Origin of the sequence: Oribacterium sp. FC2011 (genome assembly GCF_000701645.1) — a bacterium.
Taxonomy (GTDB): domain Bacteria; phylum Bacillota; class Clostridia; order Lachnospirales; family Lachnospiraceae; genus Oribacterium.
In genome coordinates this window covers 115344-173014 of record NZ_JNJM01000002.1, presented here as the reverse complement: position 1 = coordinate 173014, position 57671 = coordinate 115344, and the positions used below count along the sequence as shown (strand labels likewise).

Genomic DNA, 57671 nt, shown 5'->3' with positions numbered 1-57671 from the left:
TTTCTTCACTTTTCTAACCATGCCACCCATCCCTTCCATTTTCTTACTTTCGTGTTTATATTTACGTTGTGATTTTTTTAGTTATAACCACGTTTTATTGTTAAATGCTATATAGATATTACGTTATCTTGATATGTTTTTATTGTCATGTTATAGTCACGTAAATTAATTTGTATGACCACGAGAGAATATCGCAACAGTCTGCTCCAGTGTATAGCTGTTGTTACGAGGAGAGAATATATATGTCAGGAAAGAAAGCATTAATCGCCATGAGTGGCGGTGTGGATAGTTCGGTTTCGGCGGCGTTGATGAAGGACGCGGGGTACGAATGCATCGGGGCTACCATGAAGCTGTACAGCGATGATTCATTAAATACATGCAGCACACAGGACAGTGTTGAAGATGCGAGGAAGGTTGCCGAAAGTCTGGGCATGCCTTTTTATGTTTTTGATTTTACGGAGGATTTTGACCGAGAGGTTGTAAGGCGCTTTGTCAGGACCTATGAAGAAGGCGGAACACCAAATCCATGTATCGAATGCAACAAATACATGAAACATAAAAAGCTGTTTGACAGTGCTGTTTCACTTGGCTGTGATGTCATAGTGACGGGGCATTATGCAAGAATCGAGCAGGATCCGGATACAGGTCGCTGGCTTTTGAAAAAGGCTTTGAATGTTGCAAAGGATCAGAGCTATGTTCTTTATTTTATGAGTCAGGAACAGCTTGAACATACAAGATTTCCGTTAGGGGATTTTGCTTCAAAGGATGAGGTTCGTGAAGAGGCTGAAAAGCTTGATTTCATAAATGCCCACAAGCATGACTCCCAGGATATCTGCTTTGTACCGGATGGGAAATATGTTGATTTCATCGAGCGCTATACTCATAAGTCTTATGCTCCCGGAAACTTCACTGACACTGAGGGCAACGTTCTCGGGCAGCATAAGGGTATCATCCGTTACACCATCGGTCAGCGGAAGGGTCTTGGGCTGGCTCTTAAGCAGCCTATGTATGTTTGTGAAAAGGATATGGCAAACAATGATGTCATCCTTACAACAGGACCTGAGCTTTACTCAAAGGCGCTCATTGCAGATAACTTTAACTGGATTCCTTTCGATGCGCCGGAGGAGCCTGTCAGAGTTACAGTTAAAACCCGCTACAAAGCGAAGGAAACTCCTGCAACTGCCGAAGCTCTTAGAGATGAGCAGGGAAATCTCACCGGTCAGGCCCGCATAGTCTTCGATGAACCGGAGCGTGCCGTTGCTATAGGTCAGGCGGTAGTTCTCTACGATGGTGACATAGTTGTCGGCGGCGGAACCATCATAAAAGCTATAAAAGAATTATAAATCATCAGCTGACTTCAGAAGCGACATTCAGCAGTTGGATTGCAGCAGTTCAGATGGCCCATGATCCAGCCTTTGCCAATTTAGCTTTTTTCGCCCTAAAAGCCATATTATTTTCCATAATTACTATTTGAGTCATAATGAATCTGTCTCTTGTTTGACCCATAATCTGTTATTTTCAGATATGAGTCATGCTTGATCAGCCTCTTCCTTGACTCATATTCCTTTATTTTCAGATATGAGTCATGCTTGATCAGTCTCTTCCTTGACTCATATTCCTTTATTTTCAAATATGAGTCATGGGTGATCAGTCTCTTCCTTGACTCATATTCCTTTATTTTCAGATATGAGTCATGCTTGATCAGTCTCTTCCTTGACTCATATTCCTTTATTTTCAGATTTGAGTCATGCTTGATCAGTCTCTTCCTTGACTCATATTCCTTTATTTTCAAATATGAGTCATGGGTGATCAGATTTTCAATTGACTCACAATCCTATTTTTCAAATATAGGTCATCGGAAATCGGACCTGTCCTTGACTCATAATCCGGTTTTAGAGATATAGGTCATAGAGACGACTTAAATCCACTTTAAATGTGTGCTTTTCCGCCGCCTTCATCTATTACTCTTCTGCTACCTTCACCGGCTTCAGGTTCTGACGTATCTTTATTCCGTTAACTTCGATGTCATCAGCGATGGGAATCAGCAAATACTCTCTTCCGTCGATGACACGGGTCTCTACAAGATCGGCACTCTCGGACTTTATATCAAGTTTCATGGTAAGTGACTTCACCACTAAATGTTTCTGATCCTGGATGTTCTCAGCAACCAGTGGTGAATTATCGTCCCCCACAGCTTCCTCGTAGATTCTCTCAAACTGGTGAAGCTGTTCCTCGCTTGCGCCGTTGGAGGCAAGAAGTCTCTTAATCTCGCCTTTTCCAAGCTCTACATGATCGTCAGAATCCTTATCGTTCTGATTCTCACGGATCATCTCGTTGACCTCTTCGGAAATGCTCCTTACTGTCTCAAAGGTGCAGTCTCCGGAAAGAGTCGTTTCAATGATTTCCCTGAAAACATGCTGCTGATCCTTCTCTGTTCTGCTGAGCTCGGTTCCCAGAATATCCAGCACTATCTCCTCATGTCTTTCCTCAGGATGTCTCGTATAATAGAGTGAATTGTGAATGTCCATGTTCCGGAAATTGAAAGCCGGGAACAGGAATGCTGACTCCGGATTCTTCACGCCCCAGTCATTGGTGCGGCTCATAAAGGTTTGAGCCGCGGCATCGTAGCAAAGTCCCTCTCTCAGAAGCTCCACCGGACAGATGGAACACAGGATAAAGCTGTACACATACTCACTTGCGTCTTCAAGAATTGTCTGGTCCTTCAGCTTCAGGGGGATGTCGTAAACTCCGTGGCTCAGTATGATAAGGTACTTTCCGGGATAACTGTAGGTCCCAATGATCTTGTCAAAAAATTCCTCCACAAGAGCGTCATCCTTAAGCTCCGACTTCTTGAGGCGATACAGAAATTCCTGGTGTCCCCCGGGCATCTCCTCTGCCGCAGGGAACTCCACGTTGAAAAGATTGCGGCCGAACTTGCCGGACATGGAACGCTTGAAGATCTCGCAATATTTGGATCTTTCAGCTTCCTCCAGCTGCAGAAACATATCATGGAAGGCGGAAATCTTTTCCTTCTCTTCGTTGACATAGCATGCCCGCATACGGTCTATGCGGCAATCATTTTTATTGAAACACTTTGACTTAATCTCACTTACTGACTTCTTGTCCATTTATTCTCCATTCCGTATTTATCCATTTTTGGCACTTGCCGATCCTGTCCACATATTTAATCGTGGAAATCTTACGGTTTTCAGCAGCTCAAAAGAATCAGAAAGGATTCCTTCATAGTTTCCTCCTGAAACCTACAAGCGCCATACTCTTTCATCATCCAAAGATAATGACATTTCGCCCTTCAAGCTTCAAAGCTCACCGGAACAGTCATTTTTCAGTATCTGTATCTCCTCTTCCGTCAGGCTCCTATACTCTCCGGGTGCCAGACTTTCGTCAAGTTCAATGCTTCCCATGGACATTCTCTTGAGGTAAAGCACATCCTTTCCTCCGGGAAGGGCTCTGATCATCTTCTTGATCTGATGGAACTTACCTTCCTGTATCGTCACCTTGATTTCAGAGCATAATGTCTCTGCATTGACATCGGCAGCTTCCTCTGCGCCCTTGAAATCAGCTCCGGACAAACGCACTCTCTCAAATCGTTCCGGATCCACCGAGAGCTGAAGCTTGTCCGCAAGCTCCTTCACAGTCTTTCCGGTGCTGAGGATCTCAAGTCCCGCAGGCATTGCCGTCAGATGCTCGTCGAAGCGGATGCCTTTTTTGAAAATCTCTCTATCCTCCTCACTAACCTCTCCGGAAACCACCGCATAGTATACCTTATCTATGTGATGCTTAGGTGCCAAAAGTCTGTGAGCAAGCTGTCCGTCATTAGTGATGATTAAGAGTCCCTCTGTATCCTTGTCGAGACGTCCTACCGGGAAAAGATCCTTTCTTGCCTGACCACCAAATTCATCATCTCTTATGAGATCCACCACTGTAGTCTGGCGCTTGTCCTCACTTGCCGAGATAACTCCGGCCGGCTTATTCAGCATATAATACTGGAACTTTTCATACCTTATCTCTTCGTCAAAAAAGGTTATGACCACGCCCTCCGGAACCTCAAAACCCGATTCACGAATCACCTCTCCGTCCACTGTTACTTTGCTTTTTCTTATAGCCTTTTTTATATCGCTTCTGCTGCCGACACCCATATCGGCAAGATACTTGTCCAAACGCATATATCAAAACCTCTCATCCAGCTTATTTGCTATATATCGGAGGCACCCGTCTTCGAAGACATTGTCAAGGCCGGCTTTTTTCATTAGTTCATTGTAGAAATCCGAAGCTGAGAGCTTGCAAAGCTTAAGATAGCTTTCCCAGGCCTCACGGTAATCCCTGTCCATACGGACCTTGTACTGGAGGGCATTGGCACCGGCAATGCAGTAGTCAATGTAGTAGAGCGGGCTGTCGTAGATGTGGTGCTGACGCTGCCAGTAGCCTCCGTGCTCGTAGTAGGCATTACCCGTGTAATCAAGGTGCGGCTTATACTGACGCTCCAGCTCTCTCCAGACCTCGTTTCTGGCCTTCGGTGAAAGCCCCGGATCTTTGTAAATGATATCCTGGAATTCGTCTACCATGGTTCCGTAAGGAATGAACATAACAGCATCCATGAAATGCATCTTTATATAGTCATCGGAACGGTTTCCGAAGATAAGCGGCATCCAGGGTTCGGTGAAAAATTCCATGGACATTGAGTGCGTCTCGGCAATTTCCATGGTAATGTCATTGTGCTCAATGATGGGATCATCAGCGGTAATGTATCCCTGGAAGGCATGTCCGCACTCATGGGTTATGACATCCGCATCCCCTGAGGTTCCGTTGAAGTTTGCAAATACAAAAGGCGCCCGGTAGTCAGGAAGCATGGTCATATAGCCCCCGGTCTTTTTATTCTTTCTTCCCAGAACATCGAAAAGCTCTGAATCGCACATGAAGTTAATGAATCGTCCGGTCTCAGGAGAAAGATCATTGTACATCTTTTGACCTGCCGCAAGTATCTGCTCCGGAGTTCCCACCGGTGCAGGGTTGCCATTTGTAAAGTAAACACCTTCATCAATGTAGCTAAGCTTGTTAAGTCCCAGCTGACGTCTTCTCAGATCATGAAGCTTTTCCGCAAAGGGAACAAAATCTCTCTTTACCTGCTTCCGGAACTCCTGAATGTCTGAACGCCCAAAACTGTTTCTGTTCATTCGGGCGTAACCTAACGGAAGATAATCCTCATGCCCCATAAGCTCGCCCTGCTTTGTTCTGTTCTTCACCAGCTTATCATAAAAGTCATCCAGCTCTTCCTGGTGAACCGAAAAGAAGGCACTGAACTTTTCCCAGGCTTCCTTTCTTATGCTCCTGTCCTTATTGTTGAGATACGGGCTCATGAGGCTCAGATTCAGCTCTTCCCCATTCCAGTCAATTCTTGCACTTGCAAGAAGCTTGTTGTATTCGGTCTGAATCTTGTTTTCCTCCTGCATGAGAGGAATGAGCTTGTCATCAACCGCCTTCATGGCGAGTTCAATGTTTTTGAACGCCACCTTTCCGATCTTCTCCTCAAGATATGGCCTGAAGGGCGAGTTAAAAAGCTTCTTTCGATATGAGACCACCAGGTTCTGGAAAATGGGCATATTCTCGTCAAAGTATTCCTGTTCCATGAGAAGCTTTTCGTCGGACATATCGATATCCGAGCGGATCATGGCAATCTGTGATTCCGTCATCACATGATTGTATATGAGATAAAATTCCTGATGGATTCTGAACTGTTCTTCACCACTTTCCGCTTTTACAAATCTATCCTCAAGTTCCTTGAAATCCTTAGTAAGTTTCTTGAAATCTATGCGCTCATAAGGCATCTCTGAAAATTTCATTCCAATGTCTCCTTCTCAATACTGTTTTTGAACCTGAATATCTGTCAGACGAATATCATTCAGGATATTCCTTAGCAGCAAATGTATAAATAGCAAAAAATGCCTCATCCTTTGGAAAATCTTCCATTCAATGAAGAATCGAAGATCTGAATCGGTTTCCCGTCGGGCGGGATATGTTTAAACCGACGCTGCCAAAGAACGAGGCAAATGTATCATATTATATTCACTATGTATAGGTTTTTTAACCCGGTGCATCCATTGCCTGAATTGCACCAGCCTGAGCATCCCCTCCGGGTGAAGCCTGATCTGCCGGACCTGCCATCCACCAGGCGGTTTCTGAAACTGCCTGAGCTGCCTGGGCTTCTGTAGGAACATAGACATCACCATCATCAGCTGCTTCCGCAGGGGCTTCGATCACCTCACTGTTATCCTGGGAAGCCGGGCCTTCGGAAACATTATCCTGAGCATCATCTGCTCCGGGAATAACCTGCGTACTGTGATTGTCATTGTCATTGTCCTCGCTTTTACTCTTACTCTTGCTGCTCTGGGTTGAATCCTCGCTGTTTGAAGAAGACTTTTCAGAGGATGTTCCATCTGATTTTTCTTCCTTGGAAGAGGCTGTCGCCTGAGTTTCTGATGAAGCCGCTGTGTTATCCGATGAAGCTGCCGCGGTTTCTGACACAGTGGTTTCCGCTACTGTTTCCGTAGGAGGGAAGCTGCTGTACTGCTTTCCGTTTCCGCCCACAACTTCAGCATTTCTGAACTGTATAAGCTCTGAAACCGTAACAAGCTGATAACCCTGCTGTGCCAGCCATGGGATAATCTCTTCACAGGCTGCCTGAGTGGATTTATAAAGCTCATGCATGAGAACGATACCGCCATCCGAAATCTCAGATTTTATAGATTCGACAACTTTATCCGCATCCTTGTGTTTCCAGTCCAAAGTGTCTACAGACCAGAAGATAAGAGGCATCGTAATGCTGCTTCTCACCGTATCGGAAATGATTCCGCCCGGAAGACGTGCAAGTACCGGTGTTACGCCGGCAACCTCCTGTACCTTTGCATTGGTCTTTGCAAATTCCTGCACGATATAGTCAGAGGAATTCTTTGAAAGCTTTGTGTCGTGATCCCAGCTGTGGTTCGCAATCTCATGACCGTTCGCGGCCATTCTCTGAATCTCGGAAGCGAACTCGTCAACACGGTTTCCTACAACGAAGAAGGTACCGCGACCATTGTATTTTTCGAGAACATCCATGATAGCTTCACCGGTACTTCCGTTAGGACCGTCATCCCAGGTGAGAGCCACCATAGGCTTTGTGGTATCCACATAACGTCCGTTTGAGAATACCTTGGTGGGGTCGTAGGCCTCAGTGGTCTCAACTGTGGCTTCTGCGCTTGCTTCTGTCACCGTGATTACTGACTCGGCTACATCGATGGCGTCATTACCCTTGTTGATCTCGATGTTCTGCATCGCATCGATCTTTTCCTGACGGCTGTTTTCGATATAGCCGGTAATGCCGGTAACGCCCTTCCAGAGGCCAAATACAAAAAGAGCACAAACGCTCAGGAAAATAACCCTGTAGGTATAAGCCCTCTGACGTGCCTTTTTCTGACGTATCTTTTTAAGCCTTTTTTCCCGCATTGCCTCTTTCTCAGCATTGGTTATAACACGGTTCCTGCCGGAGCCTCCACCTGAAGAGTGCCGCCCGCTTCCCTGAGACCCCGAACGGACTCCCCGGGAATTATATGAAGCGTTTCGGCTACGTACACCGCTTCCGCCCCTTGCATGATTATCTGAATATCTTTGATTATTATAATTACCTGCCATATTTATTACTTCTTTATCATCAAATTTGTTATATCGATTTATCAACATCATTATACTGGAATTATTCTAACATACAATCTAAATTTTGTAGTATAAAAAATCATAATAGGAGAATAATATTTGATGTATAAAAACAACAGCTCAGCCGGTAGACCATGGGGACGGGGTTGGTGGTTCATTTATCTAAAATGAACCACCAACCCCGTCCCCGTAGTCTACCGGCTGAACTGTCACGATTAAACCGATGTTTCCTCAGAAGATTCCCCCGATTCCGAGGTCCGTATCAATAGTGTTCATATTGTAAAGCACCAGCACATCCGTAACCTCCGGATGTTCGTTGATGAAGGACGCCGGACCGAAACGGTAGTAACGGGTATCAAAAACATATATCTTCTTATAGTGATTTACAAGGAACGGCACAATGGAATTTGCGTAGCTGTCCTTAACGAGAACCATGACCTTGTCGGAATCCGCAGTCTCGTTGGTGATCTCTATAAGAGGATGAAGGTTATTAAGGAACATGGAGTACTTATCCTTTTTCTCCAGATAATCCCTGTTGTAAAGTGTATCGGTAACCTCATGCGAATCGGTGTAGTCCACGGTCAAGGCATTGTCCGGATTCTCATAGATGGTTATCTCCTCCCCGGGCACTGTGGTGTCGTTAAGTTTTGAGTAAACCGTACCCCTGAAGCTGTCTGTGACAACGGTTTTTGTGAATGCCTCCTCCGGAAGCGGCTCAATGCCCTCGGCCTTGCAATACTCTCTGTACGCCACATAGGCACCGTAGGTGGTCCAGTGATGATCCGTGTGATAGTAAAGCGGCGTGAATTCCGAAGCTGTCTTTTCAGCCTGAGCGGCCTCAAGAAGCCCCTGATAGCAGTCGATGCGCTTCATCTCAGGACGCGCCTCATAAATCTTATTCATAGTCTCAAGCTGCTTAAGCACTCCCCTGTCGGGTGCAGAAGCAGGAAGCTTGTCATTATAAACAGTCACCGCCGTAGGCACCAGCATCAGCTTAATGTTGTTTTTCGCATCAGTGGTTATGTCCTGATAAAGCTTTCCGTACTGGGTGATGATCTTTTCATTCTGCTTCGGCTCATCATAGGCTTCGATGAGATAACCGTCCTTCGCAAGATAAATGTTATTGATCTCCTGCTTTCCCATCAGCACCTCAGCCTTGGTCTTCAAGGTCATGAACTGGTCGCGGGCAGGGAAATGGTCTGACAGGTACTTCTGAATGCTGCTCATGTAGGAGCCGTCTTTCAGGGACTGAAATGTATAGGTGGGCCACAGAGCCAGCTGACGGTTCTCGCTCTCGCTGAATTCCTGCTTCGGAGAAACCATAAACCAGACTCCAAAAATGAGTATGGCCAGCGTGACGGTCATCACGGTGATGACATTACCCACATTCCGGACACCCCAAAGAAGGTTGTCTTCATTATTGTTCGATTTGTTTTGCATCATAAAACTCCAATTATCAAACGCCGATGCCTTGAATCATCTTATGTGTTGGGGAAATAAATATTTCCTTTGAAAATCATTGCATCAGCCATAGGTTTTGGCGAACCACTATTGATAAGCGGTTCATTGATATTAAACCATTCCTCATCAAAAACGGAAATAAAGGAACGGATTGTAGGTATCGTTTACCAGGTACGCTGTTGTCAGGAAGAACAGGATGATGTAGAAGGAAGACCTTAGGATGGTGATAAATGTCTCCCTTGTGATCATCTCCGAAATCCCGCCATTGCCCTTTGCGGCGCTTCTGAGCTTTCCTCTTAGCCACGGGTATACAGGGAAGGAAATGATGCATCCCAGTATGAGGATGAGAAAATTGTTTCTGAGATACCACAGGATATCAGCATTAACCACAGGGGCTCCGGACATTCCGAACATGATCCTGAGATAATGTCCCAGCTGACCCATATCATCAAATACAAAGATTACAAATCCCGTCACATATATGAACATGGCATACAGATGCTGTAAAACTCCCGGCAGCTTCCCGAGGGCCTTGCCCCATACGTTCTTTTCAAGTGCCAGAAGCACTCCGTAGAAAAGTCCCCAGAGTATGAAATTCCATGCTGCACCGTGCCAGAGACCTGTCAGGAACCATACCACAAACATATTTCTAAGCTGCTTAAGCTCTCCGTGACGGTTGCCTCCCAGCGGAATGTATACATAATCACGGAACCAGGTACTGAGGGAAATGTGCCAGCGTCTCCAGAAATCCGTTACTGAGACTGCACTCAGCGGGTAATTGAAGTTCTCAAGATAATGGAAGCCAAGCATCCTTCCCATACCGATGGCCATATCACTGTAGGCGCTGAAATCAAAGTAAAGCTGGAGGGTAAAGCACATGGCTCCAAGCCAGGAACTCAAAACGCTAAGCTCTCCTGTTGAGGCAAATGCTGCCGCCTTTATAACTTCCCAAAGCGATCCGATGGTATTGGCCAGAAGAACCTTTTTGAAAAGACCCTGCAGGAATCTGAGTCCGCCCTGGATAAAACCTTCAAAATCGATCTTACGCTCATGGAGCTCTTCGTTAACCGTTGAAAATCTGACTATAGGTCCCGCGATCAGCTGAGGGAACATGGAAACATAGGTCAGATAATAGAAATAGTTCTTCTCAACCTCCACTTCCTTCTTATAAAGATCGATGGTGTAACTCATGGTCTGGAAGGTAAAAAAGCTTATTCCTATAGGAAGACCAAGGCCCAGGGGTGTGAAGGATGTCCCGGCGAAAGCATTAACGGACTCTATAAGGAAGTCTGCATACTTGAAGAATCCCAGCACCGAAAGATCGATGATGACGGACAGCGCAAGGCACAGCTTCCTCCGGAAGGAACCATCCTGAGCTTTATCCATAAACCGTCCCAGTGTATAGTCCGAAAGAGTCTCGAACAGCATGAGGAGAATATATATGGGCTCCCCCCAGGCATAAAACACCAGTGAAAAGACAAGAAGGATATAATTCTTCACCTTGAACGGCACCAGATAATATAGGATCAGGCACAGCGGAAGGAAAAAGAACAAAAATGGAATACTACTGAATACCATACTTTAATGCTCCAATTAATAAAACTTTTATAAATACACAACGTCCCTATCTTACAATCAAACTCCGAAGGTGGCAAACACTTTTGATAAATGTAAATAACAGTTCATAAAATAAGAGAGAATCCTTTTGAAATCCACCGGGTATCCGCCGGCGAGAACCGTCCCCGGCGGATACCCGGTGGATAAAATCAAAGCCGGAGGGCTCCACGTTTTTAATGGATGCCCTCCGACTCTTCAAAAATTATCTTCTATTGAGATGTTACGATCAGCCGATGTTTGAAGCGATGGTCTGCTCGATAGCTGCAGCATTTGGAGACATTACAAGGTAAACATAGTTACCGGCAGTCTTAACTGAGCTTGCTGCAACGATCTGATACTGGTCAGGCATGTAATCCTGAAGCTCCTGTGCCTTCTGCTGCTGAACTGCACTGAGCTGACCTGCAAGTGCTGCCACGCTTGAAGCATCCTTTGCCTTAAGGATGGCAACTGTGTCTGCATGTGTTACATCCTCAGCCATAGCGAAAACGTAACCCTCAAGCTGTGATGCATCGATTCCGTAATAGTTTGCGATATAGTTTGCATCAACATTGATCATACCGGGAAGAAGACCTGTAACCTGGCTGTAAATAGCGCTTGGATCTGCACCTGATGACTGAGCCTTGGTCTCCTCGGCTGTTGTCTCTTCTACTGTTGTTTCTTCCGCTGTAGTTGTCTCTTCTTTTGTTGTTTCCTCAGTGGTTTCTTCCTCTTTAGAAGACTCCTCTGTTGACTCTTCCTCTGACTCTGATGACTCTTCTGCTGCAGCTGTTGTTTCTTCAGCAGCTGCTGTAGTCTCCTCTGCCGCAGCTGTTGTTTCCTCTGCTGCTGTTGTGGTCTCCTCAGCTGTTGTTTCCTCAGCGGCTGCGGTTGTCTCTACTGCTGCTGTTGTAACAGCCTCTGCTTCTGCCTTCTTGCCGCATCCGTTAAGCATAAGTGCTGATGCTGCGATTACTGCGAGTGTTGTTGCTACTATAGTCTTTCTCATATTGTTTCTCCCCTTTGAACTCTATACATAATTAATGCAAGGATTATAAAATCCTTGCACCATTATAAAGACTAATTTCAATTTTAACAACGTAAAGATGAAATTTTCGTTTTTTCTAAACAAAGCAAAATTTACTGTGTTTCCGTGGTCTGTTCCTGATCATCTTCCGATTCAGACTGTACATTGTTAAGATGTGCCTCAGCATATTCCTCAAGTGCAGCCTGCCATACCTGATATGCGGCATTGGTCTCATGCACATAACTGTCGCTGCAGTAAACCTTTGAAAGACATCCGTCACTGTCGCAAAGCCTTGACGCAATATCCACATAACCCCAGCCGTTTTCCGCCGCCAATGCTGCCATCTGTGCATTAAGCGCCCGGATGTTTGCATTGTTCAGATTCTTCTTTTCAGAGCCCCTGTACATCGGCGTTGTGCTGATGATGGTGATCTCTATTCCCGGGATCTCTGACTGAACTTTTGCTATAAACTGAAGATACGTTGCAACGGTATTGTCAACGCCGGCATAAAGATCGTTCAGCCCGAAAAATGTATAAATGTGTTTTGCTCCCATAAGCTTCAGAGAATCCCAGGCATATTTCTGCTGCCCCTGATATATGGGATGACAGGACTTACTCGTAATAGCCGAAAATGCATTGTGAACAGAGTAACTTCCTCTGGTAAGGAATTTGAGATTCTGAAAAATAGGAAATGCCCCGTTTTTCACAGCATAATTTGAGAAACCCAGTGCTACGGAATCCCCCACCAGAACAGAATCCTTGAAAAAGTTTCCTATTTCAAAAGCGTGCATAGCCTCAGCCTGAAGCCTTAACTGCTCTTCCAGCCACGCTCTGTTCTGCTGCTCCTGAAGGATTTCCTCCTCTGTCATTCCCTGAGGAAACGTTTCTTCTGTTGTTCCCGTTGTAGAATCACCGGTTTGTGCCCCCACTGTAGGACCTATGACACCGTTTTCCGAAGTTTCCGTCGAAGAAGCCGGTGTATCCGCAAATGTTGTCAAAACCGGTGTTATGGCCAAAACGGCACACATCAATGCCGCTGCAAGCTTTCTGTTTCTCATATCTTCCCCCCTGTAAACACATTATTTCGCCGTTTATATCCGACATACAGATGCAGATATAGCCGGTTCCCTTATAATCAAGGTTTGTTAAAACTCGTATAAACAGATTCTGATTTAATATTTCGTCACTTAAGAATCCCAATATAAGCTGACGATAAAAAGAATCTACTCTATTATAGCTGATGCCGGCAGCAAGTTTTCTTAAATATACTTGACGATAAGGAGTACAAAACTTAGATTATTCCTATGAGTAAGATAACATTTAAAAAACCCGGTAATTTCATATATCCTGTTCCTGCCGTAATGGTAAGCCTTAAAGACAGATCCGGCAGAACAAACATCCTGACCGTTGCCTGGACCGGCACCATATGTTCCGATCCACCCATGGCATATATTTCCGTACGAAAAAACAGAGGCAGCTACCCCATGCTTCGGGAATCCGGTGAATTTGTCATAAATCTCCCGGACGAAAAACTTGTAAAAGCCCTTGATTATTGCGGCGTCAGAAGCATTGCCACCATCGACAAGTGGAAAGAAATGGGGCTCCACGAAGAAGAGTCTGCCATGGTTTCCGCCCCCTCCATCAAAGAAGCCCCGGTTTCCATCGAGTGCAAGGTGACTCAAGTGCTCCCTCTGGGAAGCCATGACATGTTCCTCGCAGAAGTTGTCGCCGTTCGTGTAGACGAACAGTTCATCGATGAAAAAGGCGCCTTCCACATGGATCAGGTAGGCCTCGTAGCCTACTCCCACGGCGACTACATGTCCCTCGGAGAGAAACTGGGCAGTTTTGGGTATTCCGTCAGAAAGAAACCGCTGCCGGTAAAGAAACAACACTCCAGAATAAAGAAAACTGCGGAAAAGGTCAACACCTCTGCGAAACCAACTACCAATAGAAAAACCAGCAAGAAGAAACCTTCCAGCCAAAAACCTTCAGATAAGAAAAACAGATTTTAATAAATAGAAAACGTGAAGAAAATGCAAGGGATGGGTGGCTAGGCTTGCCTGATCAGCGTTTCGTGAGAAATGCTGATGCCCCCAGGCGGCGAGGCTGTTTCGGCGTAAGCCGAAATCAAACGAAAATGCCTGCGCGTAGCGCATTCTGATGGCATTTTCTCCTTGGAGTTGAAAGAACAGCCTCGCGGATATGTCCGATCAGTATGCACACACCTGTGCATACTGGGCGAACATATCCGCGAGGCTGTACTTTCAATCTCGTGGGCCGTCACACGTCCCTTGCATTTTCTGTACCATTTCAATAAACTACCGGAATCATCACGCCTGTACAGGAACAACAGGAATCACTTCACCTTCTGAACCGGCTGCAGTAGTTTCGGTTGTGGCAGTTTCACCTGCAGAGGCAGCTGCATCATTGGCATGAACATAGTTCTGAGCTGCCGCATACTCACGGAGACACTGAACCCAGATAGCATAAGCATCATCATTCTGATGGATTTTCTGGTCTGTGCAGTAAACAGGGTTCAGATTTCCGTTTGCATCTGCAAGGCGGTTAGCGATATCTATGTAGCCATATCCGTTCTGTGCGGCATATTCCTGCATGGAAGCATTAAGCTTACGTACTGTATCATTGTCAAATGCCCAGCTCTTAACGCCTTTAATTGAAGACTGATGACTTGAATAAATGTAAGTTGTACTTATGATAGTGATATCTACATCCGGATTTGCAGCCTTGATCTGTCCGATGTAGGTTTTGTAATTCTCGAAAACCTCACTTGGACGACCCTGAATATCATTAAGACCAAGAGAAATATAAACATGCTTTGCACCCATTATACCAACCATCTCATAGGCATAATGCTGAGCTCCGCCATACCATAAATGTCTAACGCCTTCTGTTCCAATGGGCTTAAGCTCCTCATCCATGCTATAGCTCGGCATGGTTATGAACTTAAGGTTTGCAAGGATCGGATTAGCACTTCTCGCAATAGCATATCTCCTGAAACCGTCTGCCACTGAATCACCGATGATAAGGGAATCCTTGTAAAAATCAACCACGCGCTGATCTTCCTGAGCATTAACAACCGGATCCTGGGAAAGCTCTGTGGCAGCCTGAGTTTCCTGAGCTGCGGCAGTCTCTTCTGCCATTGAAATAATGCCGGATGAAACGATCATAGATGAAGCAAGTGCAATGATTGCTGCCTTCTTTAATAACTTTTTCATACTCTCTACTCCTCTTATAATTTCTTTTATTTACAATAAATGTATCATATTGTCGAAACCTACACTACCGCATGAAGGTACGGTAAAAATCCTTCAGGTATATTTGGTATAGTACTTTATTTTTTATTATGCAAGTCCCAGCTTTTTAAGAGCATATTCCTTGAGCGAATTTGTCCAAATGTCGTATGCCAGATCGTTCTGATGGATGTACTCATCATTGCTGTAAATCGGATTCAGATCTCCGTTTGCATCTGCCAGGAGGTCTGCAACATTGATAAAGCCCCAGCCGTTTTGTGCGCAGATCTGCTCCATGGCTATGTTGAAAGCTTTAACATTGGCACTTGTCATGGTACCGTGGTACTTGCCCGGGTAAATGTAGGTGGCACTGATCACAGTGATGTCAACATCAGGATTAACAGCCTTGATCTGGTTGATAAGCCTCTGATAATCCTCAAGAACAGTGGGGACCTGAACCTCGGTTGTTCCGAAAGAAAGGTATACGTGCTTCGCACCCATAAGCTGGATGGAATCCCAAACGTAGCGCTGCTGTCCCATGTACATTGGGTGGTAGCTTGTAGTACTGATACCATCAAAAGCACGTTGAATAGAGAAACCGTTGGCAGTAAGTGCCTGGAAATTCTTAAGCACAGGATCCTCTTTGTGATCATAAGCGTAAAGACCAAAGCCTTTTCCTATAGAGTTTCCCACGATGACAGAGTTCTGGAAAAACTGATCCAGAGCATCATCAACGGAAAATCCCGGAGTGCTGATACCTGTGCCCGGCATCGTACCTGCTGCGGCAGACGCATCTGAACTGTAATTGCCGAAATCCACTGCAGAAATTCCTGTGGCGGCAGCAAGTGAACCAAAACTGCAAACACCGGATACAAGCATTGTGCCCAGTGCCAAAGCTGCGATTTTTTTAATCTGTCTCATAAAGACCTCTTCTATTAATTATAATTTGCAAGGAGTATTGTAGCACAAAAGAACAAAATCGGTTTATAAAATCATTTGAACTTCATTTACAAATTACTGACGAAAGCAGAGAATATAAAAAAAGTAAAAAATAATATATAGAACTTTATATTAAGTCATGCAACCACCTTGCGATAGTTGACTTGAGGGAAAATAAGAGTAAAATTATGAGAGTATAATGAACGCAGATATAGTACATCGGTAGTACATCGGCTTCCCAAGCCGAGGAGGCGGGTTCGATTCCCGTTATCTGCTGAATTGAAAACATGGCGGAAATCCTAAAAGAATGGCTTATTCTCTAGGATTTTCGCCATTTTTATTACTGAAAATTACTAATCCGGCAGAATTCTCTGGTAACTCAGTAAGTCAACACCGGCACTATCCCCTGTTCATTGCCTTCATTGTAGGTTTTCCGGACGAAATTCAGGAATTTGCGAACCGTATGAGAAGCATTCTTCCGGAAGAATATTCCGTAGGGCAGGGTATAGTCCCACTTGCATGGTATCACCTTCATGCCGGGAAGAATGTCATTCCAGCACATGGGCACAAGTAAGAGCTGTCCCTTAAATCCTCCGCCCCAGAGGATAACCTCGCTGGGATAATCATGAATGTCGAGATTTATTCCATTAGTCCTCATGCAATCAAACATTTCCACTATAGTTGGGGCACCTTCGTCCCTGAAGCACATTACCGTTTCCCCGGAAAGCTCCGACGGAGAGACTATATCCTTTTTTGAAATAGAGTGTCGTTCCGGCGCCGCAAAGCCAAATGGCACGTCACATATTCTTATAAAATCCCATTCCTTCATCCAGGGAACTCCGCTGTTGACGCTTTCAATGAGATCGGTCTGGGCCGGTATATGGTGCTCGGTATCGATGGAGACCATGTTTATCTTCACATTGTCATTTAAAGCCGAGTACAGCATCCAAAGCTCATAAAGCAGGCGGCTTTTCTCCAACAGTGAAGTGCCTATGGAAATGTGATTCTCTCTTTCTGCTATGGCACGAACCTCTTCCATTATGGCATCCCCTGCATGAACCCATGACCTGGCCTCCTTTTTCAGGAATTCTCCGGCAGGAGTCAGCTCAACTCCACCACGGTTTCTTTTCAAGAGTCTCACATCAAGTCTTTTCTCCAAAGTGTTTATCTGCTGAAGCACGGCACTCGGTGTAATGTATAGTTCCGCCGCTGCCTTATTAAAACTACCCCTTTCACATACCGCAAGAAATGTCTGTATATGTGTGCTGTACATAATCTATCCTCATCTCCTTATATTTTGTTTTCAGTTGAAGCCTTAACCGGCTCTGTTATTTCCTTCCTTTTCAATTAGGTTATTTACTTAAATTGTATAAGCAATGTCCCTTCTTCCTTCCAAAAAGGTCAACTGGTATTAAGTAAAACTAAATACACATTAACACAATTGAAATATACAAACAACGGCGTTCATAAGAAAATACTGTTAAATTAATGCCAATGTCTTGGCTTGATCTATTCACTTTATCTTATCAATATCTTGGATGCGTATTCACGATCCGCAAGGAGGAAAAATGGCTAAACTGATTTCCAGAAGAGATTTTTTGAGAGGCACAGCAGCAGGTGCCGTAACATTAACAGCAGGTGCTGTTATAGGAGGACTTACTGGCTGCAGTTCCAACACGCCTGAGGCAACAACTGCCGCAGCAACCGAGGCTGCCACCACTGCAGCTGCTACTGAGGCTGCAAAAGCAGGACTTTACATTCCCGGAACTTATACAGCAGTTGAAAAGGGTCTTGAAAGTGATATCACAGTCACAATGACATTTGACGAAAACAGCATAACCGATGTAAAGATCGATGCTTCAGGAGAAACCGAGGGTATCGGAACAGCAACTCCGGAGCCGCTTTCAAAGGCAATCCTTGAGGCACAGAGCGCTGAAGTGGATGCTGTGTCCGGCGCCACAGTAACATCCAATGCCGTAAAGAAAGCTGCTGCCAACTGTATCGCACAGGCAAAGGGCGAGGCCGTAACCATGGCTGCCGACGCAGGCAATGCTGCCGGTGCTTCCCAGGATGACTGGCTTGGTGCAGAGCCTGAAATAAGTGATGCTGATGTATATAACGAAGTTGAGGCCGATGTTATAGTTGTAGGCCTTGGTGTTGCCGGTGTGGCAGCTGCAAGAGGCGCCGCAGAGGCAGGCGCAACAGTAATCGGTATCGATGGTGCAGCTGCACCCTGCTGCCGTTCCGGAGAGTATGCGGTCATCAACAGCCCTAAGCTCAATGCCCGCTGGCCGGAGAGAGCATTATCAAGAGAAGAAGTTGACGAGATCATCGATTCTCATGTTAATGAATCTTCATACCGCGTAAAGAGAAGCATCACGAAGAAGTGGGCTGACAACATTGGCGAAGCCTTCGACTGGTGGACAGATGCCGATGACCATCTGTTCATAGCCGATGAGACAAGACAGCCTATCGAAGATGAGAATGCTGACGACTTCATGATTCCTATCTTCCGTCCGCTTCCTTCTTATAAGGATGCAAGCGGCAATGAGCACGTATACAACTGGAAGGAAGAGCGCTTCCCATGCTATCCGACTTCTGTTGAGTTCCTGCCGAGCCAGGCAGCTACCTTCACAGCTAACTGGGACAAGGCGCTGGCAACCGGTAAGGTAGAGGCTTATTTCGGACACTTCGGAAAGAAGCTCATCATGGAGGATGGAAGATGTGTCGGTGTCTATGCATTAAACGACGACCCTCAGTCTTCTGATAAGGGCAAGTACCTGAAGCTCACAGCAAAGAAGGGCGTTATCCTTTCAACAGGTGATTACGGTTCCAATGATGCTGCCATGAAGCATTTTGCTCCGGATGTAATGAAGACTCACCAGAACAACAGACTTTTCACTTCCTTCGACGTAAACGGAGTTCCAACAAACCAGGGTGAAGGTCTCAGAATGGGTGCATGGGCAGGCGCAAAGGTTATGGGCTACAATGCCCCTATGATCCACCACATGGGCGGCGGTGCCGATCTTTCAGGTGTTGGTGTTATGGGTAATGCAGGCTTCCTGAACCTGGACATGGACGGAAAGCGTTTCATGTGCGAGGATCTTCCGGGACAGCAGCTTGAGAACCAGATCGAGCAGACCAGACTTATGCAGAGCTGGCAGTTCTTTGATGCAAACTGGCCTGAGCAGGTAACTCACATGCCGGCAGCTCACGGTGGTGCATGCTATTTTGAAGATTACGCTTCCATAGATGAAGCTCCTAAGAACAATAAGACTTACCGTAACTGGAAGAGCCCTTATCAGCTTGAGGCTGCTGTTCAGGACGGCAGATGCTTAAAGGCAGATACATTGGAAGAGCTTGTTGCAAAGGTATATCCTGATGATACCGCTGCACAGGAGCAGGCTCTTCAGTCCATCAAGAGATATAATGAGCTTGCAGCAGCCGGCTATGATGAGGATTTCCACAAGGTTCCGAGCCGTCTCATGCCTGTGGATACAGCTCCTTTCTATGCCGATCAGTTCACAACCGCTATCATGCTTGTTTGCATCGGTGGTCTCGAGTCTGATGAGGACTGCCACACATTCACAGAGGTGACAGATGAGCAGGGACGCCAGGTTTGCGGCGAGATCATCAAGGGTCTCTATGTTGCGGGAAATATGCAAGGCGGTAGATTCGGAATGGAATATCCTATCGGGCTTAAGGGTGTGAGTCACTCTATGGCTATGTACTATGGTAAGGTTGCAGGGGAGAATGCTGCTGCCGAGATCTGATGAGACCGATAGGTTTTGAAATGGGCCAGAAAATGCAAGGGACGGGTGACAGCCCACGAGATTGAAAGTACATCCTCACAAACAAAGTCCGCCCGGTATGCACAGGTATGTGCATACCGGGCGGACTTTGTTCGCGAGTCTGTTCTTTCAACTCCAAGGAGAAAATGCCATCAGAATGCGCTACGCGCAGGCATTTTCGTTTGATTTCGGCTTACGCCGAAACAGCCTCGCCGCCTGGGGGCATCAGCATTTCTCACGAAACGCTGATCAGGCAAGCCTTGCCACACATCCCTTGCATTTTCTTCACATATCGATTACCGGAACTTAAAGCAGATTATGATTACGCCGAAAGAGCCTCGCCGGCTAGCGGCATCAGCTTTTACTATGAACATTTATAAGCAAGACATTGGCACCCTTCCTTTTCTTCACGTTATCACTCAACGTGTTTTAATGGATACCTTATGTCTCCTGCCTTTTAAACTGTAGTCTAACTGTTTCCCTGCGACCTTTTGTGAAGGAAACAAATTATATAGGTGATATTTTGTGTAGAATATGTGGTAAAATCAACGGAGATTGAATAAAAAACGGATGACAGGAGGGTGTTTGCATGAAGATTTTAGGGGCTATGCCTTTTAGTGACGAGGACAGAAAGTATATTGAGAGCAAGGCAAAGGGGCATGAGATTGTTTATAAAGCGAAGGAGATTGTGGAGGAAGCAGATGTGCAGGATGTAGATATCATCCTGGGGAATGTTTCTCCGGCGGTTGTGGCAAAGGCGCCGAAGCTTAAGTGGCTTCAGACCAATTCTGCAGGTGTTGATAATTACTGTAAGGAGGGAATTCTTTTGCCTGAGACTCTCCTCACCAGTGCTTCAGGTGCTTATGACACTACGGTTTCTGAGTGGATGGTTTCAGTTTGCTTTATGCTGGCTCGTAAGGAAGATCTTTATATGAGAAATCAGGTCAACAAAGAATGGAGGCCGGAGGGCAAGGTGGTTTCCATTGAGGATTCTGTGACTCTTGTTTTGGGGCTTGGTTCTATAGGTAAGCATTATGCCAAGAAGATGCATGCCTTGGGAAGCTATGTGATCGGCGTTACAAAGCATCAGCATAGTGACAAGCCTGAATTTGTTGATGAGCTCACCACTGTCGAGCACCTTGATGAACTCCTTCCAAGAGCAGACTACGTTGCCATGGTGCTTCCGGGAACGGCGGAAAATGTTCATATCATCAATGCTGACCGCCTCAAACTTATGAAGCCGACTGCATATCTCATCAATGCCGGCCGTGGCAATGCAGTGGACGGAAAGGCGCTGAATGACGCCCTCAGAAACGGAATAATCGGAGGAGCAGCCCTTGATGTAACAGAGCCTGAACCCCTCCCCGCAACAGATCCCCTCTGGGATGCCCCAAGATGTATCATCACCCCTCACATCGCCGGCCAGTTCTACTTACAGAAGACATTCTATAATATCGTAAAAATTACAGGAGAAAATCTAGAAAAGTACTTTGCCGGAGACATCGCTTCCATGAAAAGTAAAGTAGATCACAAAAAAGGCTATTGATAAAAAGCCTATTGTGTATAAATGTCTTGCCTGCCGGTTATCAATGTGTGAAGAAAATGCAAGGGATGTGTGGCTAGGCTTGCGAGTTGAAAGAACAGACTCGCAGATATGTACGAACGGAATGCACATACCTGTGCATACCGGGCGAACATATCTGTGAGGCTGTACTTTCAATCTCGTGGGCCGTCACGCATCCCTTGCATTTTCTGTACCATTTCATAACCCCCCGGAAACGCCCTCCGGGGAGTAAATATAAATTCTTTATTCTACAATCGCGCCTGTATCAGCGGAGTGTACCAGCTTAGCATACTTCCTGAGATAACCTGTGAGGTTTCTCTGTTCGCGGATCTGCATGGTCTTCTTGCGCTCTTCCATCTCTTCATCGGAAACCAGAAGCTCGATGGAATAGTTCGGGATATCGATCTTTATCTTGTCTCCATCCTTCACATAAGCGATAGGTCCGCCGGCCTGAGCCTCGGGTGAAACGTGTCCGATGGCTGCACCACGGGATGCACCGGAGAAACGACCGTCAGTTACAAGAGCAACCGTAGTATCAAGCTTCATGCCTGCGATGGCTGATGTAGGGCTGAGCATTTCTCTCATTCCCGGTCCGCCTGCAGGTCCCTCATAACGGATAACCACGCAGTCTCCCGCCTTGATCTTTCCGCCATAGATTGCGCCGATGGCCTCTTCCTCGGAGTTGAATACTCTTGCGGTACACTCATTAACCATCATCTCAGGTGCAACTGCTGAACGCTTAACGATGGAGCCGTTAGGTGCCAGATTTCCGTAAAGCACCGCAAGTCCGCCTTCCTTGAGGTACGGATCGTCAAACGGTCTGATGACATCTGTATTTCTGTTCACAGCATCCTTTGTAACCTCACCGATGGTCTTTCCGAGAACAGTCATGCAGTCTCTGTTGATAAGTCCGTGCTCATCCAGGGAATGGATAACCGCATAGATACCGCCTGCCTCCATGAGATCCTGCATATGATGGTGTCCCGCAGGAGCAAGGTGACAGAGGTTAGGGGTTTTGTCGGAAATCTCATTGATCTTGTGAAGATCGAATGGGAAGCCCGCCTCATGAGCAACCGCCATGAGGTGAAGTGATGTATTTGTGGAGCATCCGAGAGCCATGTCAACTGTAAGAGCATTCTCGATGGTCTCTGCCTTAATGATATCTCTTGGGCGAAGGTTCTGCTCCAGAACCTTCATTACCTGCATTCCGGCTGTCTTGGCAAGACGGATTCTCTCGGAATATACCGCAGGAATGGTACCGTTGCCCGGAAGTGCCATACCCAGAACCTCACAAAGAGAGTTCATGGAGTTGGCTGTAAACATTCCTGAGCAGGAGCCGCAGGTAGGACAGCAGGTATTCTCAACATCCATAACTCCTGCCTCATCCATAAGTCCTGCTTTGTAAGCACCTACTGCCTCAAACGCAGTATTCAGGTCTTTCTGATGAAGTGAAAGCATCGGTCCACCGGAAACAAATACGCAGGGAAGATTGAGACGGAGGGCCGCCAGAAGCATTCCCGGAACGATCTTGTCACAATTAGGAATAAAAACAAGTGCATCAAGGGCGTGGCCGGTTGCCATACACTCGATGGTATCTGTAATGAGCTCACGTGAGGACAGTGAGAAATGCATTCCGTCATGTCCCATTGCGATACCGTCACAAACTGCTATTGTATTGAACTCAAGGGGTGTTCCTCCCGCCATGAGAACGCCATCCTTAACAGCCCTTGCAATCTGCTGCAAATGCTCATGACCCGGAACAACTTCGGTAAATGAATTTACAACACCGATAAGCGGGCGTTTCATCTGCTCGTCTGTAAGTCCGTCAGCCTTTAAAAGTGAACGATGCGGGGTGTGCTCGATACCCTGCTTTACTAAATCACTGCGCATAATCATTTCCTCCGGAAAAAAATCTTCTTTAATTCTTGTTGGGTCAAAAGTATCAAACTCTCACCTTTGACCCTTGCCATTAATTATACATTCTAATCTTTCTATTGTCGCATTATTTTCCGATATAAGTGACATAATCCAAAGACTTGCGTAACAAATCGTTCCTGCTATGTTACTCGTGCCCCGGCTGAACTGTTACAGACTTGCATTTTCTGTACCATTTCACAGCAATTCAGAGTCAGCTGAATCATTAAAGCCCTGTGTCTTCAGGAAGTCCCAGCATTATGTTCATGTTCTGGACTGCGGCACCGCTGGCTCCCTTTCCGAGGTTATCGAAAAGAGCGGTAACTGAAGTCTGATCCTCATATCCGCAAACTACGATTTCAAGTCTGTTGGTTCCCGCAAGCTTGTTTGCATAAAGCTTACTGTCATTCTCACCGAATGGAACCACTGATACAAAATGCTCATCCTTATAGTACTCTGCGAGCTTCTCACAGATGTCCTTTGCGGCAGGATTTCCCGGAAGGAGTCTGTTCTGAAGCATGATAGTAGTTGCCATTCCCTTATAGTAGTCATCTACCACCGGCATAAATACAGGCGCATAGGTAAGCCCCGTAACCTTCTGCATCTCAGGAATATGCTTATGCTTTAATGTAAGTCCGTATATTCCGGGTGAACTGAGAACCTCAGGTCTGTCATCTGCTTCATAGTCCTTTATCATACTCTTTCCACCGCCTGAATATCCTGTAAGAGAATAGCAGGTTACCGGATAGTCCTTTGGCAGAATCCCCATACGAACAAGAGGCGCTGTAACTGAAATGAGACCTGTAGCATGACAGCCCGGATTTGCTATACGCTTTCCGTTACGGATCTTTTCTCTCTGCTCCTTCGAAAGCTCGGGATAACCATACACCCATTCGTCGTTGGTTCTGTGAGCAGTGGATGCATCAATGACTCTTACATTATCATTTTCAATGAGAGAAACCGCCTCCCTTGCACCATCATCCGGAAGACAGAGAAAAACGATATCTGCGCTGTTTATATACTTTTTACGTTCCTCGAGGTCATGACGCTTGTCCTCAGGGATCCTGAGAAGTTCCAGATCCTCTCTCGACCCGATTCGATCATATATCTGCAGTCCTGTTGTTCCGCTTTGTCCGTCAATATATACCTTTGTCTTCATCATTTCTCTCCTTCAAATCGTTTTCTTGTATACCCACACTAATATCCATTCCGCCGATTTTGGCCGGTAACAAAATAGTGATAGATAATTTTTTATATCAGGCCTTCAGATAAGTATCCGCCGCAGTCCAAAGGTTCACAGCTTGATTTTGGGTTGATATTTATACAGAAACACCCGTATTCCAGCATTTTTATGCAAGAATACGGGTATTATAACACAGGTTCTGAATAATTACTTCAAAAGTTCGCAAATAATATCTACACATTTATCCATATCAATCTTGCTCACATCTATGCATAATGAATAATTATCTGCATTTCCCATGGTCTGACCGGTGTAGGTCTTGTAATATCTGCGGCGCTCGGCATCCTGCTTACGGATAAACTCCTTGGTCACAGGCTTCTTTATTTTTTCCGCATCCATGGCATGCTCCATACGCCATTCCTCAGATGCTGCAAGGAAAATATCAAAGGAGCTGATGCCGGCTTCCTTCAGAACATAATTGGCACATCTTCCGACAATTATGCATGGATTCTGTGACAGTTCCAGAACCACTCTGCTCTGTGCCTTAAATATCTCATCATGAGTGGAAGTAAGTGATGCTGGTGAAACCATTTCTATAAATCTGGTAGTGGGAGTATACTTCTCGCCTTCTTCATCTATGACATCTTTCTCAATTCCGCTTTCTTTAACGGTCTGGCGCACAAAATCCTTATCATAGTACGGGATTCCCAGTTTCTTGCTGAGTTTATCAGCCAATACATGGCCATGTGTTCCATATTCACGACTGATGGTGATTACTTTGTAATTCATATCTTTTTCCTCGCTCATTTAGGATGAATATTCTTTCACTATACCTATATAATATATCAGATGTCATAATTTAGCTAGGGCTCTGTCCTACCTTGTTCCATTCAATTTATTCAGAAGAAACGTGTGAAGCTGACCCGATATATAAAAGATTCCCAAAATCGTATTTATCTGAGGCATCATAAGGAATGCCAGAATAGATAAAATCACAATCAATGCTTTTGCCCTTGTGATGTAAACCCGGATAAGCAGGCTTATAGCAATGACTCCAAAGCACATGAGATAAAGGGTTCCAACTATACCTGCCACCTGAGCAATGCTCTGCACAAATTCATTTTCAAAAGGTTTTACAAATGAATAATTATAAAGACCAAATGCAAATATCCCCAGATATGCTGTCCAGAAAGGCGGAGTATACTCCACTACAGGCTTGGGCTTAGGCACAGCAATATGAAGTCTTCTCAATATCAGGAGACTTATCTCATATACTACAAAACCCTGCATGGCTCCGGTAAGTGCCGTTGTTATAAGAAACATCCTTGCCACAAAATCATCGCTCATCATTGACTTCATAACTGCAATCTGCTGTTCCGTCTGAGGATTGCTTCCCGTAACCTTTGTCATCATTTCCATGGTCTCATTCATGGCAATCTGCATCTCGGTCACATACATGCTGAGTGACTGCCCCGAGATGGCAGCCACGATCACGATATCCAAAAGCTCGGCAATGGTGCAGAGCAGCATCACCAGAAAAAGGGTTTTGGTCATGTCCTTTTTATGGTAAATGCAGGTTCCAAGCACCATACCTACAAAGGACTGACAGGCAGCATTTATAGCCGTTGTGGGCGTACTCACAAGGATGCTGATAAACATGGAAGCTGCCCAGGCGGCAAGCCCTGCCTTCCCACCGTACCTTGCTCCGTAAGCCACCATGGGAATGGGCAAAAGGAACATAAGTATCCCATGAAACATTCCTCCGGTTTGCCGGTTAATGAGCAGCAATACTCCGAAAAGCGCCACGATCATGGCACCATAAGTAATCTTCAATGTTTTCTGATTCATTTTTTCTTCTCTCTTATAAATCCAAATCTATAACCATGTAATTTTAAGTCATTTTCGCTCCACGGGCAATGTGGTTTTTCTATCCGCCGCAACATCCGTCGATTCAGACCCCCGGAATGCTTCCCGCCGGCGAGAACCGTCCCTGATGTCTGACTCGACAGATGTCACGAATTTAAATAATTTTTTTAAAATTACAAATGTTTATGAAATTTTTGTCGACACTATGTATAGAGGCTTTGCGTAACAGCAAAGCTCTGACCTTTTTACTTTAGATAAAAGAAATTGTAACCATAAACCAGGATACCGAAGCTATGCTGATGAATAAGTTTAAGAAATCTTTATCACTTCAAATATCGGTAATATCCATATTATCGTACATAATTCTTGCCATCGTAACCATAGTAGTGGTACACATGCGATTCCAGGACAGAATGATAAAGGATTATACCCGTATGGGAGAAGGCGTTACCACTCTCATGGCTAAAGTTTATGATACCGATAAAACCGAAGAGTACATAGAAAAAAACTTTACCATGCCGGAATATAATGAAATAATCAAGTATTTCTATGACCTGAAGGATAATTATCCGGATATATATTATTTATATGTATATCGTTTTGATTCAGTTGATCCGCCAAACGCAACGGTAATCTTTGATCTAGACGAGGAATACACAGAAAATCCACCCCAGGAAAGTATAGACTGGATCGGAGAAATCTACACAGTGGATGAACCCTTTGCCTCAGAAATAGGCACCATCATGAATGGAGAATCGGTAGTTCATACAGTGTTCACCCATGATAAAGAGTATCTCCTTTCCTATGTACGTCCGATATTAGACAAGGACGGTAATTACGTCGCCAGCGCCTGCGTGGACTTTTCCATGGAGTATATGTTTAAGCAGGACAAAAGATTCATTTTTCAGCTTGCCGGCATACTTGGGTTACTTATGGTCATCATACTCACCATCAATATCCTGATACTCAGGCACAAGGTAACCCATCCTCTGGACCGCATGACTTCCTGCATCGACAGCTTTGTTTATGAAACCGAGGCAAGCCGCTTCCAGAACGTACAGCGTCTCGAATCCCTTGATTTCCGTCAGGAGGATGAGATAGGAGTCCTTTATAACAGCTTTGTCAGCAACATGAAGGAAAGTCTCTACTACATGTCTAATTTCAACAAGGCAAAGGATGAAATAGTAGAAAAGGAAAACGAAATTGAAAAGATAAGCCAGAAGACTTATACCGATGGGCTCACTCCTGCTAAAAACAAGGCAGCCTACATTGATGATGAAATCGTATATGACATTAAGATAAAGAACGGTCTTAAGGATATTGCCACCGTAATGGTTGATATAAACAATCTTAAATATGTCAATGACACCTTCGGACACGATGTCGGAGACAAATATATACTGGGATGCTACGACATCATTCAGGATACCTACAAAAACTCACCTATTTACCGTATGGGCGGAGATGAATTCCTTTTAGTGCTGACAGAAACGGATTTCGAGGATCGTGATCAGCTGTTTGAAGCCATTAACACAAAGTTTCAACAGTGTTATGATAATGAAGAGAAAGAACCTTACGAGCGTTACTCTGCGTCGGTTGGAATGGCCGTTTACAATGACGGCGATGAGTTCCGGGACATTATCAAACGCGCCGACAAGCATATGTATGAGCGTAAGATGATATTTAAAAACGAACATGGAAGCTATAGGTAAACTATGACAACAAGTGGAAAAACAAGACTATATTTATACATCGGATCCGTCCTCACTATCCTTGTAGTGTCTGCGTTTCTGGTCATACTCAATATCAACGAACCCGTGGAGTACACACGGGTTCCTTTTAATGTCCTTGCAATACTTACAGTCATATCCTGTATTGCCATGACACTGTTTTTTGCCAAAGGACCGGTTTTTGATATTTACGGACAGCTGGAAAGCACCAATATAAATGCCATGCTTCTGACTGTCATAATCATTATCCAAATCTCCTTTTTCTTCGAGATCATCTCTGTAAAAAACCAGCTCCTGAACTATCAGGTCTATACAGACATACGAAACGATATCAATGTTGCCTCAACCTACCCAGAAAGAAAGCTTGATGATCTTTTGGAGTCACTTTGCAAAGACAGCATTACCGAAATCTCCGTGACCGATATGTCCGGAACGATTTTACACTCCTCAGATAAAAACCTTATCGGCAGTACCGCAGAAAGAACCAGGTACACCTACGCCTTCAATAAGACAAGCAGTATCCGGTTCAGTGTGGATCCATTTTTTGTACGAAACAAAATAAAATCCATCGCTCTGAATCTCCTCACAGTCCTGGTAACTTCGGTTTTCTTCTCTGTTGAGATAGTCCTTCTCATGATAATGAATGTTTCGAAGGGAATGACTAAGCGGATTCTAAAGGATTATCAGCAGGATAAAGACAAACGGTCACAGATTCCTGAAGACGAATACGAAAAGATCAAAGCCTCCCTGGAAAATGCCGATATTCCGTCTGCCCTTTACTATATACGGCAGATTGCCTTTCTGTTCTATTTCGCTTCCAGGCTGTCTTCTTCATTTATTCCAATTGTTGCCAAATCCCTCAACAATCCCATAAAGGGAATGGCAGCTACAACCGCAGCAGGTATCCCTCAGTCGGCAGAGACTCTTCTTACCTGCTCCGCTATATTTATAACTACAGTTCTGCTGGAGAAAAAAGGCTGGAAGTTTCCGTTTATCTCCGGACTTCTTCTGGTATCGGCAGGAACCCTGTCCTCTGCCCTGTCCACCAATCTTTTCCTATTCGTGCTGTCAAGAGCATTGGTGGGACTTGGCTACGGTTTTTGCTGGATGACTCTCCGAAATCTTTCACTTTTCGGAAAGAATGCAAAACAGCAGCTTTTGGGATTTGCACTTTTGAATGCGGGAATCTACTCGGGAATGAACTGCGGTTCTTCTCTGGGCGCTATCCTTGCGGATGTTTTTGGCTATAAGACAGTATTTTTCATTTCTGCCGTTTTCACTCTTATGACCTCAGTCTTTATCATAAGACTTGAAAATGCTCTGCTTCCTAAAACAAAAAGCAATGATACCGAAATCAGACAAACCGCTAAGATATCCTTCAACGAGAACATTTCAGTATTCCTGTTTGTGATCCTAATGATCGCACCGGCAAGTATTGCAGCCTCTTTCCTGAGCTACTATCTGCCTCTTTACTTTGACTCCATGGGCGGAAGCATAACCGATGTCGGAAGATCCCAGATGTTATACGGAATACTCCTTGTATATGCAGGTCCCACTCTTTCAGTTTTTATATCGAAGCTCAAGGGCAAGTCCCTCAAGAGAATAAACTATGTTTATAATCTCATTATAGCTTTGAGCCTTCTGTTCCCGGTTATGGGAGCGAGTCTGTTCCTGCCTTATGTAAGCGCCTGTCTGCTTGGAACTGCCGACAGTTTTGGCTTCGGTGTACAGAACAACTACTTCCTCGGACTTCCGGCTGTTCAGAAGCTTGGACCGTCAAAATCTCTTTCGGTTCTTTCCTTTATAAAGAAGATGCTGGAAATGATCGGTCCCTTCGTATTTGCCGCAGCATTGACACTGGGTTACAGGGCAGGTATAGGTGCTTTGGCCGTAGCATTTGCTATAATGGCAATAGCATATTTTATTCATTCCGAAATTATGCAGGTTTCAAAAACAAAATAGGTATAGGAGCATAATATGATCGTCAGTGTAGTTTACGGAGGAACTCCCGAAGAAAGAGGGCCTTCAGAAAAAAATGCAAAAGATATTGCAAAAGCCCTGGAAACCAGGGGACATGAAGTTCATCTCCTTCAAATAGGAAAAGACATAATAAGTTCCATTCTTTCCGTCAAAACAGAGGTGGTTTACTTATGTGTCCAGGGAAAGGGTTACGGAGACGGAACCTTCCAGGCCATGCTCGAAATGCAGGGGATTCCTTTCACAGGAAGTCATATGCGGGCTGCGTGTCTCATTAATGATAAGATCCTCAGTAAATTGGTTTTTGACCGTTACGGAATACGTACCCCGAAATGGGATATTCTGACTAAGAAGCAATTTGAAAAAGGCGACTATCCCTATGAAGATTTTGGATACCCCTTCGTCGCCAAAGCTCCTACACAGGGAGGCAGCTTCGGCATCGAACTGATCAGATCACGGGAGGATATTCCGCGTATCGGGAGCGTATTTAAATATGACGACCCCATCCTGCTTGAGAAATTCATCCCGGGAGGGTTCTATACCGTAGGCATTTACAAAAGCAAAAAGAGTCTGGTTTCTCTTCCCGTGGTGGAAGGCCTTGATCTGGATAAGAAAGCTAATGCTGACGACGAGCTCATTACCTTCACGGGCAACTACGGAATACGCGAAAGCAAACTTAACCAGAATGTCACTGAGGAAATCAAACACCTTGCGATGGAGGTTTATCATGCCACCGGCGCAAAGGATCTCTGCCGTGTTGATTTTATGGTTTCCGAAGAAGACGGCAAGCCCTATGTACTTGAAATAAATGCCGTTCCGGGGCTTAAAAGACACAGTCTTATGCCGAAGGCCGCGGAGCTTGCAGGTATAGTTTATGAAGATATGATTGAAGACATACTTTACGCAGCATTAGACAACAACGCAGAATAAGGAGTAAATCTATGTTCAGAAATATGAAAATCAGCTTAAAGATCCTTCTGGTCATACTGATAATGTCTTTAGGTTCACTTATAGTGGTCTTTAGTGCTTCCTACTATTTTATGAATTCCATGGTCGATGAATTCCAGCAGACCAACATTACCCTGGGAATCAATTCTTCGGAAGTCACCAAGGCTTCACTTATGTCCCAGACGGAATACTACCTCCTGCAGCTCATTCAAAAGCAGGCCAATAATGCAAACAATGAGCTTCACGAAGTAAACAGGGCTGTTACGGAGGCTTCCAAATATACTCAGCATCTTTTTGAAACCCGGGAAAATCTAATCGGTCATGATATGCCGAGGCCTGACGAAACCGAAATGGGCGTGGCATCATCAAAGTACTTCCTGGCGAAGGGCGTAGAAGCTACTCCTGAAGTAATGCAGGAGGTTTACACCTTATCCTATTGTGAGTACATGTTTGCCCCGACTTTGGAACAGAATCCTATTCTGGATAATATCTACATCGGTACCGTAAGCGGTATTTCCTACAGATATTCAAGATCCAATGCTTTCAATCCCGATTATGATCCGAGGCAGAGAGACTGGTATAAGGCAGCTATCTCACATCCCGATCAGCTTGTATGGCTTCCTACATATACTGATTCTTACGGAAACGTATGTATCACTGCAGCCATGACCTACAGAAATGCAGACGGACATATTGCAGGCGTAGTTGCATCGGACGTACTTTTAACGAGCATCATAAATGAAGTTATGAATATGAAGATCGGCGAGACAGGTTCAACTCTGATACTTGATTCCGATTTGAATTTCATAGCTCACCCGAGTATGAACAATCCGTTTTTCAATTCTGACCTCAGAGGTCATTTTTCCGGCACTGACTTCATAAAGAATATTCATTCCTCAGATAGTTCTATCATGCAGACCGTCTACGAAGGACAAGACAGCTATGTCGCCTTTTCAAAGATGGCTGAAACCGGTTGGATATTCTGTGCGACCATCGAAACCGGCGAAGTAACAGCCCCTGCCCTGGAAGCCAAGGCTCAGAATGATCTCCTCACCGAAGCTTCTCAGAGGAACATGCAGGATCAGATATTCAATATCCTCCGCCTGTTTATGATCTTCTTCTCCATCATGGGAATCACGGTAGTTATGACCTCCTTTGCGGTAACCGGAACCATCACGAGACCTATCCAGAGGCTCGCCAGCAGCGTTCTGAAGATCGGTAAAGGTGAATTTAATGAGAAGATCCCTGTGTTATCCGGTGATGAGGTCGGTCAGCTGGCAGACAGATTCAACACCATGCAGGATGACCTCAAAAACTACATGCAGAATATAAAGAAGGTCACTGCAGAAAAGGAAAGAATCGGAACAGAGCTTTCGGTTGCTACCAATATCCAGGCTCATATGCTTCCCACAGTCTTTCCGCCTTATCCCGACAGACCGGAAATAGACATTTACGCATCCATGAACCCTGCAAAGGAAGTCGGCGGTGATTTCTATGATTTCTTCTTTGCCGATGAGACCCACTTTGCCATGGTTATAGCCGACGTTTCCGGAAAGGGAGTTCCCGCCGCACTTTTCATGGTCATCACAAAGACTCTCATCAAGGATCATGTTCAGCAGATGAAGGGCAAAACCTTAAGCGAAGTCCTTACCGAAGTAAATAATCAGCTCTGCGAAAACAATGAAGAAGAGATGTTTGCAACCTGCTGGATCGGAATCATTGATATCACCACAGGAAAGGGTGTTGCTTCCAATGCCGGTCATGAACATCCTGTTTTGCGGAGAGCCGGCGGTGAGTTCGAGCTTGTTGTATACAAACACACCCTCGCTCTTGCAACCATTCCGGGCGTCAAGTTCCGTGAGCACGAATTCGAGATGCATCCGGGAGATACTCTTTTCGTATATACCGACGGTGTTCCTGAAGCCACCAACATAAACAATAAGCTTTACGGTACCGACAGAATGCTGGAGTCTCTTAACAGAGACAAGGATCTTCCTCTTGAAAATATCCTAAAGAACTTAAAGGCTGATGTTGATGCCTTCGTGGGTGAAGCAGATCAGTTCGATGACCTCACAATGCTCGCTATGAAATATAATGGTCCCGCTAAATAAAACAGTAATCCACCTGGGACACTTCTCGCCGTCGAGAACCTTCCCCGGTGGATAAAAAACAAAACAGGACCCCTTAGAATCACACCTGGTTCTAAGGGGTCTTGTTTTGTTTTTTAGTTTACCTTCATAAGTGAGCTACTTTTAAACGTATTCCTTCTGGCTCCGACGTCTGTCATGAGCAATGTAGAACTTTGCCTTATCTTCGTACATCAGCCTGTCGGCTGTCTTTATGGCTTCGGATACCTTCCTTCTGTCCGGAATCCAGACAAAACCGGAAGCCATACTTACCTTGTCATTGTCTTCTAGCTCCTGACGGAACTGATACTGCTTTCTTTCAAAAACATACTTTTCCATATCCGGCGCCAGGACAACAAATTCATCGCCACCCACACGGTACAGATGCTCCATTCCGAAATGCTTGGCAATAAGCTTCGAAGCCCGGATGATGAGAAGATCTCCTTCATCATGCCCCAGGTTATCATTTATTTCCTTGAGCCCGTTAATGTCTATAAAGCCAACTCCAACACAGCCCTCTCCTGCTGCCAGCTCCGCTTCTTTCTTTATCATGGCATAACGGTTATGAGCCGAGGTCAGTGCATCATTGTCCGCCATATAAACAAGACGGTGTACAAGTGTACTGTTGGCTATCTTATAGGACAGGAATACAGCCACAGAGGAAAGCAGGAACTCCGTATCATCGCTTTCATCAAGTCTGTAATTCGCCGCAGCGATAAAACCGATGACTTCATCCTTTGAAAATACCGGAACAACTATTATCCGCTTCACCCCCATCAGTTTAAGCTGACAGTAAACATCCCTGTAGGAAACCCTTATTCTGGAAATACTATCAAGATTTACAGCCCTGCCGTCAACGCTCAGATCTGCCCAGAGCTTAAAATATTTGTTATACTCCAGGTTCTGAGTATACTCCTTTTGTGATATTATTCCCTTTCTGCACAACTCAAAAGGATTGTTTATTTTATCTCCTACCCTTTCAAAGATACATATCCTGTCCGGACTGATGACGCTGCCCAGTTCTTCCAGCACCCGGTTCATGGTTTCATTATAATCTTCAAAAGTATTGAGCAGCTTTGCAATACGGATAATGGCACTATCCAGAACATTATTTCTTTCAAGAGCCTCCTTTTCACTTTGCAGATCTATGTCTTCCACCGGGGGAACAACATTCTCAAAGGATGGCGGATTCAAGGAGGTGTCTTCTTTCAATGTATCGGAGAATCTGTCACTTCCTTCTCCCTCAACACGTTTTTCCGATACCATGACTATGAGTATGGCATAGTTTCCCGTAACCTTATCCCGTGAGAAAAGTCTGATATTGGTGTTAAACTTCACTTTGTCCGTGCTGACTATATCATAAGCGGTTTCCCAGTTTCCGGATTTAAGACATCTTCTGACAGATTCATCAAAAATCCGTTTTCTGTCTTTATCGGTATAGGTAATAACATCCGAAACCTTTATGTTCCGCCCATAAATAGTCTCAAGATACTCCTTATATACAGCATTTGCCCTCATAAGACGGTAGGTTTCAACACCGTCAAATTCAAGTATTCCGATGCCTATTCCTGCGAAGGTCTCCGCCACCAACATTCCGGCGTCACCATTAAGCTCCAGATCCGTAAGACTTGCCTGTCCCACCTGATCATAGAACTCTGACTCTTCGATATTCTCACGATACAAGCCGATACCCATATCACTTCTTTTCAGGATCTCGTTTAGCGGATTAGGCTTACTGTACAGGAACCCCTGCACTTTATCGCAGCCTATTTCTCTCAGGAATTCAAGCTGCTCCTCCGTTTCAACACCTTCTGCCAGTGTATCCACTCCCAGCTGCTCTGCCATCTCCACAATCTTTCTGATGATTCCCGCGGTTTTGACCTTCTTACTGAAATCCTTCATGAACTTCATGTCCAGCTTGATGAGATCAAAGTCGAAATCCTGTAGGACATTGAGGCTGCCGTAACCTCTTCCGAAGTCATCCATCCATATTTTAAAGCCCCTACTCTGGAGCTTATTCAACTGCTCCTTGATAAAATCGTGTTCCAGTTCCAGGACGCTTTCTGCAATCTCTATCACGAGATACTTTGGCGAAACCCCTGCTGCCTCCACTCGCTTAAGGATCTCGGAAACCATGTCGCAATACTCAAAATCATACTTGGACACATTAACAGAAATGGGAACGACCTGAACGATCTTACCATCCTGATATTTTCTAATATCCGAAAGCACCAGATCTATCATGTAAAGATCCAGCTTATGAAGAAGCTTTGCATCTTCAATTACGGGGATGAACTCCTCGGGAAGTATCATGCCGTTTACAGGATCCACCCATCTTGCCAATGCTTCTTCATTGCAAATAAGCCCGGTCATGGCACGCATTATGGGCTGATAATAAACCTCTATCCACCTCTCGTCCAAAGCCTGGCTGAAGTGTCCGAGAATATAGTCTCTTTTATCATCCTCCCGGTAAATCGGATTTCCCGGATCGGTATTCACTGTCCCTTTAAACTTTTTGTCACTTAGCTTGTATTCTTCTCTCATGATTTGTTAATAGCGATATAAATTCCTGAACATGCAATGTTTCAGAGAATTTAATCCTTTTCAACAGAACAAATAATCGTAATCTCACGCACAAATGGACGGAAAAGACACCTATCCCACCTTTCTATATCTAAGTACTTCGGATACTTTGTCAATTTTATAACCCTCTTTACAGGGTTAATAGAGTTTTAAGATTTAAAAAACACATGAAGGCCACGAGATATCCACCGGGGACGGTTCTCGCCGTCGAGAACCGTCCCCGGTGGATATCTCAGAAGCTTCTTAGAAAAAGTTTCAGCCGGGACATATGCCCCGGCTGAACTGTAAAACATGGTTTTATTTCTCATTCGGCATCTTCCATGCGTGATGATTGGTGTGAAGAAGGTGATGAGACTTTTCGGAAAGCGGCTTTCCGAAATAATCCTCATAAATCTTTGTGATGGATGGATTCTCATGTGAAAATCTGAGCTCCATACCGGCATCCTGTGAGTAAAGAACCGGTGCTCTTTCGGGAGCCATCTCTACTCCGTCATGGATAGGCTGTCCACCGCCGCCTACGCAGCCTCCGGGACATGCCATAACCTCAACGAAGTCATAGTGTACACGACCCTGCTTAAGGTAGGTAAGAAGCTTGTTTGCATTACCGAGACCATTGGTAACGGCAACACGAAGAGTCTTTCCTGCAAGATCGAACTCAGCTTCCTTCCAGCCGTCCATACCACGTACTGCCTTAAAGGCATCCGGATCCGGATTCTTTCCTGTTACAAGGAAGTAGGCACTTCTTAATGCTGCCTCCATAACACCGCCGGTTGCGCCGAAGATATTGCCGGCACCGGAGCCGATGCCAAGCGGCATATCAAGCTCTTCCTCGGGAAGCTCCTTAACGATGATCTGATCGGATCTTATGAGACGGTTAACCTCACGGGTTGTAAGTGAACAGTCAACCTCAGGATTTCCATGATCATCCACCATATTTGGATAAGCGCACTCTGCCTTCTTTGCAACACAAGGCATGATGGAAACGCAGAAGATATCCTTGGGATCCACCTTGAGAAGCTCTGCATAGTAGCTCTTTGTAACAGCACCAAACATCTGCTGAGGTGACTTTGCGGTTGAAAGATTGTCAACAAACTCAGGATAATGAGCCTTGACATATCTTACCCAGCCCGGACAGCAGGAGGTGAACATCGGGAACTTGTGGTTCTCGGGATTCTTCAGCTTCTCAAGGAACTCTGAGCCCTCCTCCATAATGGTAAGGTCTGCTGTAAAGTTTGTATCAAATACATAATCTGCACCTGCTCTTCTTAAAGCTGCCGCAAGACGCTTTACAGTAGCAAATTCAGGATCAAGTCCGAAAGGCTCGCCCCAGGCAGTTCTTATGGAAGGTGCGATCTGGAATACAGTGATCTTGGAAGGATCCTCCAGAGCGTCCAGAACACGATCCACATCATCACGCTCACGGAGAGCGCCAACCGGACAGTGAGTTATACATTGTCCGCAAAGTGCACACTGGGAATCTTCAAGAGCGTAAACTCCGGTAACATCCACCGTTACACGGGAACCGGTATTAACCACATCCCAGATATTGCTGTTCTGAATCTTGTCACACACCTGGATACAGCGCATGCACTGGATACACTTATCGTAATCTCTGATAAGAGGGAATCTGACATTACCCTTGTTTTCAGGAATCTGTTTCTTATAAGGAAGGCTGTGGATATTGAGATCATTAGCCACCTTCTGAAGAGTACAGTTGCCGCTTCGTACACAGACCGCACAGTTGGTGTTGTGCTGTGAAAGGATCAGCTTAACATTGGTCTTTCTTGCAGCTCTGGCCTTCTTTGAGTTGGTATAGATAACCATTCCCTCGGCCACAGTATTGTTGCAGGCTGTAAAGAGCCTTTCATATCCCTCAACCTCAACCACACAGACACGGCAGGCACCGATTTCGTTGAGTTCCTTCATATAGCAAAGGGTTGGGATGTGTACTCCCGCCTTGGAAGCAGCATCCAATATAGTTGTCTTCTCGGGAACCTGCAGGGAGATTCCGTCTATCGTAACGTTTACCATTTTGCTTCTCTGCCTCCTTTAAAGATTCCATAACCAAAGTGATCGCAATGCAGACATCTTCCGGACTCCTGGCATGCCTCTTCGTCGGACATACCGCACTCCATGATCTTGAAATCGTGCTTTCTTTCTTCCGGAGAACGCTCCATCATATTTACTCTTCCGCATGGCTTATGATCATCAAAGCGGACAGGAGGAAGCTCTATATCTGACTTTATCTCATGGAAATATCCGAGATATTCGTCAATGTTTGCAGCCGCAACCTTTCCTGCTGCGATGGCACGGATTACGGTTGCAGGACCTGTAACGCAGTCACCACCCGCAAAGATTCCGTCCTTGTCACGGATATCGCTGGTGTCAAATGCCTGAATCTGTCCACGCTCAACAGGGATACCGTACTCACCGAACTTACGTGAATCGATACCCTGTCCGATGGCAACGAGGACTCTGTCACACGGAATTCTGAGCTCTTCGGTATCAGCTGCCACCGGCTTCGGTCTTCCGCCGCTGATAGGGCCTACGATCTGAGGCTGTACCCAGATAGCAGCAACGCTTCCGTCGTCTTTCTTCTCGATACGTAACGGAGCATGAAGCTCTACAACCTCGCATCCGTCAGCAATGGCACCCTCAACCTCTTCGGGAAGGGCAGTCATATCAATCTTTCTTCTTCTGTAAAGGATCTTTACAGACTTTGCATTACATCTGATGGCAGAGCGCGCAACGTCCATGGCAACATTACCGCCACCTACCACAACTATATCCATTCCTGTGAAATCAGGATAATCGTCATCACCGATGGCTCTCAGCATTTCAACTGCAGAGATAACGCCCTCTGCATCTTCGCCTTCGATTCCGATCTTCTTGTCTGTATGAGCACCGATGGCAACAAACATTGCATCGTACTTCTCACGGAGATCTGCGATGGAGATGTCCTTGCCAATGCTTACATCGGTCTTCAGCTTGAATCCGCTCTTCATGATGCACTCGATCTCGGCATCCAGGGCTTCTCTCGGAAGACGGTATGCAGGGATGCCGTATCTAAGCATTCCTCCTGCCTTCTTTCTCTGCTCATAAACCTCTACCTCATGTCCCATAAGAGAGAGATAGTAAGCTGCACTGAGACCTGCGGGACCGCCACCGATAACTGCAACCTTCTTACCTGTTGCCGGCTGCTTCTCGCCGATCCTGAACTCATCCTCATGCTCAACCGCATATTTCTTAAGTCCGCGGATATTGATAGGATCGTCAACCATGGTTCTTCTGCAGCGTACCTCACAAGGATGCTCGCAGATCATGCCGCAGACTGCGGGAAGCGGATTGTCCTTTCTGATAAGGGCAACCGCGTCATTGTAACGGCCTTCATGTATAAGTGAAATGTATCCCGGAATATCCACATGTGCAGGGCACTGGGCAACGCAGGGTACAGGCTGATCCTGATGTCCCGAACATCTTCCGTGCAGTACATGCTCTTCGTAATCTCCGCGGAAACCTCTGATACCCTTCAGTACCATACGTGCAGCCTCTGAACCTATGGCACAGTCCGCAGAATAGTATATGCTCTGGGCGGTTTCCTCGATAACTGACAATGTCTCCATGGTGGCAGTTCCGTCAAGCACTGAATCTATCAGCACTTCCAGCTGTCCCAGTCCCACTCTGCAGGGTACGCATTTACCGCAGGACTGAGCGTGACAAAGGTGCAAAAATGAAGCGGCAAGATCAACCGGACAAAGTCCGGGCTGGCTTGCCGTGATTCTTCTTTCCAGATCCTTGTACAGACCCTCCACCGTCTTCTGCGCATTGTTTTGAGTTACAATGCTCAATCTACTCATGGTGTTTACCTCCTTACTTGGGAATGTCAGCCTGAAAAAATCTGCTTTCCGAAAGGCCGACTCTGCATGTCAGGTTTCCTCACGGGATTTCGACCCGGTATGCTCTTTCCCTACTCATTTAAGTTAGTCATAACTTACTGTTATTTTTAGCGTTCTAGATATAATTAAAGCAAATTAAATCATTTTTGTAAACTTTGACAAGTAAAAAAAACATATATGGATTCTTAATGTGCAAAATAGATAAATTTTATGAAAGAACCATCTGGTTATCCACCGGAAATATCAGGAATACGTCTGATAAATCTCGATGTTTGACTCACCAAGAGATATTTGGAATCAGAGTCAGCCATAATATGACCATGGATTGACCCAATTAATGCAATATTGAATTTGAAGTCATACGACCATGTTATGGTTATTGATATAGACCGATACTATTACCAACGATAAAATCTTAGTATTTTCCCAAAACCAAGCGATGTAGTAGGATTATGGCATCAGGAAAATCCAAGGTGAAAGCGAGGTAACGGTAATGAAGAGAAGGAATAATTCAGTTCAAAACCAAAAGCTGTGTATGCGAATGTGTTGATTTTAATAAATGTAAGACCGAAGACAAAAAACAAACATTTAGAAAAAAAGAGCCAATTAGATCTGCATCTGTATGTCAGAGATAAATGGCGAAAAACATGCATTTATAGAGGAGATCAATACCATGAGCGAATACAGATTTGAAACATTACAGTTACACGTTGGACAGGAGCAGCCGGATCCGGCAACAGATTCAAGGGCGGTTCCCATTTACCAGACCACTTCCTATGTGTTCCGAAACAGCAAGCACGCAGCCGACAGATTTGGACTTGCGGATGCCGGCAATATCTACGGAAGACTCACCAACTCCACACAGGATGTTCTCGAAAAGAGACTTGCTGCACTTGAGGGAGGAAGTGCTGCACTGGCGGTGGCCTCAGGCGCTGCAGCCATAACCTACACTATCGAAGCATTGGCAGCAAACGGTGGACATATAGTGGCACAGAAGACCATCTACGGTGGAAGCTACAACCTTCTGGCTCACACACTTCCACAGTACGGCGTTGAGGCAACCTTCGTGGACGCACACAATCTTTCAGAGGTGGAGGGCGCCATAAAGGATAACACAAGAGCCATCTACCTTGAGACGCTCGGCAATCCAAACAGCGACATCCCGGACATCGATGCCATCGCAGAAATCGCACACAAGCACGGACTTCCGGTCGTTGTGGATAATACTTTCGGCACGCCATATCTCATCCGTCCTTTCGAGCACGGCGCCGATATCGTAGTGCACTCCGCAACAAAGTTTATCGGAGGCCACGGAACAACACTTGGCGGTGTTATCATTGAGTCAGGAAAGTTCGACTACAAGGCAAGCGGAAAGTTCCCGAACATCACAGCTCCCAACCCGAGCTATCATGGAGTATCCTTCTATGATGTGGTAGGACCTGCAGCCTTCGTGACTTACATCCGTGCCATCCTTCTGAGAGACACGGGAGCAACCATTTCGCCTTTCAATGCTTTTCTCCTGCTTCAGGGAGTGGAGACATTATCACTCCGTCTCGACAGACATGCAGAGAATACAAAGAAGGTGGTTGAGTTCCTCTCTAAGCATCCGAAGGTTGAGAAGGTGAACCATCCGTCTCTTCCTGATCATCCGGACCATGAGCTCTACAAGAAATATTTCCCAAACGGCGGCGGATCCATCTTCACCTTCAATATCAAGGGCGGTCAGGAAGAAGCCTGGAAGTTCATCGATAACCTTCAGATCTTCTCACTTCTTGCCAATGTTGCCGACGTAAAGAGTCTGGTTATCCATCCGGCTTCCACAACCCATTCACAGCTTTCTGAGGAAGAGCTGCTGGATCAGGGCATCAAGCCTAACACCATCAGACTTTCCATCGGAACAGAGCATATCGATGACATCATCGCAGATCTGGAAAAGGGATTTGCAGCGATATAATACAAAACCACCGGGGACGGCACACATTGTACTGACCCCCGGTGGTTTTATAATAATCCTGAGACACATTGCATGATTCAAATTCAATATTATTTCTTAATGAGTCAACAATCCTAGATCTACGCTATTGACTCATATCTGACAATTCCGGATATGCGGTCATAAATAATAAGCTTAGGATTTGACTCATATTGGGCATTTTCCAAAGTGAATCAATGATCGTATAGTTTTTCTATGACCACAATTCAAATATTCTGAAATTTAGTCAACACTTTAGATGCAATTCATTGACTCCAAAACCATAATTATTAGATATGAGGTAATTCCTGAGTTGATTATTGTTGACTTTAATTTCAGATATCTTCTGATGAGTCAAACATCAAGCTTTTTAGAATAATTTTGAGACTGTCCTCGGTGATGAATCGATGGATTTCACAGCTCTTTATACTTCATCAGCTCCTCGATATAAACCTTGCCATACACCGACATAACGCTTCCTTTTCTCACGATGTAGCCGATGACCAGCGGATCCTCTTCCTTGAGCTTTATGGAAACCATACCTCGCAAAACTGCATCATCCTCCGAGAGCATTCCGCATCCCACAGAGTAGCCCTGGAGTCTCTCTATGATTTCCATGGTGGTGGCCCTGTCGTCGGACTTTATCATTTTCTTAAAGTCATAATCCGCCATGGCTTCTTCCGTCAGATAAAAGTTACTGTCGTCACTCTGATCAAAGGAAACACAAGGGTAGTCAGAAAGCTCCTCCAGGGAGATTTCCTTTCTTCCCGCAAACTTGTGGTTTTCCCAGACATAAGCATATGTTTCTCTCTGCATGAGCGGCGTAAATTCAAGGTTGTATTCCTTGAACAGCTTCTTTATGATACTTTCATTGGAACCGGAAAAAGATATGATACCAATCTCGCTTTTCATTGTCCTTACATCTTCAAGTACATCCCTGGTTTTCGTCTCATGAATGGCAAAAACATATTTGTCCGGATTGAAGGCCTTTATCACATCCGTAAATGCTTTTATGGCGAAATTGTAGTGCTGGCTTGATACGGAAAACCGCTCCTTGTCGCTGTCCCTGGACAAAAATCTGTCCTCCAGTATTTCGTACTGTGCCAATGCCTTCTTCGCATAGGCAACAAACTCCCGTCCCTCATCCGTAAGAGATATACCCTTGTTGGTCCTCTCAAATATCAGTATCCCAAGCTCCTCTTCAAGCTCACCTATACTTGTGGAAAGCGCCGGCTGAGATACAAAAAGTTTCGTGGCAGCCTCCCTCATGGAGGAAGAAGCTGCCGTTTCAAGCACATATCTGATCTGAGTGATGTTCAATTGTATACCCTCCATATACAGACCATCGGGGACAGCTCTCGCGGTTGAGAACCGTCCCCGATGTTACATTATTTCACATTAATCTCCATTCATCCGCTAAGATGCAGCACAAATAGAAATGAAAATATTATCACATTAAGTCCTTTAACGTTTTCGATCCGAGATAATCCCTTATAACTCGATTCAGTCCTTCCCAGAATCCGATGGTCTTGCAGGTTGATCTTCTGTCGCATTCGGCTGCACCCTTTGCAAGACAACTCACAGGCTCAAGTTCCTTTTCGGTAAGCTCAAGTATCTCGATGATCCTGTATTCCTCAGGCTTTCTGGTCAGCCGGTAGCCGCCGCCTTTTCCCTGCAGTCCTGTAATGAGTCCGTTCTTTGTCAGAGGCGGCAAAATCTGCTCCAGATATTTAAGAGACAGCCCCTGCCTCTCAGCCACATCCTTCATTGGCACATAACCATCCCCCTGGGTCAATGCTATGTCCAGCATAACCCTTAACGCATAACGTCCTCTTGTCGAGATCATAAAAGTCCTCCGTTCCTCTTGCGATCATCAGCCCTTTGAAGTTTTACTCCACGAGGAACTGGTGCCACAAATACTAACACTTCATTTCCTGCTAATGCCTCCGCCGCCAACGTAAGCATTACCCTGCACAGGTCAATAAAGCGTCAGTCCGTATCGGCACTTTATTCTCCCTGCATCTCATAAAACTCTTCCGTCTCGTCGATGTCATTGACAGGCGGTTTAAGTCCCTCTATCTTTATACCATTTTTTTCGGCATAATCCCATAATGCAGCGTGAATTGCCTGCTCGGCAAGGAGTGAACAGTGTACCTTAACGGGTGGAAGTCCGTCCAGCGCCTCCATAACTGCCTTGTTGGTGACTTCCAGAGCTTCCTGCACAGTCTTACCCTTAACAAGCTCTGTTGCCATGGAACTGGTAGCAATTGCAGCACCGCAGCCGAAGGTCTTGAACTTGGCATCCCTGACCACCTGGTTCTCATCGATGTCGAGATACATTCTCATGATATCTCCGCACTTGGCATTACCCACTGTGCCCACACCTGCGGCTTCCTCTATCTCCCCCACATTTCTCGGATTTGAGAAATGATCCATTACCTTTTTGCTGTATTCTGTTACCTGGCTCATGCGCTGGCCTCCTTATTCTTCTTTACAAAATCTTCGTACAGTGGTGACATCATTCTGAGTCTGCCCACTATCTGCTTTAAGCTTTCAACAACGTAGTCGATATCTTCCTCGGTGGTGTCCTTTGATAATGTTAATCTCAGGGAACCGTGTGCTATCTCGTGAGGAAGACCGATGGCCAGAAGCACGTGAGACGGATCCAGGCTTCCGGAAGTACATGCGGAACCCGAGGAGGCACAGATGCCCTTCTGGTCAAGCATGATAAGAAGTGACTCTCCCTCGATGAATCTGAAACAGAAATTTACGTTGTTGGACAGTCTGTTTGTGAGATCTCCGTTTACACGGGTGTATGGAATCTCGGCTGTCACCCCTGCGATCAGCTTGTCCCTAAGCCTGCTCTCGTAAGCACGGGTCTCTTCCATATCTCTTACAGCAATCTCTGTCGCCTTTGCAAAGCCGATAATGCCGGCGGCATTGGTTGTACCCGCACGCTTTCCTGATTCCTGTGCTCCGCCGTGGATCAGGTTTGTGATCTTCACACCTTTTCTTATATAAAGAAGACCGATGCCCTTAGGGCCGTTTATCTTGTGTCCGCTTGCGGACATAAGGTCAATGTTCATTTCATTAACATCTATGGGAAGATGTCCGAAGGCCTGAACCGCATCTGTATGGAAATAGATGCCGTGTTCATGTGCAATTCTTCCGATTTCCTTTATGGGTTCAACAGTACCGATCTCATTATTTGCGAACATCACGGAAATGAGGATGGTTGTGGGTCTGATGGCCTTCCTGAGGTCTTCGACATTAACAAGACCCTTATCATCAACAGGGAGATAGGTGATCTCGAAGCCCCTCTTCTCCAGGAATTCGCAGGTATGAAGAACCGCATGATGCTCGATCTGTGTGGTGATAATGTGGTTGCCCTTTTCACGGAGAGCATCCGCAACACCCTTTATGGCCCAGTTATCCGACTCGCTGCCGCCTCCGGTAAAATATATCTCCTTCTCGCTTGCACCTATGGCTTTTCCGATAGAGGCTCTCGCTTCAGCCACCTTCTCGGCAATCTTTCCGGAAAACTCATAGGCACTTGAAGGATTTCCAAACTGCTCACAAAAATACGGTTCCATGGCGTCAAACACTTCCTGAGTGACCCGTGTAGTCGCAGCATTATCCATATAAATATATTTAGACATGATCTGTGTTCCTTTCTCCTAGCTGTATGGTAGGTATTATAGTTATAATTTCCTACTTAGTCAATAGGTTTTACATCCGTCGGGGACGGTTATTGCCGCTTCTGATTATACCGAAGCAAATGACGCCGATAATGAATATATGAATATAGAGGGACACAGGCCGTTTGCTGAAGCGGTATATGAAAAACTAAAGGAAATGAAAGTGGGCTGATGCCGGAATTCCCTCTGTGGATATTTCTCGCCGGCGAGAACCGTCCCGGATAACCCGGTTTTGAGAGGTGTAAAGATGACTAATGATCAAATTGTTAAAGATATACAGTCAGAGCTGTTTTCAAGACAGGATCTGTCCTACCGAGAACTGCAGGTAAAGATCATTCCAAACATAGAGGCTGACTCTATAATAGGTGTGAGGACACCGGAACTCAAAAAGCTTGCAAAGGAGCTTGTAAAACGAGCGGATATTCAGGAGTTTCTGAACGATCTCCCTCACAGATATTTTGATGAAAACCAGCTGCATGCCTTTATCATTTCTGAGATAAAAGATTATGAACAGTGCATTTCGGAAGTAGAGCGTTTCCTTCCCTTTGTAAATAACTGGGCTACCTGTGACCAGCTATCACCTAAAGTGTTTAAGAAACACCGTCCGGAGCTACTAAAAAAGATAAAACAGTGGATTGGAGCAGATACAACCTATACCATAAGATTTGGCACAGGCATGCTGATGCAGCATTTTCTTGATGAAGACTTCGACCCGTCTTATCCTGAACTGGTGGCAGTTGTGCGATCCGAAGAGTATTACGTCAACATGATGATAGCCTGGTATTTTGCCACAGCTCTCGCAAAGCAATACGAAACTGTACTGCCATTTATCGAAAATCATAGGCTTGATACCTGGACACACAATAAAGCTATACAAAAATCAGTAGAAAGCTATCGCATTACCCCCGACCAAAAGGAGTATCTGAAAAGTTTGAAAATAAAAAACAATAGAAATAAATAAATCCATCGAAAAGACCCGGGAAGGAGAAGTACTATGAAAATAAAAGGATTGCTTTTTATATGTGTGGCTGCGATGACACTGGCCATCTCAGGCTGCGGTCAAAAAGAACCGAAAAACGTTGATTACTATAATCCTGAGACGCTTGGATTCACCGTGCCTAAAGAAGCATCCCTCGATGATTTTACCTGGTGCTTCACTCCGAAGTCCTATGACAAAAGTAATGATGTGGTTTTTACAGACCCTTATGCTGTAGACGGAGTATGGGAGTTTGCCACCTGGCATAAAGATAACAAGAAATCCGGCTATGTAAAGGATGTTTACTGGATGAACATCAAAATAGAGAAAAAAGGAAAATCCGGCATTCAGTCCAACGAGAATGTTGACCCGGGCGTGGCTGCAGACGTGTATGGATACCAGGCTTTCAAGAACAGCGATGAAGCAAAGTCTGCCGGTCTTTCGGGAAGTGATACTGCATCAAAGCTTCTTGAGGCCATGGATAATCTTTATGGAGATGTGCCCTGCCACGTAACTATCATTCATGCCGGAAGAGAGGATGAAAACGGCAGCTGGAGTGAGATAAAGACCGAGAAGCCCATAGAGTTTGAAGGGAAATATTATCCCGAACACCAGATTCTGAAGGTTGAGGACTCCAAGGGACACGTTATCATGTGTAACGATTTCGTGGATAACGGATCTGAGCAGCATGCTACCGCCACCTATGAAGTTTCAAAAAAGGATTTCATTTTGAATGGTATAGGCGGACTGTACAGAGCAGATTAGCCAAAATGAGCTCCTGCTGCACATCATCCATAGGAATCAAGTCTGGTTATAACAGACATGCCTTTCTATTCCTGTTTTTTGTTGCGAATGAGATAATTCTTCAAAAAAAGTGTATAATTATAGAAACAGAAAACATTGGAGGAAACCGCACATGAGCTACGATGAGAAAATTCCTTATAAAATCTATCTGAGCGAGGATGAGATTCCAAAGCAGTGGTACAACGTAAGAGCTGACATGAAAAACAAGCCTGCTCCGCTTCTTAACCCGGCTACACTTAAGCCTATGGGTTACGAGGATCTGCGTCCGGTATTCTGCGATGAACTCATAAAGCAGGAGCTTGATGATACAACCGCATACATTGACATTCCGGGTGAAATACTGGATTTCTACAAGATGTACAGGCCGTCTCCTCTTGTAAGAGCTTATTGTCTTGAGAAGGCTCTGGACACTCCCGCAAAGATCTACTATAAGTTTGAGGGAAATAACACAAGCGGAAGCCACAAGCTGAATTCAGCCATCGTCCAGGCATACTATGCAAAGAAGCAGGGGCTTAAGGGCGTAACCACAGAGACCGGTGCAGGACAGTGGGGAACAGCATTATCCATGGCTTCAGCATACTTCGGAATAGACTGTAAGGTTTACATGGTAAAGGTTTCCTATGAGCAGAAGCCCTTCAGACGTGAAGTAATGCGTACCTACGGTGCAAGTGTTACACCATCACCTTCCATGGAAACAGAAATTGGAAGAAAGATCAATGCTGAGCACCCGGGCACAACCGGAAGCCTTGGCTGCGCTATATCGGAAGCTGTTGAGGTTGCGACAAAGACAGATGGTTACAGATATGTTCTCGGAAGTGTTCTGAACCAGGTTCTGCTTCACCAGACGGTAATAGGACTTGAGGCAAAGGCTGCCCTTGAGAAATACGGCGTGAAGCCTGACGTGATCATTGGCTGCGCAGGCGGCGGATCAAACCTCGGCGGTCTCATTTCTCCGTTTATGGGCGAGAAGATAAGAGGAGAGCAGGATTACAGAATAGTGGCAGTTGAGCCTGCAAGCTGTCCAAGTTTTACAAGAGGAAAGTTTGCTTACGACTTCTGCGATACCGGAATGGTATGCCCTCTTGCCAAGATGTATACATTAGGAAGCAACTTCATACCGTCCGCAAGCCATGCAGGAGGACTCCGTTATCATGGAATGAGCCCGATCCTGTCACAGCTTTATCATGATGGTCTCATGGAAGCCATTTCTGTCGAGCAGACCTCTGTATTTGCGGCAGCACAGCAGTTCGCAAGAGTTGAGGGAATCCTTCCTGCACCTGAGAGCAGCCATGCCATCAGAGCCGCTATAGATGAGGCGCTTAAGTGCAAGGAGACCGGCGAGGAAAAGACAATTCTTTTTGGTCTCACCGGAACCGGATACTTCGATATGGTAGCTTACCAGAAGTTCAATGACGGCGAAATGAGTGACTATATCCCTACTGATGATGAGCTTCAGAAGAGTTTTGAGAGATTACCAAAGGTTGATCTTTAATAAAGGAATATATCCGGGATTTGAACTTAAACTCAATCCATAATTAAAAAAAGCGTCAGATCCATGATCCTTCGATCATAAGCTGACGCTCTTTTTTTATCTCACAGTTAATTTTCGTATACTACCGCTTCCAAAGGAGCAAGTGTACCTTTCTTACTTTCACCATTGGTACCCAAAAGCTGCTTTGCACCTTCCACACATGAAGGATCATAGGAAGCTTCCTCGAGAGAAAGATTTATGAGAATGGTTACCTTTCCGTCTTCGCTTTCCCTGGTAAAGGCAAAGATCTGCTCATGTTCATGGAATAACTCTGTGTAATCCCCTGTCTGAAGTTCCGGATGTTCCCTCCGAAGCCCGGAAAGGGCAATGTACCAATTAAGAACAGAATCTTTATCCTCAATCTCGGAGGCTACATTATACTTTGCGTAATCATCATATACCGGCAGCCATGGTGTTCCTGTGGTGAAACCGGCATTTGATGAACTGTCCCACTGCATAGGGGTTCGGGAACTGTCCCTTGCAAAATCATGGACACCCTTCATTGCTTCTGCCTCGGAATATCCCTCATCAATTGCGAACTTGTAGTGATTTCTGGTTGAAATATCATTGTAGTCTTCTATGGACGGCCAGTTTACATTAACAAATCCAAGCTCCTCTCCCTCCATGATAAAAGGCGTACCCCTCATGGTGAGAACAAGAGTGGCAAGAGCTTTGGCTCCTGAAATCCTGTCAGCGCCTTCCGGCAGGAAATGATTTATAGAACGGGGCTGATCATGATTTTCCAGAAACATGGGATACCAACCCCCGGTTCTTATGGTATTTTCCTGACTGGCAGTAAAAAGAGCCTTAAATTCCGGAAGTGACCACTCCCTGGTAACGCACCAGTTCATCTCATCCGAAAGACTTATATTCATATGTCCAAACTCGAACACCATGTCAAAAACCCCGTCAGGACCGACCCAGTTAGGGAGATCCGAGGCAGAAACTCCGTTGGCTTCCCCCACAGTAAAAATATCTGTACCGGTCTGAACCGCAGATTTAAATTCATGAAGATAGTCCAGAATGCCCTTTGTATTTGCTGTCATGGCATGAATGCCGACGGTACCGTCATTGGCATCAGGGGTTCCATCCAGAAACTTCTCGGGTTTTTTGATGTAGGTAATGGCATCCAGCCTGAATCCTCCCACACCCTTTTTCACCCAAAAATCAGCAACATCTATAAGAGCCTTACGTACCTCCGGGTTAGCCCAGTTAAGATCAGGCTGTTCAGGCAGAAAAGTGTGAAGGTAGTACTGGCCTCTTTTCTCATCATAGGTCCAGGCTGAACCTCCAAAGATGCTTCTCCAGTTAGTGGGGGCGCTTCCATCCTCTTTCGGATCCGCCCATATGTACCAGTCACTCTTGTCGTTGTCTTTTCCCGAACGGGATTCGGTAAACCAGGCATTCTTACTGGATGTATGATTAAATACCAGATCCATAACGATCCGGATGTCACGTTTCCCTGCCTCATCGATCAGTCTGTCCATATCCTCCATGGTGCCGTAGGCCGGATCGATATTATAGTAGTCCGCTATATCATAGCCGTTGTCCGCCTGGGGCGATACATAACATGGCGTAAGCCAGATGGCTCCGACGCCCAGATTTTTCAGGTGGTCAAGTTCAGAAGTGATTCCATTCAGGTCACCGATCCCGTCACCGTCTGAATCCTTGAAGCTCTTTACATAGATCTCATATGCAATGGTCTTCTGCCACCACTTATAATCATCGTGACCCAACGTTGCACCATCCTCATTCGTCTCGACTGCTTCCGACACGGAGACAGCATTATCCTCACTTTTCTTCTCTGATAACTCTGTCGTTGGAACAGCAGCACTTTCTCCAATATTTAAAACCAGGCTGCTGCACCCGGCTAAAACCAATGCTCCGCTCACCAGCAATGCTGTGCATGATAATAACTTCTTCATGTGCTTTTTCAATTCCATTTAAGCTCCTGCTTCCTTTGATACATCAGCTTGTCGGCACGGCGGAAAACATCATCATATGCTCTGTCTACCCTAGCCTGATATGAAGCGCATCCCACTGACACTACCGCTTTTCCCTCACGCTTATTGCGATGTACCTCATCATTAAAGTCCTTCAATATCATTTCGCGATTATCATAATCTGCACCCTTTAAAAGAACCACAAACTCATCTCCGCCGATACGGTATACAGGACTGTGCTGAAACCATTTGCATATCTGAGCACAAGCCTCTTTGATATACTTATCCCCCATTTCATGCCCCATGGTATCATTTACGTACTTTAGATAATTAAGGTCAAATACCGCAACCCCATACTCATTCAGCTTCCCTTCATGTACACGACGCTCCAGATCTGTCACTGCCTCAGTATAAGCCATCTTGTTTTTAACTCCGGTCAGTGCATCTATGTAAGCGATCCGTCGCATGGTTCCTATCTCCTTGGCACGCTCCTCAATCTTATCTCTGTAGATAAAAGTATGGATTATACAGGTTGCCAGCAGGCAGCCCATAGCATAAAACGGCACAAACGGATAAAAATTCTGGAACAGAACGAAAACGGTCATTATCAATCCGGAAAAAGCGACAGTCCTGTGTCTGTCTCTCTCAGGTCCGGTTAAATGCATTGTTACCGACAAGGTATATACCGAAGTGAGTGCAAAAATGATGATCTGAGTCACCAATGTCAGATATCTGGCAGGCAGCGGGTGATATAAGTGATTCTCGTCAAAATAGAATGAGACGGGATTAAACATATTAATGATAAGCATCAAAATCTGAGTCAACAGAATCGCCCAACCACTGTAAGTCAGCAAACGGTTAAACAGATTTTTCTGATTCAAATAGGTCACAACAAAATGAATCCAATAGAATACAGAGAACGCCATTGACAGAAAATAAAGAGTTGTGTCTATAAATGCGAGAGTTGTAAGTCCCGCTTCATACAGAACACCCCAGAAAATATCAGAAAAATAATAGAACATAACAGCAAAAAGAAACTGACGATAGCGGACCTCCGCCTGAGTCAGGGTTCCCTTTGCATGTAGCTTCATATAGTCATAGTTTATAATCAGATGCACAAAAATAGCCAGCATCCCAATAGTTGAATAGTTCATATCTTTCCCCCACTTAAGATATGATTATACACATATATCGTGTGATTTTCAAAAAAACCTCTAATTTCCTCATTAAGACGGCATCCTTCGTTCTTATTCAAGGTCACAATTTGTGACCTTGAAATATATCGACTTTTTTAAGCGTTGACTTAAGAATCATCAAGGTGCGCCTCAGCATACTCCTCAAATGCAGCCTGCCAGATCACGTAGGCGGAGTTTGTCTGATGAACATACTTGTCGCTGCAATACTGCTTTGCCAGACATCCGTCACTGTCACAGAGCCTTGAGGCTACATCTATATATCCCCAACCGTTTTGGGCTGCCAGTTCTGCCATCTGTGCATTCAGCGCCCGGATGTTGGCATTGTTGAGGGCCTTCTTTTCTGAGCCCTTATACATAGGTGTTGTACTCACTATGGTGATCTTTATATCGGGAATCTCCTGCTGTACTCTGCCAATATACTTAAGATACTGAGCCACTGTGTTATCTACACCTGAACCAAGATCATTCAGCCCGAAAAAGGTATAAACATGTTTTGCCCCCATAAGCTTCATGGCTTCCCATGCGTACATCTGCCCTCCCTGGTATCTTGGATTATAGGATTTCGACATGAAGGCATTATGAACCGAATAACTTACCTTGGTCAGAAACTTAAGATTCTGGAATATGGGAAATGCAGCATTTCTCATGGCATATAAGGAAAACCCCTCTGCCACCGAATCTCCCACAAGAACTGAGTCCTTGAAATATTCTCCTATCTGAAGGGCGTGAAGAGCTTCGTTCTGAAGTCTTAACTGTTCTTCAATCCACGCTTTGTTCTCCAGTTCCCAAAGAAGTTCCTCTTCTGTCTTTTCATAATCTGCCGGTAACGTCGGACCGATAGTCGTTTGCGACATATCAGTCGAGTCTATAGCAGCGGTTTCCGTTTCCTCAATTGCCTCTGTTACTGCCTCTGATGTTTCATCAGCAGCATCTATTATTTCTGCAACAGAGGCATTATTTTCTGTAAGGATTCCCGTTATGTCCAAATCAGAGACATTGGCTTCCGTAAAGATTCCTGTTGTTTCCGATGCCGAATCGGAGTTATCTGAGAATGCTTTCTGCAAAATATCGTTAGCAGCCGGAACTGCAGGATATGTTTCCAGGTTCAGTTCAATGATTCCCTGAGTATCTGCATATGAAGAAAATACCGGTACTACGGATAATACGGTAATTAACATTGCCGCTGTAGCTTTTCTTTTTTTAATTGCTCTCGTAATAACTCGTGGATCAGGCACCATTCAACAACCTCTATATCCTATTAAGCTTATCGATCATCAATTCAAATCACTTCTTCCGGCCATGGCTGAACCTTTTTTAAGATAAGCATCCTAAGATAATGTAAGACTTAAGTTCAACCTATATATTATGCTAAATAAAAATTACTGACCTAAATGACAGCATACCTTATGTCTTATTTCGACTCGGCGGTGATTCTTTATAAGGTATCAAGGCTGAAGAACTGCTGCTGCGGATTGAAGCTTTGCCATGATCCCGTTTGTAAAGGATTTCCCTGGGCAGGGTTTGAGTTGTACTGACCTGAATATAAAAAACTTCCGGAGGAACTACCGGGCACTGATCCGATAGAATCTTGAGGCTGAGACATATTGTCTGATGTTATTAAATCATCTTCATCCTCATCTGTAGGTGCTCCGCATACATGGCAGATCTTCTCGCTATCATCAAGTTTTGCACCGCATTTTTCGCAAAACATATTGCTTACCTCCATTTAATTTTTGCATTGGGACAATGGGAAGCTATGTAGTTAAAAACAAATTCGTACTGATGGGGGTAAGCATATATGTGATTATGCTGGAGCACATTGTTTACCTTTATAAGATCCTGTCTTCTTGAGGCAATGACCTTTTTCACATCTTTGTACTCGGACTCCATTTCATCTCTTGCACCCATGGAAAGGCCTACGGCTGAGGGACTATCACTAAGCATTCCCATAACGAAAAGGAGGGTTTTCATTTTCTGACTCTGATCCCTTTCGGCAGGAGTCTGAAGATGCTGTACGGAGGTTTCATCCATTGTATGTACCACCGTATATTTCCCGCCTTTTATAGCAACAATAATATAATAGGCGATGATACCAAGTACTATCATAAATCCGCCTATTCCGAAGGTGACTATCAGAAAGTTCCTAAATGCATCTTCAAAATCACCATCCACAATGAGCATCATGAGAGACAGCATTAATCCCACACCTAAACAAACTCCAAAGAAGATCTTGATGATCATAAAAAGAATCACTGGGTTGGTGATCATATTAAGCTCGTACTGCCAGTGGAAGGCACCATTGCTGTCGCGGAAGATACCTTCGGGGAGTGATGGATCCTGGACGAGCACAGGCTCACCGGTGGGGGCAGCGGGATTACCGGAGTATTGATTCCCCATCGAAGGATTTCCTGAGGGCATACCTGTGTATTGTCCCTGTGAACCTCCCATGTATTGGTTTCCCATGTAAGGATTTCCGGAAGACATTCCGGTATACTGCCCTTGGGAGCTTCCGGATGCCGAGCCATATGTGCCGGTATTTCCCATCGGCTGCCGGTTTGCATTGTACGGCCCCTGAGCTGCCCCAAATGTCATTCCGGCATTCTGAACGTTTGGATCCGGCTGAACTCCCGGTGCACCCGGTCTGATCTTTGCGGGAGTACCGCAGTTGGGACAGAAGCTTAAATTATCAGATATATTATTACCACAGTTTGTACAGAACATAGCGTCACCTCGTTGATTTTCATCACTTGCTTATCGCATCTTCATCGTCATCAAAACCACTCTTTTTATGGAATACCCAAAATTTATCTTTATGTTGTCAAAAACATGAAAATATTTGACCTAAACGACAACATACCTTGTATCTTATTTCGACACGGAGATAATTCTGTATAAGACATTAATGATTTACACGTTTTTTTATGACAAAAATTCCTTAAATCACCAGCAGCCGGTTTTATAAACGGATTTTCTGTCGATATATTAAATATAGTGGTCTTGGGAAAGGATTCCCGATTAATCAAGTGCGGAGGGATATATCGTGAAAAAGAAACAAAATAAGTCAAGTTCAAAGAGGATAAAGAATATAGTCAGTGCAGCTCTGTTGGCATCAATATGCCTCTCTCTTACAGCTTTTACTCCTGCAGAATCAAAGAATACAGTTCTGGCATCAAAAAAGACTTCCAAATCAAAGGAAGGTTCAACTGCATGGGACAATCTGGTTGGAAAGTCCGGTAAGGATTCTAAAAAGATATATGCCGAAGAAAATAAGTTTGAATTTGTGGACCCAAAGGAGACATTGACACAGGTGGGCTTTTTGACTCTGGCTGATGAATCCGGAAATTTCATACAAAACAAAAATGTAAAGCCAAAGTACACGGAGGTTAAAGTAGAACTTGATGATATTACCGCAACAAAACCGGACAAAGAAGGTTACATCGAAGTGACCGTACCCTACACTGTCAAAAGATTCAGGGAAGTTGTTTCTAAGGACAAATCCATAAGATGGCTTGCCAATGCATACTATAGTATGCCTGATTTCGTGGATTTATATACCGGAAATCTTTTGGGCTGTTACCACTGGTGGGATTACCGTCCCGAGGAAGACTATGACCCGGGAGTCACTACTGTTAAATGGGATGGGGAAAGCTACACAATATATGATTATAAAGGCGAAACCAAAGATGCTGTATATGACAATGAATATAAGGAGGCCGGTCAGAAGTCTGATGGAATGCATTATACCTGGGAATGCACAGAATACTATAAGCACATTTTCCGGATTCCTAAGGACTATGACGGACTCACCATGGTATTTATGAAAGAAAATCCCGAAGAGCTTGCCAAGGCTGAGCATGATAGCACTGCGGAGTACATATATGACAGAGCAGGCTATGATGTCTTTGACAAGGATCTTTACTATGGTACGGAAGTGAATGCGGATGATTTTTATTTCGTGAAGATATGTGACTACTTGACACTCCCACAAGCTAAAGCTTGATGGGATTCTTGCTTCAACCACCATGGTTATTGTCACACTCTCCGTAGAGAGCAGTTTTCCCAACGATGTCCACAAGCGTTTGGTTCGGCACAGCCCGTGCCTACCTTGTTATTCGTTAAGCTGTCATACGTAGTGACAGACCCATTTTTAGTATGTTTTTTGCAGCATTACCATCACGATCGTGGTATGTGCCACAAACAGGACAAGTCCATTCTCTGATGCTGAGATTTTTAATGTTCGGATTTTTATATCCACAGCAACCGCAAGTCTGGCTGCTTGGATAGAATCTTGGAACTTTGATTATCTCAGTACCATAGAAAAATGCTTTGTATTCAAGCATATCAAAGAACTTCGACCATGATACATCGCTTATAGATTTAGCGAGTTTATGATTACGAACCATTCCTTTTACATTAAGGTCTTCAATGCAGATGATTTGGTTTTCTTTCACCAGCCTTGTTGACTCTTTATGTAAAAAGTCATTTCTCTGATTTGTAATCTTTTCATGTATCCTTGCAACTTTGATGCGCTGCTTATTCCAATTTGCTGAACCTTTAACCATTCTGGAAAGCCTGCGTTGTTCCTTAACAAGTTTCTTTTCAGATTTAGCCAAAGTTTTAGGGTTGGAAATTGAATTATCATTACTATCTGTATAGAAGGTTTTGATACCAACATCCAATCCAATCATACAGCCATCATTGGAATAGAATACATCAGGCACTTCAACATTAAGTACACAAAAGTATTTACCGCTAGGTGTCTGTTTGACAGTAGCATTATTGATTTTTCCATCAACGGGCATTGAAATCTTAGCTTTTACATATCCAAGTTTAGGAAGTTTTATATACTTTCCTGTAACTGAAATATTACCACCAACATTTTGTGTGCGATAACTTTTGTTGTGATTATGTTTTGATTTGAATTTAGGAAACGAAGCTCTCTTTGCAAAGAAGTTCTTGTATGCCTTATCTAAATCTCTAAGAGATTGCTGCAAGGCAATAGAATCAACTTCTTTAAGCCATGAATACTCTTCAGTTTTCTTCATGGAAGTGAGCATGGAATTAGTTTCTTTATATCCAACAGAATTACCATTCTTGTATTCTTCAATACGAAGAGCAAGACCTGAGTTATATACAACTCTTGAGCAGCCAAATGTTTTTTGGATAATGGTTTCTTGTATTCTGTTTGGATAGATTCTAAATTCCATCCCTTTTAGCATTTACTATTTCCTCCAATTCAATCACTTTAGTTATTAGCCATATTACATAATCCGGCGTTTTACGAGTACCTTGTTCCCATGTTTGTACTGTACGCACATTAAGATGGAAACGTTTAGCAAATTGACTTTGTGAAAGTCCTGTTTTTTGACGTAACTCTAAAATTGTCATAAGTATTACCTCTTGAGATCATTGTACAACATTGTTGTATATTGTCAAGTGTTCTTTCCTTGATTCTCTATGTAATGTTTAAGAGTATCACTACTCACTTCACCAATACTACTTATTAAATATCCATCTGACCAAAATGTTTTCTCTTTCCAAAAGCATTTGCTGAGATAGGGAGAATATTTCTTCCAAATGTGAAATGTAGTGTACGATTTTAAAGTTCTTACATAATCTGACAAATTAATATTAGGTGTTGTTTCTATCATCATATGTAAGTGATCTTTGTCAACTTCCATATAATGTATCAGAACATTATGTTTGTTAGAGATAGTTTTAGTAAGTGTCTTCATATCTGAAGAGATATTATTAGCACTTAGCAAATGTCTGCGATATTTTACATACTAAAATTAAGTGGTAACGAAGTAGATATTTATTTCGATTTCCATGTTTATATTCTTTATTCATGGGATAGAATTATATCTTGTTTATCTCGCTTAGGCGAGATGTTAATTTAGCAAAGCGGCTTTCATCCTCGGAGCTAAAGCTCCAAGGTTTTCAGCCGTGGGAGATTTTATAAAGAAATGAGATAGAGAATTTATGATTGTTCAGT

Annotated in this window: 43 protein-coding genes, 1 tRNA gene and 1 pseudogene; 14 read left to right on the top strand and 31 right to left on the bottom strand. The window is 44.7% G+C overall.

What is annotated here, in order from left to right:
• The first annotated feature begins 242 nt into the window (after positions 1 to 242).
• On the top strand, positions 243 to 1343 hold the full coding sequence (mnmA, locus tag T357_RS0102175) for a tRNA 2-thiouridine(34) synthase MnmA (protein ID WP_031548171.1): 1101 nt from the start codon (positions 243 to 245) through the stop codon (positions 1341 to 1343).
• A 107-nt stretch (positions 1344 to 1450) separates the two neighbouring features.
• Here mnmA and T357_RS0102170 read toward each other — a convergent pair whose 3' ends face one another.
• The 9 genes from T357_RS0102170 to T357_RS0102125 form a co-directional block, all read right to left on the bottom strand.
• The gene (locus T357_RS0102170) at positions 1451 to 1792 is read right to left on the bottom strand and encodes a hypothetical protein (protein ID WP_031548170.1); all 342 of its coding nucleotides are present in this window, start codon (positions 1790 to 1792) and stop codon (positions 1451 to 1453) included.
• Positions 1793 to 1961: 169 nt separating this feature from the next.
• On the bottom strand, positions 1962 to 3128 hold the full coding sequence (locus T357_RS0102165; protein ID WP_031548169.1) for a DUF4317 domain-containing protein: 1167 nt from the start codon (positions 3126 to 3128) through the stop codon (positions 1962 to 1964).
• A gap of 189 nt (positions 3129 to 3317) precedes the next feature.
• The gene (locus T357_RS0102160; protein WP_031548168.1) at positions 3318 to 4184 is read right to left on the bottom strand and encodes a pseudouridine synthase; all 867 of its coding nucleotides are present in this window, start codon (positions 4182 to 4184) and stop codon (positions 3318 to 3320) included.
• Between the two features lie 3 nt (positions 4185 to 4187).
• Positions 4188 to 5858, bottom strand: coding sequence for a M3 family oligoendopeptidase (locus T357_RS0102155; RefSeq protein WP_031548167.1), 1671 nt, complete (start codon positions 5856 to 5858; stop codon positions 4188 to 4190).
• Between the two features lie 241 nt (positions 5859 to 6099).
• Positions 6100 to 7686, bottom strand: coding sequence for a polysaccharide deacetylase family protein (locus T357_RS19880; protein ID WP_049962220.1), 1587 nt, complete (start codon positions 7684 to 7686; stop codon positions 6100 to 6102).
• 252 nt (positions 7687 to 7938) lie between these two features.
• A complete protein-coding gene (locus T357_RS0102145; RefSeq protein ID WP_081828014.1) occupies positions 7939 to 9147 on the bottom strand; it encodes a DHHW family protein in 1209 nt (402 codons plus the stop codon).
• 147 nt (positions 9148 to 9294) lie between these two features.
• Positions 9295 to 10746, bottom strand: a complete 1452-nt coding sequence (locus T357_RS0102140; protein ID WP_031548162.1) for an MBOAT family O-acyltransferase — start codon at positions 10744 to 10746, stop codon at positions 9295 to 9297.
• 265 nt (positions 10747 to 11011) lie between these two features.
• On the bottom strand, positions 11012 to 11770 hold the full coding sequence (locus tag T357_RS19875; RefSeq protein WP_049962219.1) for a DUF4358 domain-containing protein: 759 nt from the start codon (positions 11768 to 11770) through the stop codon (positions 11012 to 11014).
• Positions 11771 to 11901: 131 nt separating this feature from the next.
• Entirely contained in the window at positions 11902 to 12846 is a 945-nt protein-coding gene (locus T357_RS0102125) for a GDSL-type esterase/lipase family protein (RefSeq protein WP_049962218.1), read from the bottom strand.
• 246 nt (positions 12847 to 13092) lie between these two features.
• Between T357_RS0102125 and T357_RS0102120 the strand changes: the two genes are divergently transcribed.
• Positions 13093 to 13800 carry a flavin reductase family protein gene (locus T357_RS0102120; protein WP_031548158.1) on the top strand — a complete coding sequence of 236 codons (708 nt, stop codon included), beginning with the start codon at positions 13093 to 13095 and terminating at the stop codon, positions 13798 to 13800.
• Positions 13801 to 14118: 318 nt separating this feature from the next.
• Here the strand turns inward: T357_RS0102120 and T357_RS0102115 are convergent, their stop codons facing one another.
• Positions 14119 to 15024 (bottom strand): GDSL-type esterase/lipase family protein, encoded by a 906-nt coding sequence (locus T357_RS0102115; protein WP_031548156.1) that lies wholly within the window; start codon positions 15022 to 15024, stop codon positions 14119 to 14121.
• A gap of 126 nt (positions 15025 to 15150) precedes the next feature.
• Positions 15151 to 15960 (bottom strand): GDSL-type esterase/lipase family protein, encoded by an 810-nt coding sequence (locus tag T357_RS0102110; RefSeq protein ID WP_049962217.1) that lies wholly within the window; start codon positions 15958 to 15960, stop codon positions 15151 to 15153.
• 223 nt (positions 15961 to 16183) lie between these two features.
• Between T357_RS0102110 and T357_RS0102105 the strand changes: the two genes are divergently transcribed.
• Positions 16184 to 16254 (top strand) — tRNA-Gly (locus tag T357_RS0102105).
• Positions 16255 to 16357: 103 nt separating this feature from the next.
• Here the strand turns inward: T357_RS0102105 and T357_RS0102100 are convergent.
• Positions 16358 to 17251 carry a LysR family transcriptional regulator gene (locus T357_RS0102100; protein ID WP_031548153.1) on the bottom strand — a complete coding sequence of 298 codons (894 nt, stop codon included), beginning with the start codon at positions 17249 to 17251 and terminating at the stop codon, positions 16358 to 16360.
• A gap of 295 nt (positions 17252 to 17546) precedes the next feature.
• Here T357_RS0102100 and T357_RS0102095 point away from each other — a divergent pair, with 295 nt between their 5' ends.
• A complete protein-coding gene (locus tag T357_RS0102095) occupies positions 17547 to 19751 on the top strand; it encodes an FAD-binding protein (protein ID WP_049962216.1) in 2205 nt (734 codons plus the stop codon).
• A gap of 607 nt (positions 19752 to 20358) precedes the next feature.
• Positions 20359 to 21315, top strand: coding sequence for a D-2-hydroxyacid dehydrogenase (locus T357_RS0102090; RefSeq protein WP_031548149.1), 957 nt, complete (start codon positions 20359 to 20361; stop codon positions 21313 to 21315).
• Positions 21316 to 21576: 261 nt separating this feature from the next.
• Here the strand turns inward: T357_RS0102090 and ilvD are convergent, their stop codons facing one another.
• The 4 genes from ilvD to T357_RS0102070 form a co-directional block, all read right to left on the bottom strand.
• Entirely contained in the window at positions 21577 to 23223 is a 1647-nt protein-coding gene (gene ilvD, locus T357_RS0102085; RefSeq protein ID WP_029201848.1) for a dihydroxy-acid dehydratase, read from the bottom strand.
• Positions 23224 to 23473: 250 nt separating this feature from the next.
• Positions 23474 to 24409 (bottom strand): N-acetyl-gamma-glutamyl-phosphate reductase, encoded by a 936-nt coding sequence (argC, locus tag T357_RS0102080; RefSeq protein WP_044915882.1) that lies wholly within the window; start codon positions 24407 to 24409, stop codon positions 23474 to 23476.
• 228 nt (positions 24410 to 24637) lie between these two features.
• Entirely contained in the window at positions 24638 to 25219 is a 582-nt protein-coding gene (locus T357_RS0102075) for a cytidylate kinase-like family protein (RefSeq protein WP_049962215.1), read from the bottom strand.
• A gap of 87 nt (positions 25220 to 25306) precedes the next feature.
• On the bottom strand, positions 25307 to 26278 hold the full coding sequence (locus tag T357_RS0102070; protein WP_031548142.1) for a DUF2232 domain-containing protein: 972 nt from the start codon (positions 26276 to 26278) through the stop codon (positions 25307 to 25309).
• Between the two features lie 311 nt (positions 26279 to 26589).
• Here T357_RS0102070 and T357_RS0102065 point away from each other — a divergent pair, with 311 nt between their 5' ends.
• The 4 genes from T357_RS0102065 to T357_RS19870 are packed head-to-tail and all read left to right on the top strand — an operon-like array spanning position 26590 to position 33062.
• Entirely contained in the window at positions 26590 to 28008 is a 1419-nt protein-coding gene (locus T357_RS0102065) for a GGDEF domain-containing protein (protein ID WP_031548140.1), read from the top strand.
• 3 nt (positions 28009 to 28011) lie between these two features.
• Positions 28012 to 29988, top strand: coding sequence for an MFS transporter (locus T357_RS0102060; protein ID WP_031548138.1), 1977 nt, complete (start codon positions 28012 to 28014; stop codon positions 29986 to 29988).
• Between the two features lie 15 nt (positions 29989 to 30003).
• Positions 30004 to 30933 (top strand): D-alanine--D-alanine ligase family protein, encoded by a 930-nt coding sequence (locus T357_RS0102055; RefSeq protein ID WP_031548136.1) that lies wholly within the window; start codon positions 30004 to 30006, stop codon positions 30931 to 30933.
• Positions 30934 to 30944: 11 nt separating this feature from the next.
• Positions 30945 to 33062 (top strand): SpoIIE family protein phosphatase, encoded by a 2118-nt coding sequence (locus T357_RS19870; RefSeq protein WP_049962214.1) that lies wholly within the window; start codon positions 30945 to 30947, stop codon positions 33060 to 33062.
• Positions 33063 to 33203: 141 nt separating this feature from the next.
• Here T357_RS19870 and T357_RS19865 read toward each other — a convergent pair whose 3' ends face one another.
• The 3 genes from T357_RS19865 to T357_RS0102030 all read right to left on the bottom strand — a co-directional run bounded on the left by T357_RS19865 (position 33204) and on the right by T357_RS0102030 (position 39517).
• On the bottom strand, positions 33204 to 35576 hold the full coding sequence (locus T357_RS19865) for a bifunctional diguanylate cyclase/phosphodiesterase (RefSeq protein ID WP_197027293.1): 2373 nt from the start codon (positions 35574 to 35576) through the stop codon (positions 33204 to 33206).
• Positions 35577 to 35957: 381 nt separating this feature from the next.
• Positions 35958 to 37691, bottom strand: coding sequence for an NADH-dependent [FeFe] hydrogenase, group A6 (locus T357_RS0102035; RefSeq protein WP_031548129.1), 1734 nt, complete (start codon positions 37689 to 37691; stop codon positions 35958 to 35960).
• Positions 37685 to 39517, bottom strand: coding sequence for an NAD(P)-binding protein (locus tag T357_RS0102030; RefSeq protein ID WP_031548127.1), 1833 nt, complete (start codon positions 39515 to 39517; stop codon positions 37685 to 37687). Before T357_RS0102030 ends, T357_RS0102035 begins: the two co-directional genes overlap by 7 nt.
• 712 nt (positions 39518 to 40229) lie before the next feature.
• Between T357_RS0102030 and T357_RS0102025 the strand changes: the two genes are divergently transcribed.
• The gene (locus T357_RS0102025) at positions 40230 to 41510 is read left to right on the top strand and encodes an O-acetylhomoserine aminocarboxypropyltransferase/cysteine synthase family protein (RefSeq protein ID WP_031548124.1); all 1281 of its coding nucleotides are present in this window, start codon (positions 40230 to 40232) and stop codon (positions 41508 to 41510) included.
• A 432-nt stretch (positions 41511 to 41942) separates the two neighbouring features.
• Here T357_RS0102025 and T357_RS0102020 read toward each other — a convergent pair whose 3' ends face one another.
• From T357_RS0102020 to nifS, 4 genes are all read right to left on the bottom strand, one after another.
• Positions 41943 to 42848 carry a LysR family transcriptional regulator gene (locus tag T357_RS0102020; RefSeq protein ID WP_031548123.1) on the bottom strand — a complete coding sequence of 302 codons (906 nt, stop codon included), beginning with the start codon at positions 42846 to 42848 and terminating at the stop codon, positions 41943 to 41945.
• Between the two features lie 130 nt (positions 42849 to 42978).
• Entirely contained in the window at positions 42979 to 43374 is a 396-nt protein-coding gene (locus T357_RS0102015; RefSeq protein WP_031548121.1) for an RrF2 family transcriptional regulator, read from the bottom strand.
• 161 nt (positions 43375 to 43535) lie between these two features.
• Positions 43536 to 43997 (bottom strand): Fe-S cluster assembly scaffold protein NifU, encoded by a 462-nt coding sequence (nifU, locus tag T357_RS0102005; RefSeq protein ID WP_031548120.1) that lies wholly within the window; start codon positions 43995 to 43997, stop codon positions 43536 to 43538.
• Positions 43994 to 45187 carry a cysteine desulfurase NifS gene (nifS, locus tag T357_RS0102000; RefSeq protein WP_031548118.1) on the bottom strand — a complete coding sequence of 398 codons (1194 nt, stop codon included), beginning with the start codon at positions 45185 to 45187 and terminating at the stop codon, positions 43994 to 43996. Before nifS ends, nifU begins: the two co-directional genes overlap by 4 nt.
• 286 nt (positions 45188 to 45473) lie before the next feature.
• Here nifS and T357_RS0101995 point away from each other — a divergent pair, with 286 nt between their 5' ends.
• The 3 genes from T357_RS0101995 to T357_RS0101980 all read left to right on the top strand — a co-directional run bounded on the left by T357_RS0101995 (position 45474) and on the right by T357_RS0101980 (position 48498).
• Positions 45474 to 46187, top strand: coding sequence for a DNA alkylation repair protein (locus tag T357_RS0101995; protein ID WP_031548116.1), 714 nt, complete (start codon positions 45474 to 45476; stop codon positions 46185 to 46187).
• A gap of 33 nt (positions 46188 to 46220) precedes the next feature.
• Positions 46221 to 46967, top strand: coding sequence for a hypothetical protein (locus tag T357_RS0101990; protein WP_031548114.1), 747 nt, complete (start codon positions 46221 to 46223; stop codon positions 46965 to 46967).
• 151 nt (positions 46968 to 47118) lie between these two features.
• The gene (locus T357_RS0101980; RefSeq protein ID WP_031548112.1) at positions 47119 to 48498 is read left to right on the top strand and encodes a TrpB-like pyridoxal phosphate-dependent enzyme; all 1380 of its coding nucleotides are present in this window, start codon (positions 47119 to 47121) and stop codon (positions 48496 to 48498) included.
• 107 nt (positions 48499 to 48605) lie between these two features.
• Here T357_RS0101980 and T357_RS0101975 read toward each other — a convergent pair whose 3' ends face one another.
• The 5 genes from T357_RS0101975 to T357_RS0101955 form a co-directional block, all read right to left on the bottom strand.
• Entirely contained in the window at positions 48606 to 50480 is a 1875-nt protein-coding gene (locus T357_RS0101975; protein WP_197027292.1) for a glycoside hydrolase family 13 protein, read from the bottom strand.
• Entirely contained in the window at positions 50471 to 51634 is a 1164-nt protein-coding gene (locus tag T357_RS0101970) for a GGDEF domain-containing protein (RefSeq protein WP_031548108.1), read from the bottom strand. The genes T357_RS0101975 and T357_RS0101970 overlap by 10 nt, the downstream gene beginning before the upstream one ends.
• A gap of 149 nt (positions 51635 to 51783) precedes the next feature.
• Positions 51784 to 52914 carry a GDSL-type esterase/lipase family protein gene (locus tag T357_RS19860; protein ID WP_049962212.1) on the bottom strand — a complete coding sequence of 377 codons (1131 nt, stop codon included), beginning with the start codon at positions 52912 to 52914 and terminating at the stop codon, positions 51784 to 51786.
• Positions 52915 to 53111: 197 nt separating this feature from the next.
• On the bottom strand, positions 53112 to 53387 hold the full coding sequence (locus T357_RS0101960; RefSeq protein WP_031548104.1) for a zinc ribbon domain-containing protein: 276 nt from the start codon (positions 53385 to 53387) through the stop codon (positions 53112 to 53114).
• Between the two features lie 5 nt (positions 53388 to 53392).
• The gene (locus T357_RS0101955) at positions 53393 to 54397 is read right to left on the bottom strand and encodes a zinc ribbon domain-containing protein (protein WP_031548102.1); all 1005 of its coding nucleotides are present in this window, start codon (positions 54395 to 54397) and stop codon (positions 53393 to 53395) included.
• A gap of 319 nt (positions 54398 to 54716) precedes the next feature.
• Between T357_RS0101955 and T357_RS0101950 the strand changes: the two genes are divergently transcribed.
• Complete coding sequence (locus T357_RS0101950; RefSeq protein WP_031548100.1) at positions 54717 to 55676, top strand: hypothetical protein; 960 nt, start codon at positions 54717 to 54719, stop codon at positions 55674 to 55676.
• A gap of 115 nt (positions 55677 to 55791) precedes the next feature.
• On the opposite strand, the gene tnpB is transcribed toward T357_RS0101950, so the two are convergent.
• The 3 genes and pseudogenes from tnpB to tnpA form a co-directional block, all read right to left on the bottom strand.
• Positions 55792 to 56895, bottom strand: coding sequence for an IS200/IS605 family element RNA-guided endonuclease TnpB (tnpB, locus tag T357_RS0101945; protein WP_031548098.1), 1104 nt, complete (start codon positions 56893 to 56895; stop codon positions 55792 to 55794).
• Positions 56873 to 57064 (bottom strand): helix-turn-helix domain-containing protein, encoded by a 192-nt coding sequence (locus tag T357_RS18915; RefSeq protein WP_044915878.1) that lies wholly within the window; start codon positions 57062 to 57064, stop codon positions 56873 to 56875. Before T357_RS18915 ends, tnpB begins: the two co-directional genes overlap by 23 nt.
• A gap of 44 nt (positions 57065 to 57108) precedes the next feature.
• Positions 57109 to 57526: pseudogene (tnpA, locus tag T357_RS22105) on the bottom strand (IS200/IS605 family transposase).
• Between the last annotated feature and the right edge of the window lie 145 nt (positions 57527 to 57671).

What these genes read in the sequence shown, in the direction of transcription:
- T357_RS0102035 (WP_031548129.1), bottom strand. Translation starts at nt 37,691, where the DNA reads ATGGTAAACGTTACGATAGACGGAATCTCCCTGCAGGTTCCCGAGAAG.
- T357_RS19880 (WP_049962220.1), bottom strand. Translation starts at nt 7,686, where the DNA reads ATGGCAGGTAATTATAATAATCAAAGATATTCAGATAATCATGCAAGG.
- T357_RS0101990 (WP_031548114.1), top strand. Translation starts at nt 46,221, where the DNA reads ATGAAAATAAAAGGATTGCTTTTTATATGTGTGGCTGCGATGACACTG.
- T357_RS0102015 (WP_031548121.1), bottom strand. Translation starts at nt 43,374, where the DNA reads ATGATCTCGACAAGAGGACGTTATGCGTTAAGGGTTATGCTGGACATA.
- argC (WP_044915882.1), bottom strand. Translation starts at nt 24,409, where the DNA reads ATGATGAAGACAAAGGTATATATTGACGGACAAAGCGGAACAACAGGA.
- nifU (WP_031548120.1), bottom strand. Translation starts at nt 43,997, where the DNA reads ATGAGCCAGGTAACAGAATACAGCAAAAAGGTAATGGATCATTTCTCA.
- T357_RS0102095 (WP_049962216.1), top strand. Translation starts at nt 17,547, where the DNA reads ATGGCTAAACTGATTTCCAGAAGAGATTTTTTGAGAGGCACAGCAGCA.
- T357_RS0102075 (WP_049962215.1), bottom strand. Translation starts at nt 25,219, where the DNA reads ATGAATTACAAAGTAATCACCATCAGTCGTGAATATGGAACACATGGC.
- tnpB (WP_031548098.1), bottom strand. Translation starts at nt 56,895, where the DNA reads ATGCTAAAAGGGATGGAATTTAGAATCTATCCAAACAGAATACAAGAA.
- T357_RS19875 (WP_049962219.1), bottom strand. Translation starts at nt 11,770, where the DNA reads ATGAGAAAGACTATAGTAGCAACAACACTCGCAGTAATCGCAGCATCA.
- T357_RS0102165 (WP_031548169.1), bottom strand. Translation starts at nt 3,128, where the DNA reads ATGGACAAGAAGTCAGTAAGTGAGATTAAGTCAAAGTGTTTCAATAAA.
- T357_RS0101980 (WP_031548112.1), top strand. Translation starts at nt 47,119, where the DNA reads ATGAGCTACGATGAGAAAATTCCTTATAAAATCTATCTGAGCGAGGAT.
- T357_RS0102140 (WP_031548162.1), bottom strand. Translation starts at nt 10,746, where the DNA reads ATGGTATTCAGTAGTATTCCATTTTTGTTCTTTTTCCTTCCGCTGTGC.
- T357_RS0102065 (WP_031548140.1), top strand. Translation starts at nt 26,590, where the DNA reads ATGCTGATGAATAAGTTTAAGAAATCTTTATCACTTCAAATATCGGTA.
- T357_RS0101995 (WP_031548116.1), top strand. Translation starts at nt 45,474, where the DNA reads ATGACTAATGATCAAATTGTTAAAGATATACAGTCAGAGCTGTTTTCA.
- T357_RS0102155 (WP_031548167.1), bottom strand. Translation starts at nt 5,858, where the DNA reads ATGAAATTTTCAGAGATGCCTTATGAGCGCATAGATTTCAAGAAACTT.
- T357_RS0102145 (WP_081828014.1), bottom strand. Translation starts at nt 9,147, where the DNA reads ATGCAAAACAAATCGAACAATAATGAAGACAACCTTCTTTGGGGTGTC.
- T357_RS18915 (WP_044915878.1), bottom strand. Translation starts at nt 57,064, where the DNA reads ATGACAATTTTAGAGTTACGTCAAAAAACAGGACTTTCACAAAGTCAA.
- nifS (WP_031548118.1), bottom strand. Translation starts at nt 45,187, where the DNA reads ATGTCTAAATATATTTATATGGATAATGCTGCGACTACACGGGTCACT.
- T357_RS0102025 (WP_031548124.1), top strand. Translation starts at nt 40,230, where the DNA reads ATGAGCGAATACAGATTTGAAACATTACAGTTACACGTTGGACAGGAG.
- T357_RS0102090 (WP_031548149.1), top strand. Translation starts at nt 20,359, where the DNA reads ATGAAGATTTTAGGGGCTATGCCTTTTAGTGACGAGGACAGAAAGTAT.
- T357_RS0102100 (WP_031548153.1), bottom strand. Translation starts at nt 17,251, where the DNA reads ATGTACAGCACACATATACAGACATTTCTTGCGGTATGTGAAAGGGGT.
- T357_RS0102070 (WP_031548142.1), bottom strand. Translation starts at nt 26,278, where the DNA reads ATGAATCAGAAAACATTGAAGATTACTTATGGTGCCATGATCGTGGCG.
- T357_RS19870 (WP_049962214.1), top strand. Translation starts at nt 30,945, where the DNA reads ATGTTCAGAAATATGAAAATCAGCTTAAAGATCCTTCTGGTCATACTG.
- T357_RS0102160 (WP_031548168.1), bottom strand. Translation starts at nt 4,184, where the DNA reads ATGCGTTTGGACAAGTATCTTGCCGATATGGGTGTCGGCAGCAGAAGC.
- T357_RS0101970 (WP_031548108.1), bottom strand. Translation starts at nt 51,634, where the DNA reads ATGAACTATTCAACTATTGGGATGCTGGCTATTTTTGTGCATCTGATT.
- T357_RS0102060 (WP_031548138.1), top strand. Translation starts at nt 28,012, where the DNA reads ATGACAACAAGTGGAAAAACAAGACTATATTTATACATCGGATCCGTC.
- T357_RS19860 (WP_049962212.1), bottom strand. Translation starts at nt 52,914, where the DNA reads ATGGTGCCTGATCCACGAGTTATTACGAGAGCAATTAAAAAAAGAAAA.
- T357_RS0102030 (WP_031548127.1), bottom strand. Translation starts at nt 39,517, where the DNA reads ATGAGTAGATTGAGCATTGTAACTCAAAACAATGCGCAGAAGACGGTG.
- T357_RS0101975 (WP_197027292.1), bottom strand. Translation starts at nt 50,480, where the DNA reads ATGGAATTGAAAAAGCACATGAAGAAGTTATTATCATGCACAGCATTG.
- T357_RS0102055 (WP_031548136.1), top strand. Translation starts at nt 30,004, where the DNA reads ATGATCGTCAGTGTAGTTTACGGAGGAACTCCCGAAGAAAGAGGGCCT.
- T357_RS0102110 (WP_049962217.1), bottom strand. Translation starts at nt 15,960, where the DNA reads ATGAGACAGATTAAAAAAATCGCAGCTTTGGCACTGGGCACAATGCTT.
- T357_RS0101955 (WP_031548102.1), bottom strand. Translation starts at nt 54,397, where the DNA reads ATGTTCTGTACAAACTGTGGTAATAATATATCTGATAATTTAAGCTTC.
- T357_RS0102115 (WP_031548156.1), bottom strand. Translation starts at nt 15,024, where the DNA reads ATGAAAAAGTTATTAAAGAAGGCAGCAATCATTGCACTTGCTTCATCT.
- T357_RS0102120 (WP_031548158.1), top strand. Translation starts at nt 13,093, where the DNA reads ATGAGTAAGATAACATTTAAAAAACCCGGTAATTTCATATATCCTGTT.
- mnmA (WP_031548171.1), top strand. Translation starts at nt 243, where the DNA reads ATGTCAGGAAAGAAAGCATTAATCGCCATGAGTGGCGGTGTGGATAGT.
- T357_RS0101960 (WP_031548104.1), bottom strand. Translation starts at nt 53,387, where the DNA reads ATGTTTTGCGAAAAATGCGGTGCAAAACTTGATGATAGCGAGAAGATC.
- ilvD (WP_029201848.1), bottom strand. Translation starts at nt 23,223, where the DNA reads ATGCGCAGTGATTTAGTAAAGCAGGGTATCGAGCACACCCCGCATCGT.
- T357_RS0102125 (WP_049962218.1), bottom strand. Translation starts at nt 12,846, where the DNA reads ATGAGAAACAGAAAGCTTGCAGCGGCATTGATGTGTGCCGTTTTGGCC.